The organism is Dyadobacter ginsengisoli DSM 21015 (genome assembly GCF_059568735.1).
The window spans coordinates 1-57,671 of the sequence record NZ_JCANTY010000014.1 but is presented as its reverse complement, the minus strand read 5'-3'; the positions used below and the strand labels follow the sequence as shown (position 1 = coordinate 57,671).

The 57,671-nt window shown below is 47.7% G+C and carries 46 protein-coding genes and 1 pseudogene (1 of these 47 running past the window's edge); 19 read left to right on the top strand and 28 right to left on the bottom strand.

The features are described 5' to 3' along the window. From BP71_RS35845 to BP71_RS35825, 5 genes and pseudogenes are all read left to right on the top strand, one after another. Positions 1 to 230, top strand: the 3' portion of a protein-coding gene (locus BP71_RS35845; RefSeq protein WP_496386492.1) for a DUF8740 domain-containing protein. The gene continues 181 nt to the left of window position 1, outside the view; 230 of the gene's 411 nt are visible here — the last part of the coding sequence; its start codon lies off the left edge, out of view; the stop codon is at positions 228 to 230. Between the two features lie 79 nt (positions 231 to 309). Next, positions 310 to 1,137 carry a hypothetical protein gene (locus BP71_RS35840; protein WP_496386491.1) on the top strand — a complete coding sequence of 276 codons (828 nt, stop codon included), beginning with the start codon at positions 310 to 312 and terminating at the stop codon, positions 1,135 to 1,137. Beyond that, complete coding sequence (locus tag BP71_RS35835) at positions 1,122 to 2,063, top strand: integrin alpha (protein ID WP_496386490.1); 942 nt, start codon at positions 1,122 to 1,124, stop codon at positions 2,061 to 2,063. The genes BP71_RS35840 and BP71_RS35835 overlap by 16 nt, the downstream gene beginning before the upstream one ends. A 110-nt stretch (positions 2,064 to 2,173) precedes the next feature. After that, positions 2,174 to 2,545, top strand: coding sequence for a DUF2975 domain-containing protein (locus tag BP71_RS35830; RefSeq protein WP_496386489.1), 372 nt, complete (start codon positions 2,174 to 2,176; stop codon positions 2,543 to 2,545). A 3-nt stretch (positions 2,546 to 2,548) separates the two neighbouring features. Then, positions 2,549 to 2,738 (top strand): annotated as a pseudogene (locus tag BP71_RS35825) (helix-turn-helix domain-containing protein). Between the two features lie 110 nt (positions 2,739 to 2,848). On the opposite strand, the gene BP71_RS35820 reads toward BP71_RS35825, so the two are convergent. The 20 genes from BP71_RS35820 to BP71_RS35725 all read right to left on the bottom strand — a co-directional run bounded on the left by BP71_RS35820 (position 2,849) and on the right by BP71_RS35725 (position 34,449). Continuing rightward, positions 2,849 to 3,139, bottom strand: a complete 291-nt coding sequence (locus BP71_RS35820) for a Dabb family protein (protein ID WP_496386488.1) — start codon at positions 3,137 to 3,139, stop codon at positions 2,849 to 2,851. Between the two features lie 133 nt (positions 3,140 to 3,272). Then, the gene (locus BP71_RS35815; RefSeq protein WP_496386487.1) at positions 3,273 to 4,193 is read right to left on the bottom strand and encodes a hydroxypyruvate isomerase family protein; all 921 of its coding nucleotides are present in this window, start codon (positions 4,191 to 4,193) and stop codon (positions 3,273 to 3,275) included. A gap of 14 nt (positions 4,194 to 4,207) precedes the next feature. Then, positions 4,208 to 7,321: a PVC-type heme-binding CxxCH protein gene (locus tag BP71_RS35810; RefSeq protein ID WP_496386486.1), complete on the bottom strand. Its 3,114-nt coding sequence runs from the start codon at positions 7,319 to 7,321 to the stop codon at positions 4,208 to 4,210. A 65-nt stretch (positions 7,322 to 7,386) separates the two neighbouring features. After that, a complete protein-coding gene (locus BP71_RS35805; RefSeq protein WP_496386485.1) occupies positions 7,387 to 8,907 on the bottom strand; it encodes a hypothetical protein in 1,521 nt (506 codons plus the stop codon). A gap of 64 nt (positions 8,908 to 8,971) precedes the next feature. Then, complete coding sequence (locus tag BP71_RS35800; protein ID WP_496386484.1) at positions 8,972 to 10,435, bottom strand: neutral/alkaline non-lysosomal ceramidase N-terminal domain-containing protein; 1,464 nt, start codon at positions 10,433 to 10,435, stop codon at positions 8,972 to 8,974. A gap of 48 nt (positions 10,436 to 10,483) precedes the next feature. Then, on the bottom strand, positions 10,484 to 11,956 hold the full coding sequence (locus BP71_RS35795) for a hypothetical protein (protein WP_496386483.1): 1,473 nt from the start codon (positions 11,954 to 11,956) through the stop codon (positions 10,484 to 10,486). Positions 11,957 to 11,960: 4 nt separating this feature from the next. After that, positions 11,961 to 13,496 carry a hypothetical protein gene (locus tag BP71_RS35790; RefSeq protein WP_496386482.1) on the bottom strand — a complete coding sequence of 512 codons (1,536 nt, stop codon included), beginning with the start codon at positions 13,494 to 13,496 and terminating at the stop codon, positions 11,961 to 11,963. Positions 13,497 to 13,534: 38 nt separating this feature from the next. Then, positions 13,535 to 15,160 (bottom strand): RagB/SusD family nutrient uptake outer membrane protein, encoded by a 1,626-nt coding sequence (locus BP71_RS35785; RefSeq protein WP_496386481.1) that lies wholly within the window; start codon positions 15,158 to 15,160, stop codon positions 13,535 to 13,537. A 26-nt stretch (positions 15,161 to 15,186) separates the two neighbouring features. Continuing rightward, complete coding sequence (locus tag BP71_RS35780) at positions 15,187 to 18,708, bottom strand: SusC/RagA family TonB-linked outer membrane protein (protein WP_496386480.1); 3,522 nt, start codon at positions 18,706 to 18,708, stop codon at positions 15,187 to 15,189. Positions 18,709 to 18,759: 51 nt separating this feature from the next. Then, the gene (locus tag BP71_RS35775) at positions 18,760 to 19,776 is read right to left on the bottom strand and encodes a FecR family protein (RefSeq protein ID WP_496386479.1); all 1,017 of its coding nucleotides are present in this window, start codon (positions 19,774 to 19,776) and stop codon (positions 18,760 to 18,762) included. A 67-nt stretch (positions 19,777 to 19,843) separates the two neighbouring features. Continuing rightward, the gene (locus tag BP71_RS35770) at positions 19,844 to 20,476 is read right to left on the bottom strand and encodes an RNA polymerase sigma-70 factor (RefSeq protein WP_496386478.1); all 633 of its coding nucleotides are present in this window, start codon (positions 20,474 to 20,476) and stop codon (positions 19,844 to 19,846) included. A 380-nt stretch (positions 20,477 to 20,856) separates the two neighbouring features. Further along, a complete protein-coding gene (locus BP71_RS35765; RefSeq protein ID WP_496386477.1) occupies positions 20,857 to 22,284 on the bottom strand; it encodes an SGNH/GDSL hydrolase family protein in 1,428 nt (475 codons plus the stop codon). 245 nt (positions 22,285 to 22,529) lie between these two features. Continuing rightward, a complete protein-coding gene (gene dgoD / locus BP71_RS35760; protein ID WP_496386476.1) occupies positions 22,530 to 23,699 on the bottom strand; it encodes a galactonate dehydratase in 1,170 nt (389 codons plus the stop codon). A gap of 39 nt (positions 23,700 to 23,738) precedes the next feature. After that, a complete protein-coding gene (locus BP71_RS35755; RefSeq protein ID WP_496386475.1) occupies positions 23,739 to 24,647 on the bottom strand; it encodes a glycoside hydrolase family 16 protein in 909 nt (302 codons plus the stop codon). Between the two features lie 37 nt (positions 24,648 to 24,684). Then, positions 24,685 to 25,437, bottom strand: a complete 753-nt coding sequence (locus tag BP71_RS35750; RefSeq protein ID WP_496386474.1) for an SDR family NAD(P)-dependent oxidoreductase — start codon at positions 25,435 to 25,437, stop codon at positions 24,685 to 24,687. Beyond that, the gene (locus BP71_RS35745) at positions 25,425 to 26,714 is read right to left on the bottom strand and encodes a DUF4380 domain-containing protein (protein WP_496386473.1); all 1,290 of its coding nucleotides are present in this window, start codon (positions 26,712 to 26,714) and stop codon (positions 25,425 to 25,427) included. The genes BP71_RS35750 and BP71_RS35745 overlap by 13 nt, the downstream gene beginning before the upstream one ends. 1 nt (position 26,715) lies before the next feature. Continuing rightward, complete coding sequence (locus tag BP71_RS35740; protein ID WP_496386472.1) at positions 26,716 to 28,005, bottom strand: MFS transporter; 1,290 nt, start codon at positions 28,003 to 28,005, stop codon at positions 26,716 to 26,718. A 15-nt stretch (positions 28,006 to 28,020) separates the two neighbouring features. Continuing rightward, entirely contained in the window at positions 28,021 to 29,544 is a 1,524-nt protein-coding gene (locus BP71_RS35735; protein WP_496386471.1) for a hypothetical protein, read from the bottom strand. A gap of 51 nt (positions 29,545 to 29,595) precedes the next feature. Further along, positions 29,596 to 31,341, bottom strand: coding sequence for a RagB/SusD family nutrient uptake outer membrane protein (locus tag BP71_RS35730; protein WP_496386470.1), 1,746 nt, complete (start codon positions 31,339 to 31,341; stop codon positions 29,596 to 29,598). Positions 31,342 to 31,353: 12 nt separating this feature from the next. Further along, positions 31,354 to 34,449: a SusC/RagA family TonB-linked outer membrane protein gene (locus BP71_RS35725; protein WP_496386469.1), complete on the bottom strand. Its 3,096-nt coding sequence runs from the start codon at positions 34,447 to 34,449 to the stop codon at positions 31,354 to 31,356. A gap of 213 nt (positions 34,450 to 34,662) precedes the next feature. On the opposite strand from BP71_RS35725, the gene BP71_RS35720 reads away from it, so the two are divergent. Together BP71_RS35720 and BP71_RS35715 are read left to right on the top strand one after the other, a co-directional pair. Next, positions 34,663 to 35,697, top strand: a complete 1,035-nt coding sequence (locus BP71_RS35720) for a GntR family transcriptional regulator (protein ID WP_496386468.1) — start codon at positions 34,663 to 34,665, stop codon at positions 35,695 to 35,697. A 186-nt stretch (positions 35,698 to 35,883) separates the two neighbouring features. Next, positions 35,884 to 36,246 (top strand): hypothetical protein, encoded by a 363-nt coding sequence (locus BP71_RS35715; protein WP_496386467.1) that lies wholly within the window; start codon positions 35,884 to 35,886, stop codon positions 36,244 to 36,246. Between the two features lie 382 nt (positions 36,247 to 36,628). On the opposite strand, the gene BP71_RS35710 is transcribed toward BP71_RS35715, so the two are convergent. From BP71_RS35710 to BP71_RS35690, 5 genes are all read right to left on the bottom strand, one after another. Further along, complete coding sequence (locus BP71_RS35710) at positions 36,629 to 36,832, bottom strand: hypothetical protein (RefSeq protein ID WP_496386466.1); 204 nt, start codon at positions 36,830 to 36,832, stop codon at positions 36,629 to 36,631. A gap of 172 nt (positions 36,833 to 37,004) precedes the next feature. Further along, a complete protein-coding gene (locus BP71_RS35705; protein WP_496386465.1) occupies positions 37,005 to 37,547 on the bottom strand; it encodes a dihydrofolate reductase family protein in 543 nt (180 codons plus the stop codon). A gap of 64 nt (positions 37,548 to 37,611) precedes the next feature. Further along, positions 37,612 to 38,394, bottom strand: coding sequence for a helix-turn-helix domain-containing protein (locus tag BP71_RS35700; protein WP_496386464.1), 783 nt, complete (start codon positions 38,392 to 38,394; stop codon positions 37,612 to 37,614). 134 nt (positions 38,395 to 38,528) lie between these two features. Further along, positions 38,529 to 39,293, bottom strand: a complete 765-nt coding sequence (locus BP71_RS35695) for an AraC family transcriptional regulator (protein WP_496386463.1) — start codon at positions 39,291 to 39,293, stop codon at positions 38,529 to 38,531. Positions 39,294 to 39,317: 24 nt separating this feature from the next. Then, positions 39,318 to 40,325: a haloalkane dehalogenase gene (locus BP71_RS35690; protein ID WP_496386462.1), complete on the bottom strand. Its 1,008-nt coding sequence runs from the start codon at positions 40,323 to 40,325 to the stop codon at positions 39,318 to 39,320. A 337-nt stretch (positions 40,326 to 40,662) separates the two neighbouring features. Here BP71_RS35690 and BP71_RS35685 point away from each other — a divergent pair, with 337 nt between their 5' ends. Continuing rightward, positions 40,663 to 41,613, top strand: a complete 951-nt coding sequence (locus tag BP71_RS35685) for a hypothetical protein (RefSeq protein ID WP_496386461.1) — start codon at positions 40,663 to 40,665, stop codon at positions 41,611 to 41,613. A 219-nt stretch (positions 41,614 to 41,832) separates the two neighbouring features. On the opposite strand, the gene BP71_RS35680 is transcribed toward BP71_RS35685, so the two are convergent. Then, positions 41,833 to 44,499 carry a cation-translocating P-type ATPase gene (locus BP71_RS35680; protein WP_496386460.1) on the bottom strand — a complete coding sequence of 889 codons (2,667 nt, stop codon included), beginning with the start codon at positions 44,497 to 44,499 and terminating at the stop codon, positions 41,833 to 41,835. 170 nt (positions 44,500 to 44,669) lie between these two features. Between BP71_RS35680 and BP71_RS35675 the strand changes: the two genes are divergently transcribed. From BP71_RS35675 to BP71_RS35655, 5 genes are read left to right on the top strand one after another with little or no spacing between them, the layout of a single operon-like run. Next, entirely contained in the window at positions 44,670 to 45,854 is a 1,185-nt protein-coding gene (locus BP71_RS35675; protein ID WP_496386459.1) for an acetate/propionate family kinase, read from the top strand. A 17-nt stretch (positions 45,855 to 45,871) separates the two neighbouring features. Then, the gene (locus tag BP71_RS35670) at positions 45,872 to 48,262 is read left to right on the top strand and encodes a phosphoketolase family protein (RefSeq protein WP_496386458.1); all 2,391 of its coding nucleotides are present in this window, start codon (positions 45,872 to 45,874) and stop codon (positions 48,260 to 48,262) included. A gap of 58 nt (positions 48,263 to 48,320) precedes the next feature. Further along, positions 48,321 to 48,659 carry a type II toxin-antitoxin system RelE/ParE family toxin gene (locus BP71_RS35665; RefSeq protein WP_496386457.1) on the top strand — a complete coding sequence of 113 codons (339 nt, stop codon included), beginning with the start codon at positions 48,321 to 48,323 and terminating at the stop codon, positions 48,657 to 48,659. Between the two features lie 13 nt (positions 48,660 to 48,672). Continuing rightward, the gene (locus BP71_RS35660; RefSeq protein WP_496386456.1) at positions 48,673 to 48,987 is read left to right on the top strand and encodes a helix-turn-helix domain-containing protein; all 315 of its coding nucleotides are present in this window, start codon (positions 48,673 to 48,675) and stop codon (positions 48,985 to 48,987) included. A 48-nt stretch (positions 48,988 to 49,035) separates the two neighbouring features. Beyond that, positions 49,036 to 49,887, top strand: a complete 852-nt coding sequence (locus tag BP71_RS35655) for a HEPN domain-containing protein (RefSeq protein WP_496386455.1) — start codon at positions 49,036 to 49,038, stop codon at positions 49,885 to 49,887. Between the two features lie 65 nt (positions 49,888 to 49,952). Here BP71_RS35655 and BP71_RS35650 read toward each other — a convergent pair whose 3' ends face one another. Continuing rightward, positions 49,953 to 50,627 (bottom strand): BON domain-containing protein, encoded by a 675-nt coding sequence (locus BP71_RS35650; protein WP_496386454.1) that lies wholly within the window; start codon positions 50,625 to 50,627, stop codon positions 49,953 to 49,955. A gap of 293 nt (positions 50,628 to 50,920) precedes the next feature. Here BP71_RS35650 and BP71_RS35645 point away from each other — a divergent pair, with 293 nt between their 5' ends. The 6 genes from BP71_RS35645 to BP71_RS35620 all read left to right on the top strand — a co-directional run bounded on the left by BP71_RS35645 (position 50,921) and on the right by BP71_RS35620 (position 57,023). Next, positions 50,921 to 52,114, top strand: a complete 1,194-nt coding sequence (locus tag BP71_RS35645) for a PAS domain-containing sensor histidine kinase (RefSeq protein WP_496386453.1) — start codon at positions 50,921 to 50,923, stop codon at positions 52,112 to 52,114. Next, entirely contained in the window at positions 52,107 to 53,198 is a 1,092-nt protein-coding gene (locus BP71_RS35640; RefSeq protein ID WP_496386452.1) for a response regulator, read from the top strand. The genes BP71_RS35645 and BP71_RS35640 overlap by 8 nt, the downstream gene beginning before the upstream one ends. Before the next feature lie 86 nt (positions 53,199 to 53,284). Beyond that, positions 53,285 to 54,247 carry a 2-hydroxyacid dehydrogenase gene (locus BP71_RS35635; protein ID WP_496386451.1) on the top strand — a complete coding sequence of 321 codons (963 nt, stop codon included), beginning with the start codon at positions 53,285 to 53,287 and terminating at the stop codon, positions 54,245 to 54,247. 120 nt (positions 54,248 to 54,367) lie between these two features. After that, complete coding sequence (locus BP71_RS35630) at positions 54,368 to 54,823, top strand: hypothetical protein (protein WP_496386450.1); 456 nt, start codon at positions 54,368 to 54,370, stop codon at positions 54,821 to 54,823. Between the two features lie 896 nt (positions 54,824 to 55,719). Next, positions 55,720 to 56,262 carry a sensor histidine kinase gene (locus tag BP71_RS35625; RefSeq protein ID WP_496386449.1) on the top strand — a complete coding sequence of 181 codons (543 nt, stop codon included), beginning with the start codon at positions 55,720 to 55,722 and terminating at the stop codon, positions 56,260 to 56,262. Beyond that, the gene (locus tag BP71_RS35620; protein WP_496386448.1) at positions 56,259 to 57,023 is read left to right on the top strand and encodes a LytR/AlgR family response regulator transcription factor; all 765 of its coding nucleotides are present in this window, start codon (positions 56,259 to 56,261) and stop codon (positions 57,021 to 57,023) included. The genes BP71_RS35625 and BP71_RS35620 overlap by 4 nt, the downstream gene beginning before the upstream one ends. 373 nt (positions 57,024 to 57,396) lie before the next feature. Here the strand turns inward: BP71_RS35620 and BP71_RS35615 are convergent. Further along, on the bottom strand, positions 57,397 to 57,671 hold a 275-nt coding region (locus BP71_RS35615), incomplete at its 5' end, for an integrase core domain-containing protein (protein WP_496386447.1).

The following is a 57,671-nucleotide window of genomic DNA, read 5'->3' as shown; positions in this document are numbered from 1 at the left end:
CCGAGACCCATGCTGCCACCACCAATGTATTTGGCCCGGCAGCTGTTTTGACAGGCAACGGCAGGGTTGTGTCGGGCAATTTTGCCACCATCGGTTGCAGCGGAGCCAGTAAGTTTTTGAAAATAGAAGCCGACATGACCGGGCGCAGTACTTATACCAACCTCTCTACTGTCGAAACAAGGTCCAAGAAACAATCTCAATGCTGCGCCGGCAGCCGGTTGCAAATTTAAACCATTTCCAGGTCGCAAGAATTGTACGCGAGGGACTTGGCGCCCGGTTGCATGTGACCTTAAACTCGAACTTAAAATTATGAATCTGAAACCTTTACTCTCAACCGTACTGGCTTCTCTGCTGACATTATCGCAGATCACAGACCCGGGAACAGTCACCCAGTTCCCCGTCACATTCCAGCCGTCGCTAATACCACCTGGCGGGTCTTTGAAACACCAACCACAAAAAACAACCGACATCGACAAATTAAAACAGAGCGACTGGTATGCTACTGCCATGAAAAACATGCAGGAAGGCGAGTACCATTTTAATAAAGTAACAAACAGTAATAGTTACAGCACTCCCAACCGGAAAAACAACCTTCGTTTTTATTACGACGAAAACGGTTTTACCGTCCAGCCACGCACGACCCGGATACCCGTTGGCGATTACGATATCACTACCCCGCCCGATCAAATCAAATACAAAACCCTTCCCGACTGGAAAATAGCCTTCAACCTCGATAAAAAGCAGGTAGGCAAAGGCGAATACAAAACAGACCATGTTACCGTGCAGTATATCAACAACACGGAAGGTATGAGGCAAAATTTTATTGTTCAAAAGCCTTTATCGGATCATGAAAACCTGAAACTAAATTTCAGCGTCGAAACATCATTAAAGCAGCGGTTGAGCAGTGACCGGCTGCAATTTGTGCATGACCAAGGCGGTGTGGTTTTAAATTACGAACAATTAAAGGTTTGGGATGGCAAAGTGCTCGCCGCAGCTTTTGAAAAAACAACGACGATCACGCCATTCATGTCCAAACCGCTGGTGCGGCATACCCCATTACGATCGACCCCATCAGCACTACGGCTGCCGCCAAGCTGGAAAGCAACCAGGCAAATGCACAAATGGGTTATTCCCTAGCCGGTGCAGGGGATGTAAACAGGGATGGGTATAGCGATGTAATTGTTGGTGCTGACCTATATGACAAGGGCCAAACCAGTGAAGGTGCCGCCTCTGTCTACCATGGCAATGCGTCAACGACCAGCAACCGCAATAATCTTAATCTGTACAATGTTGATCTTACCACTCCTATCAGCAGCAGCAATTTCCCGCTTATCAATTTTGGCACAGGGCTCTTTGCCAAATCTTTCCTGGGAAGGGATAAGGGAAAACTGGTCTGGGAAACAAAGGTTAGCTATGGACCTTACAGCGGCACCCCCATTACCAACAGCGTCCTGTATGCATCCCAGCAAACTGGCTATACCGATCTGACCATGATGGGTACTGAGCTTAAAAATCTGGTTGATAAACAAGCAGGCAGATACACTAAAATAAGGGCAAGGGTTCATTACGATCCTGTTACTGCCGTCACCGGGCAAATGTATGGCCCATGGCGATATATACCTTCCGTGAACGCAGGTTCAACCGGGGGCGCTTTGCCCGTAGACCTGATCTCATTCAAAGTCGCCTGGCAAGCCCAGGGCCAATCCGCGCAGGTCAAGTTTGTTACCGAGAATGAAAGCGAGATCTGCTGTTATGAAATTGAAAAAAGCGATAACGGGTTTCATTTCAATGTAATTGGTCACTTGGATGCCAGAAATTCTCCCGAGCTTCATACGTACAGTTTTATTGATCTTCATGCCAATGGCAAAAAACAATATTACCGCTTAAAGACCATTCACCATGACGGTGAGATTGACCGCAGCCGGATCATTTTGTTGCAGGATAAAACCGTTACGGAAATCCTGGTATTCCCCAATCCGGCCGCCGATGTATTGCAACTGCAACTCAACAAGGCATACAGCAATAAACAACGTCGTTTTCAAAGGTCTGCGTGGCGTGACTAATTTTCGTCGGCTTATGCATTGAAGCCGGGGGCCTGATAGTAAATTTTATATTCAGCCTCTACAAACCCAATTTCGTTCAAAACCTCTATCAAAAGCTGGATTTAAGAGAGATGTATCATCTTAGCAAATGGGCATTCTTCAGCATATATAGTTTAATATTGGCCATAGCGATTTTGAAAGCGGTCCTATTCTATTTTGTTATCGTACTGGTAACCAAAATTGATTTATCGAAGCCCTTCAACAGCTTCGTCTCAAGGCAGATTTTACGAATCAGTTACTGTACTTTCTCAATTGGGCTCCTAAGCTATATAGCCCGGCAAGCAGCCAACAATTTACCACACTGTGGTTTTGTAACCGACAACTTAACCAAGTTTTGGGCAGACAGTCAGGCTTTCGTATTAATGGCGGCTGTGATCTATATTATTGCGGCTATTTTCCAAAAAGGAATCGATATTCAAAACGAAAACGACTTAACTGCATAAGCTATGCCAATCATTGTAAACTTATACGTGATGATGGCGAAAGCGAAAGATTTCCCTGAATGAGCTTTCCGAACAAGTTGAGTTGACACTGTCCAACCTCTCCATCCTAAAAACGGGAAAGGCAAAAGCAATCCGTTTTTGCACACTAGAGTCAATTTGTAAAGCTTTAAATTGCCAGCCAGGCGACATTTAGAATACTTACCTGAAGAAAATGGGTAGATCCCAGATCTCCCGGAGGTTGTGTCAGTATTCAGAAGGAAGGTTGGTGAAATCCTGATAGGTCATGCGTTTGGGGCTGATGAATTAATAGGCTACATAATCTATTTCAAGAAAATCTGTGACATATTCCAGCCAGAACTGCTCGATAAAAGCTACGTGATCGGCATGGGCGGAATAGGCGTCATACTCCTCCTGATTACTGAAATCCATGGAAAGGCCGTAGTCGAACTGGTTTTTCGGGCTGACCTGTCTCAATACCTTGAAATTCTGTACGCCCGGGATTTCGGATAACTTCCCGGCGGCTTCTATAAAGCGGCTTTCTTCCGAAGAGCCCTTCGGGTATTTCAATTTTAAAATAACGGAATGGTGGATCATTTTTTTACAAATCAAATGGATAATGCGCTCTTCATTTTCCTGCTTTTTGCAAACCATATAGTTCGCAGGCACTAAACAAAGGCCGCACTGAAAGAATATTACTATACTCGAAAGTTACTTTTCATGAATGTCGTCATTTTGGATCTACCGAGCGATAAGCCGCCAACGCAGCCAGATCTCCGTTTTTTCCGGGTTTGCTGATCCCGTGTTCCATGCCCATAAAGCCTCGGTAGCCCTTGTCATAGACATGCTGCAGTACGTTCACGAAATTGATCTCACCGGAAGTAGGCTCGTTCCTGCCGGGTGTATCGCCGATCTGCATATAGCCGATCTCATCCCAGGCGTAGTCCAGCGTCGGAATGATATTGCCCTCCTGGATCTGTACGTGGTAAAAGTCAAAAAGTAATTTCAGGCTGGGACTTCCTACTGCTTTCGCCATCGCATAAGCCTGCGGGATCGTATGCAGGAACATACCGGGGTGGTTGATCTTGTGGTTCATCGTTTCCATGAGCATCACAATGCCGTGCGGTTCATAAATGGCGGCACAACGTTTCAGCAACTCTATGGCATTGGCCATCTGAAAATCCCAGGGCAACTTCGGATCGGCCATACCTAATACGTTGTGTATATATTTGGTATTCATTCGTTTGGCTATCTCAATAGAATCGCGAACCTCTTTCAGAACGTTGTCCCGGATCGCCTGATCGCGGCTGGCAAAAGTAGGCTCTTTGAAATTCATTGTACCCACAAACTGGCCGAATTCCATTCCCAGCTGCTGTACCGTTTTGCTGATCCGTTCCTGCTCATCCACGGGTCTCCGTGCCAGCCAGGTATTTTCCCAGGCGCGAAACCCCTGGTCATACCCCCATTTGATCTGATCAATCAGGTCCTTGCCGACCACCTCTTTAAAAATCCCGAACTCTGGCGAAAACTTCATATTAAAAGCTTTTTCCTTTTTCCGGGGCGAGAGCTGCGCGGCCAGAGGGTTGGCCGCACCTGATACGAGTGCGGCCCCTGCGAGCAGGCTGTTCTTGATAAAAATATTTCTGTTCATGATATGGACCGGGTTTATTCAATTTTGCTGTTTTTAAGAAAAGCAATGAGATCTGCCATTTTCTGGTGATCGATCTGGCTTGCCAAAACCGGCATTACCGACAAATTAAGGACTTTTAACGACTTGATATCCTGCCTGTTAATTGTTCTATCAATACCCGGCGCCGTACGGAGATTGATCGCGGCAGAAGTTTCGCTCATGATCATACCCTGTACCGGATCGCCATCTTTCAGTTCCACTTCCCAGAGATCAAAACCCGGTGCAATGGACAGGCTCGGATCCAGAATATTGGCCATCAGGTCTTTGGAAAGCCAGTTGTGCACCGTTCCCAGATCGGGTCCATAAGATACGCCGATACTTCCTCTTACCTGGTGACAAAGGGCGCAGTTCTGCATATACACCAATTTTCCTTTGCTTACGTCCCCGGTCAGTTCGAGTGCCTTCTGGTAGTCCTTGTTTACTTTATCCTTGTCGTTTTTCGCAAGAAGCATCCGCGCTTTGTCCCTCAGTTTCTCATCCGAGTGACTCATCAGCTGCACACTTCTCGGCCAACCTACACTTTCCGGTTTCACTTTTTTGGTCTCAATCGCAGTCAATAATTGGGCAACCCTTTCGGGGCTGGTCATAAAGGTGTTCATGGCAGCGTCACGAACATCGGGAGTTAGCGCACCCCATTGTTTCAACACATAATTAGTCACTGTGAGATCGGGTATCAGGGCCAGGATCTTCAGAGCTGCGAGCTGCACGGCGGGCTGTTCCTGCGGAACGATCAGTTCCTGAAGTACCGCCGCATACCGATCCGGGTCGCCGGTCGCCGGATCGCCGGTCGCCGGATCGCCGGTCGCCGGATCGCCGGTCGCCGGATCGCCTAAAGCCATAAAATTGAGCGCCTCCGATCTTTTTTCATCACTGAGTTTTTTATTTTTAGCAATGGCAATGGCCTTTTCTATTTCTGTTGCCAGATAGATACTATCCTCCACGCCGGTCACTTTCAAAACCTGCAGGGAAGCCTTTCTTACGGCAGCAGCAGGATTATTAAATGCGCTGTTGATCAGCTGCTTCTGTTCCTCTTTCAGGACCGAAAAATCTATTTTCTTGCGTTTCAAACCGTCCGTCAGACCGGCCAGTACAGCGGGCTGCCAACCGGATTTTTTGTCTGAAACCGGCGCAATCGCCCTTTTTATCAACGCTTTGATCGGCTCCGGATCGCTACCTGCGCCCACAATAGTTGTTAGCCGTTGTACCAGAGAAGCATAAGCCGGGTTATCCGACCGATAGGCATTCATCACAGTTTTTAATAAAGGGGCAGTTTGGGACGAATTGGCAGAAAGCGCAGCAATTTGCACCCAATCGTCGTTCAGGTCGCGGAAGAGCAGTTGCTGACGTGCGACCCCGGCTTCCGGCGTACTGCTGTAACCCAATGTGCACAGCAACTGAAACCTCACTTTCGGATCTTTATCATTCACCATGGCCAGCAGGTTTGCCGATAGTCCGCGATAATCGGCCCTATGAAGTTCAGCGAGCCGGATCGCATTTTCCCGAATGCCCGGAACTACGTCCTTCAGTGCCCGTGCGATCAGGTCGGCGGGAAGCGATTTCATTCCCTCCAATGTCCACAAAGCATGCAGGCGCCCCATAGGTGAGACCGGATTTTCACTCATTTTGATCAGCGCCGGTATTGCCTTTTTATCAGCACGGTCTACCAGCAAACGTTGCGCATTCAACCTCCACCAGCTGTTCGGATCTTCCAGGTATGCGACCAGCTGTTCACTGGTAGCGTCCCCAAGTTTAAGGCCTTTCGTCCATTCCGGTTTTTTGAAATTGGTGGGTGTGATCCGGTAAATCCGGCCCATATCGTAGCCATTGTACAAGCCGCCTGCCGCCACTGCTTCATCCGACATCCATTCGGGGTGTTCGATCGTCTGGCGGTAATAGTCGAGCACATAAAGTGCCCCGTCGGGTCCCACGTACATGTTCACCGGCCGTGACCATGAGTCTTTCGACGCCAGAAATTCCTTGTCAGGATGCTGACGGGTTGCCGTAAAAGTGGCGCCGCTGTCTTTCACAACATCCACATGTACGAGGTTACTCACCGATTCGGCAACGAAGGTAACAGTCCCGTCAAAAGGCGGCGGAAAAGCCCCGCCCAAATAAGCGGTAAGCCCGCTGGACGACGTAGTAACCCCGACCGGGGTAAAGAGCTGGCGATCCGGGTTTTTAGTGATCTGAAAAACTTCCGCGGATTTACCGTGATCCGAAATTACCTGGGTGGCATCCGAAATCAGCAGGTCGGGGTTTCGCGCCAGGTAGGACGCTCCGATCACTTCCTGATAAATGTGGTTTTGATTATGTGTAAAAAAATGATGTCCCCACTGGTCAAAAGTATGTCCGAACTGCGACTTGCCGGAGGCCAATTCCAGCTCGTGCGACTCCGGCCGGAACCGGACATTGTGACTGTCGGCATTTTTAGGAAGGCGCGGGCCGTCGGGCTGACCTGGAAAACGGATTTCACTGCCCTGGTCGCCAAATTCCGTACCATACTTACGCGTTCCGATCGCCCCCAAATGCGAAAGATGGATCCAGTTGTCAATTCCATAAACCGGATTATTGACATTCACATGCGGGTTCGATAATGAAAAACCGGTCAGCAAAGTATCTCTCACATCCGCTTTTCCATCGCCATCGGTATCTTCCAGGTAAAGCACATTAGGAGCATCTGTGATCATAATGCCCTTTTTCCACCGCAGGATACCGTTGGGCAAAATCAAGTCTTCTGCGAAAACCGTGCTTTTGTCCATCACCCCGTCCCCATCCGAATCGGAAAGCAGTTTAATGCGGCCGGTCCCGCTTTTGTCCAGCGGATAACCCGGCATTTCAACCACATATAACCTGCCATACTCATCTATTTCCATGTCCACCGGGCTGGCTACCATGGGCTCACTTGCCAGCAGTTCCATCTTAAACCCAGGCTCCAGTTCAAAAGTAGCGATCGCCTTATCCGGCGGAGTGGAACCTTCCCTGGACCCCGTTTCTTCTTTTTTCCGGCAGCCTGTCAAAATAATGCACCAAGTGAGGAACAGCGTTGTGTAAAAGATTGAGGAAAAGTGACCTTGATTTGTTTTTTTCATACAATGAATACTATTCAAAAAATTAATGTCGGAAAACGGAACACCCTTTGAACCGGGCATTGGATTTATTCAGCGGAGGGCCAGAACCCATTGATAATCTCAACGGTACGGTCCACCAGCACCTGGCCTCCCTCCGCTCCTACCACATTGCTCTGACAAACGGCGCTATACCCCCCGCCGGCCACGGCTTTGGCAGAAGGCAGATAAGTGCCCGGGCCCGTCAACTGTATCACGAAAGTCTGAACGGCTTTGCTGCGTGCCTGTATCCTGATCCCATAGTCTGTAAACAGTTCAAACTGATTGGTACAAACAGCCACATCCCCGATCCTCAGCACATGGATCTCACTCTCATACATCGGGTTTTTCTTGCCTTTTTGCGCCTCATAACGTTTAAGTACATCACCAAACCATGTCATTTTTGCATACAGGTCGCCACTCTTTTTAGGATCGGCTGCGATCTGTGCGGCACAATCCTCCTGTACTTTTTTGGATTCGTTAAATTCAGCTTCCGTAATGATACGCATCGGCAGGTCCAGTTTTTCCGTTCTGTGCGCAAAAGCAATATCCGAATGCCGGTCGTCCTTTACAATGTCGTAAGTTTCTTCTGCTGCCCGCACTACCCGCGCAACAATATCGTCCATCCTGGTTTTGTTCGAAAGCTTTTGCATACGGGCTTCTCCGGCTTTGCGGTACATGCTGTGAGGCGACTGATCACCAGCCGCACCGATCCAGCCCATCACATTGAGCTGCGTTCCGAAACGCTTTTGTAAAGCCTGACGTACCGGATGCCAGTAGTCTGCATTCACGCTGGTTCTATGTTCAAATTCCTGTGCAGGGCAGGCAACATCTATGCTCATAGCGATCAGTTTCCCCTTTAAATCCCAGAAAAACAGTGAATTCACATCATGGTCTTCATACCCTTCCAGGTTCTGGAAATCGGCCCGGTTTGTTTTCCCGTACATCACGGTAGTCCCGTCTTTATAAACCGCGCGGCGGTTGTAGCCTACTGCAGCACGGTTCTGGCCCCAGGTGACACTCCCCTTGCCCCGGCTAACCCATGCTTTTGCGATGGCATCAGCCACCCTTCTGGCAAACAGATCCCGGTAAGTTTTTACCTTCGGCACGTTGGCAGGGATAGGATATACGAACGAAGACTTTTCTTCATCGTCTTCGAGCACTGGCGCGGTATGCGTGTGTGTAGCGCTGATGATGATCTTATTGACATTGAAACTCGGCAACAGCTTTTTAACCTCCGCACGCAATTCTTCCCTTAAAATCGCAGGGATCAAAATCAGGTCGCAGGAAACGAAGACTGCAGTGTCGAGCGACTTATTTCCTTCTTTGGATTCAATGACAACGACACCGGCGTACAACGGAGTCTCCGCCGTTTCGGCGACCCGGAGATTAAACTGTCCCATTAATGCCACCGGGAGTTTGGGACTGATATCGGCAGTTGCCGAACCGACATAGATCTCCGAAGCATTGGCACCTCCTGCGCAACAGCACAGAAAGAGATAGCCCGCGACCAGAATTTTTCTGAAATGGCGGAGAAACCCTGCGTTGCAAGGCAAGTTGGTCTGATCCATATGATTGGGTTTAGGATTAGTGATTATTTATTTCTTGAGTGTATTGCCCGTATCCCGGGAAAGGCTATTTGATCTCATTAAAAAGTTTCAGGATCTCGGCAACAATTTTCCTGGACGCTTCCTTTTCTACCCGGTTGGTACCAGGCCAGGTTTCATAACCGCCGAGCAAATGCTGCTCCGGTGTCGGCAGGTATCCGTAGCACCCGTTGGCAAGTTCTATTGTAAATGTTGGCTTAAACGGGCTTTTTGCCTTGATCTCCAATCCTATCTCCGTGAAAACTTCAAAGGGTATGGCAGCAATCCCGACTTCTCCGATATGGAAGGTCTGCATGGTTGCGCTGATAAAATCCGGCCACAATTCATGCATCGCTATGGTGCGTCCGGCATAGGTTTTTTCCAGCGGATGATCGGGTTTGATGTTGTCGGGTCTGTCGTTGATCCTTCTGGCTCGGGCCAGCATCTGTGCGGATGGTTTTCTGACTGCCAGTTTCAGCTGCGACTCCGCGGCTTTCAGGAGTACCCAATCTTTATACTGTACCTTATTGTATACACGCAATACTTCGTTGGCTACGTCATTGGCTACAATTTTCATTTTTGCATAAGCCGGATGGTTTTCAGCAGGTCCCCGGAAATTAATGTTATTGACATCCCCCGAAGTACCGTTGGTCATCATGGCCACGAAAGGGACCTCCTGCCGGTCGGCTTTCAGTAATTCCTGAAGTCGGTCGGCAAATACGGCAAAATAGTCTGCGGAAATGTGGTCCTTGGGTACCCCGCCAACATAATGCAGGGAGTAATTAGCCAAAACTGCCAGCGGCCGGCCACCTGCCGACTGGACCGAGAGAAATGAAACTTCCGGATCTGTGGGACCGGCGGGTTCCTTTTTATTGGCGTTATTCACACCCGGGTTGAACTGCACCTGATCCATTTCTCCGAAAGGATTGGACACTTTTTCTTTCATAATCCACCTACGGTTGAACACATGCTGAGGTACACTGCCCACGCCCCAGCCAATACGGGCAGGTTCCAGGTTATGAATGGCAATGCGCACACCGTCGGCCATCCGCCTGGCGATAAACTGCTGATAGGCATCGAGTGGTTTCTCCAGGCCCGGTTTTCTTTCATTGAAATCCCCGCTTGCGCTTATTCCGGAATGGGTATGGGTGGATGACATCAGGATGTTTGCCAACGGGATTTTTGTTTCCTCGTGGACCATTCGCCGGGCGTGATCGAAAACCTGGTGGGTGATGCCCACATTATCCGAGATCACGAATGCGAGGCGGGTCTGGCCGTCGTCCAGGACAAGACTGCGGGCGTGCAAATCGTCGTGTACATACATGGCCGGAGGTGGATTCCCAAAATTCCCGACGATACCTTCGCCCAGCGGAGGCGTGATATTTGTCACGGATGCGCCCGCCTTAAAAACCTTTCCCTGGCTGATACCGGAAGTTGATAAAAGGCATAAAAACAATGTCAGCAATGCGCCGGCATACAGTTTAAAAAACGCAGTAGTTTGTTGTAAAGCCATCGCTGATGATGAATTTTGATGTAAATATTGGATCGGATTTCCAGGCTGTTACGGATAAAAACCGTTGATCACTTCCACGGTCCTGTCCACCAGCACCTGCCCACCCTGCGGGCCGATCAGCGAACTGTGGATCACAGCACTATATGCTCCTCCGCGCACCGCTTTTTCAGTCGGCAGGTACGCGCCCCAGGCGGGACTTCCGGCCAGCTGTATGACGAACGTCTGCAGCGCCTTGCTGCGCGACTGAATGCGGATGCCGTAGTCGGAAAAAAGCTCAAACTCATTGGTACAGATCGCTACATCCCCCAGCCTGATCACGTGTAATTCCATGTCATAAACTGGTTTCAGATTTGTCTGCTGTTTTTTATGTCTGTCCAGGGTTGCTTCCTGCCATTTCATCATACGATACAGATTGTCAGCCACTTTCGGATCGGCGGCAATCTGTTTTTGTGCATTTGTAACAAAAGCATTTGCCTCAGTATAATCCTTCTGGGTTACAAGCCTTTCCGGTAAAGGCAGCATTTCGGTCTTGTGTTCCAGAAGCAGGGTCGAATGCCTGTCATCTTTAACAGCGGTATAGGCTTCTTCCACTGCCACCACAATACGACGGGCGATCTCCTCGGTTCTGCTCAACTTCCTGAGCTCGCGCATGCGGTCGTCGGCTGCCTGACGATAGCGGATATGCGGGGTAAGGTCGCCGGCCGCGCCAAGCCATGCTATCACGCAGATATCCTTTCCAAACCGTTTCTTCATCCCTTCCCGAACGTCATGCCAATAATCTGCATTTACGGCATAACGTCCTTCAACTTCCTGAGAAGGACTGGCTACACCGATTACTGTGGCAATAACCTTTCCTTTTTTATCCCAAAAAAACAGGGTATTGATATCGTGGTCCTCCGATCCTTCCAGGTTCTGAAACTCGGGCAGATCGGTTTTGCTGCTCATGCCGGAAGTACCGTCGGAATAGGATATGCGTCGGTTATACCCGGCTACTGCATAGCTGAACCCCCACGCCACGCTTCCTTCGGCCCGGTTGTTCCAGGCTGCGGCAATTCCGGCTGAAACCTGTTTTACAAAAAAGGCACGATAGTCGCGTACCTGCGTCACACCTTCTTTGGGAATCGAATATTCACCTTCTTCGGCCAGCACCGGCGCAGTGTGGGTATGGGTTGCATTGAGAATAATTTTGCTGATATCCATGTCGGGTATCTTCTTTTTCACTTCCTGCCGCACTTCCCGGATCAGGTCTGTGGGGATATACAAAAGATCACAGGAAACCATTATGGCGAGGTCGGCAAGTTGTTTGTTCCGCCGCGTTTCTAGTACCAGTACGCTGGCAATGATCGGGGTTTCGGCCTTTTCTGCGATACGCAGGTTAAACTGCCCGGTTACGGCAACGGGCAATGCCGGGGTGATATCGACAGTCGCCTGCCCTACATACAGCAGATCGTTCGCCTGTGATTTTGATGAAAAATGAACGTAACAAAAAAGGATCAGGATCAATTTAAAAGAGCATTTCATTACGTCAGGGCCAAAGTTTATTAATCATTTGTACTGTCCGGTCAGTCAGGAGCTGTCCACCCTCGGGGCCGACGCGATTGCTCTGGATAATGGCTGAATAATGTCCTCCCCGCACCGCTTCTTTTGTAGGTACATAGGTACCGGGACCAACCAGCTGCAGAATAAAGGTTTGCAGCGCCTTGCTCCGGGATTTCATTTGTATACCAAATTCCGTAAATAACTCAAAAGGATTGGTACACAAAACAATATCCCCGATCCGCACCACATGTACTTCCGCCGTATACATCGGCCGGGGATTTTTTTTCTGGTCATCAAACCTTGTCATCACCTCTTCATTCCATGCAATACGCCTGCTAAGCTGAATTGCCCTTACAGCATCATTTTTATCTTCATCCCGCATTTTCTTTGCGGTCTCATATTCCTCAGCAGTTACAATTCTGGCTGGAAGCTGGAGATCTTCCACGGTGTGGTTGATGATCGGGGATTTGTGACGTTCATTCTTTACTGCCGCATAAGTCTCCTTTACCGAGTTAACTACCCGTCGTGCGACTTCAGCGACGTAATCATCACTTGAAAGGTCCGTCTTCCTGTATTCAGTAGCCAATTTCCTGTCGCCCTTTATTAATTCCATCATCCTTATTTCTGCTGCCTGGCTGTACATAGGGCGGGGCGTCTGGTCACCCGCAGCGCCAATCCATCCCAGCACGCAGAGATCCTTACCATATAGTTTCCGGAGTGAAACGCGGACCGGATGCCAGTAATCCGCATTGATCGTGGAGCGGGATTCTACCACCTGTGCCGGACTGGAAATATTAATGCAAGCGCCGATCAGCTTTCCCGATTCGTCCGAAAAAAAGAGTGTATTGATACTCTGGTCTTCAAATCCTTCAATGCCTTTGAATTCCCGGCTATCGGTGTTTCCATACATTTTGGCCGTTCCGTCGCGATACACCGCCCGGCGGTTGTAGGCCACCTTGGCATAACCCAGTCCCCAGCTTACCTTTCCAGGCTTCCTGCGGGCCCATGCTTTTTCAACTGCGCCGGCTATCTGTCCTGCGATAAAATGCTGATAGCTTTTTACCTGTGTAACTTCCTTGGGCAAGGTATACCATCCATCCCGGACAACCGCTGCGGTATGCGTGTGGGTGGCATTGATAATGATTTTGCGGGTATCAAAGCCCGATATTTTTGTAGCCACCAGCTGCCTGATCATATCCCTTAATTCCGTGGGGATCGTTACCAGATCACACGAAATCAGCACGGTACTATTGATCGACTTTCCCTTGTCCCGAGAATCCATCACAATAATATTTGCAGTCAGCGGTGTTTCAGCCACGGTCGCAATCCGGACGTTCATCTGACCATCCAGTGCAGCGGGTAGCTCAGGCGTGATATCCACCGAAGAGGTTCCAATGTACAGATCAGCGGCTGGCGTTCCAGCGGCTGGCGCACCGGCGGCCGATGCGGCAGCCGCTAATGCACTTCTACCCGTGAGAATTACCAGTGCGGCGATGATTGGGAAAAGGGCTTTCTTTATCATGTTTTGGTCAATGGGTGAAGCGATCGCCAGCCGAAGCCCTACCAGCCCGGGTTCTGGGTTAATTTCGGGTTCAGCGCTATTTCTTGTGTCGGCAATGGATACAGATACAATTTATCCACCCATTTTCTTGTAAAGCCCGGATACAGAACGCGGTTGCTTCCCGTTGCAGGGTCACGTGCGCCCTGATATGTTTTTACATTGTCCAGCAATTTACCTGCTTTCCAGCGCACAAGGTCGTCCCATCTTTTGCCTTCTGCAGCAAGTTCAAGTCGTCGTTCCCGGCGGATTTCATTGATCAGCGGGCTAACAGCCACCTCCCATTTTGGCCAGGCCGGATCTACAAATCCTACTTCTACTTTGAGGGCTGGCATTCCAACCCTCGCCCTGATCAGATTCACTGATTTATCCAATATGGCTTGCGTAGCTTCTCCCAGCTCGGCCTTCGCTTCTGCATAGCTGAGCAGGATTTCGGCATATCGGAAAACAAAGTCATCTACTATACATTGGAGTTGCAACCTGTCGCGCTCGTAAGGTGAAAAGCCTTTGAGAATATAGTAGCTTGTGGGCGAATAGTTGTTGTCGAACTCGGGCATCGGCCGGAATTCCTTTGAGCCATTTTCATAGATACGGTACACCCTGTTCTGCTGATAAACAGACTGCTCCATGCGGGGATCGCGGTTCGTAAATTCCACGCCGAACGTAGCATCTCCTTTGTACAACGGGCTCAGGGAGATGGGCAGCCCATCTGTGCAGAGGTACGATTCCACAAAATCTTTGGTAAACCCCGTGTGCGGTTCGCCAAGCTGACGAACGTTGTTATGCATACGTTTATCGGCAAGAAAACGCTGTATCATGATTCCTTCCTTATTTCCTTTCAGTTCATATTGAACAAAAAGGTCGAAGTAGTCACTTTTGGGATTTCCTGTAGAATACAACGCGAACATGCCTGAATTGATAATGGTTTCAGAAGCCGCAACTGCCTCTCTGAGCAAAGCCTCATGGCCTGCAAGCTTATGGTACTTCCTGAAAGTACCTTCGTAAAGGCATACTTCCACTTTGAATGCTAGGGCGGCGAATTTCGTAAGCCGGTCGGCGGCAGATGTTTCCGGAAGGTTGGCAATGGCAGCATCCAGGTCTTTCAGGATATTCGCAGTAACCGTTTCCCGGGAGTCGCGGGCATAAAACAGTTCTTCCGAGTCAATTTGCAGCACATGTTCCAGCCAGGGTACATCACCGTAGCGTTTTACTTTTGCAAAATAGTAGAAGGCCCTGAAAAACCTGATCTCTGCCTCGGCGGTCGCCAACGCAGCGTCCTTGGTCATGGTAGCGATATAATCGAGCGCATAGTTGCAACTGCGTATCCCTAGCCAGTCGCCCTTTGCCCAGCCTCCGCCGGTTGCCGGAACCGTATATTCGTTCCAGGCATAGGCTTCCCGTGCACCAGGCCCCTGATTGTCGGTGATGTTGTCTCTTTGCCAAATGTAGTTGGGGTCTTTCAATACCGTGTAAAACTGATTGGCATACATCTCCACATCAGCGGCTGATTTCCAGTAACTGGCGTCATTTATCCTGTCCTGCGGATACTTTTCCAGGAAATCGTTATTGCATCCCATAACCATGAACACAGAGGCAAGTATTACAAATGAGTACTTTATATTTTTCATCTTGATAGGCTTTTTTAATACAACAATTAGAACCCAATATTTGCCCCTACTGAAAATGCCCGGCTCAAAGGATAGGACATTGCGCTCGACTGCTCCGGATCTGAGATCCTGATCATTTTAGTGGTTTCCCAAATGTTATTTCCCGAGAAATAAACCTGTACCCTTTTCGCACCCACTTTCTGGGTAATGATGGTCGGTATAGTGTAGCTCAGTGTCAGCTGTTTCAACCTCAGATAGGCTGCATTCTGCATATATCGGGTCTGGGCGGTCGTTACATCCGTTCCTCCGGTAATGAGTGGCCGGGGAAAATAGGCATCACGGTTCTCCGGTGACCACCAGTCTGTTCCTATTTTGCCCTGCACGCCCCATTCGTCATTATATTGGTTTACAAAATAGTTTCCTGAAATAATCATGTCACGTTTTGCAACTCCCTGGAAGAACAGGTCCAGATCGAAACCTTTCCAGGAAACATTGGACCTGAATCCATAACTGTAACGCGGCGTATTGTTACCGATCACCAGCATATCGCCATGATCTTCAAGCGTTTGCTTGCCTCTTGTAATTTTACCATCACCATCCTGATCCACAAAAAACAAGTCACCGGCTTCACGTTTTCTCCCGCTGATCTGTGTCTGATCCAGCGTCAGCGCTTCCTCATCCGACTGGAATATACCTCCTGTTTCAAGTCCCCAAATCTCACCAACATTCCGGCCTACATAGTTATCAGAAATGATCCCCGACGGGTTACTGAACTTGGTGATCTTCGCTGAGTAATCCGACAGCAAAAGGGTTATGCCGTATTTCACCTGGTTTATATTATGGTTCCACGAAACGGTAAAATCAAATCCGGTCGTTTTCATATTTGCAGCATTGGCCTGCGGCTCGTTCACTGCCAGAACAGAAGGAAGTGTCTGCGATCTCGTCAGCATATTCTTGGTATCCCGGCGGTACACGTCAAACGACCCGCTCAGTTTATTCCCAAGAAGAGAGAAATCCAGTCCAAGATCCTGCTGAATTACTGTTTCCCAAGTCAGTGTGGGACTCACAAGGCCCGGGGCTGTCACAGTCATTGGATTTTCCCCATTCATCAGGTATCCCGCCAGTCTTGTGGAATAAGTTGCGATATACGGGTAATATCCCGATACGTTCTGGTTTCCAAGATTACCATATGAAGCCCTTATTTTCAGCATGTTGACGGTATTTCTGAGGGATTTGAAAAATCCTTCGTTATCCACGCGCCAGCCCACCGATACCGATGGAAAAAATGCAAAACGGTCCTTTTTGGGGAACTTGGAACTTCCGTCGTAACGTCCGTTGAATTCGATCAGGTAGCGGTCGTCGTAGCTATAGTTCAGACGGGAAAACGCGCCTCTGATGGAATATTCCGACAACGAGTCAGCGGCAAACCTTTCACCATAGGCCAGGTTCATAAAAGGCATACTACCCACGATCAGTTTTTCCCGTGATGCCGAGAAAAATCCGTAAGTCGCATTTTCCTGGTTGAAACCTGCCATTGCCTTCACATAATGCTTGCCACTGAACGTGTTTTCATAATCCGCGTAAGCATTAAAAACCGAATATCTGGTGTTGTAATTGCTGCGGGTCACAGAACTTGGGTTGGTGTAGGGATAATAACCGGCAATTCCTTTTCTGTCATACATGGGAAGCTGCTTGCGATAATCGAGCTCTTTGGTATCCTTGATATTGAAGGAATAATCCATATTGAAAGTCATATGCTTGACGGGCGTCAGCTTAACAGTACCCGTAAGCCAAGAATCCATGATATCGCGCTGGCGGTAGCCACCTTCCTTGTGCATCTGCAGCACGTTAGGCACCGACCCGATTGACGCATAGTTCCCATCGGGCAGATAAGCCGGCCAGTTTGCCCAGGAATGCACCTGGAACATATTCCGGCTTTCGTCGAAGTTATTGCTCCTGTCATTGGGAGGATACACTTTCTTGCTGTTGTTAACGGAAATCTTGCTGCCTATGCGGATCCACTTGGCGATATCATAGTTAAGGTTGGTCATCACGTTGTAGCGTGTATATCGCTCATCAAAATTCTTAGGGATACCGTCGGCCCGGAAGTAAGCCACAGAAGTGTAATAGTCGAACTTATCGGAACCACCTGATACTGTGGCGTTGTATTGCTGCATGGGGTAGCTGTCCCTCAGGAGCAATCTCGGCCAATCTGTATTGGATGAAAATGCGTAAACATTCGGGGATTCATTCGGGTGCTGGAATGTTTCCGGCTGGCTCGGATCGTTATAATGGGCAATGATCGCCTTTTCATAAAACTCATCGAACTGATAATAGGGCCTGCCGTTGACACGCATATTCGCGGTGTTCATATAAGTCATCCGTTCCATGGCATCCATCGTCTCAAACTTCACGACCGGCTTGTTCGTAGAGTAGTTCATAGACAATGTTACTTGTGGCCTCATTGATTTTTTACCGCTTTTCGTAGTAATCAGCACCACTCCATAAGCGGCACGCGCACCATAAATCGCAGCGGATGCGGCATCTTTGAGCACCGTTACATTTTCGATATCATTGGGATTAATAAGGTTAACATCCATAGGGATATTATTTACGAGTATCAAAGGCCCTCCGCCGCTGATAGAAGTATTGCCGCGGATGTTAAATGAAGCGCCGCTACCCAATGCACCGCTGCTCTGCGTAATATTCAGGTTTGAGACAGTTCCCTGCAATGCCTGCCCCACGTTTGCAACCGGCCGGCTCTCGATGACTTCAGAACCCACATTAGCTACCGCACCTGTCAGGTTGATTTTTTTCTGCGTACCATAACCTACTACCACGAATTCTTCCAGTGCTTTTGTATCACTGCTCAGGGATATGTCCACTACGGTTTTCGAGCCAATCAGGATTTCCTGGCTGACGTACCCGACAAAAGAATAAACCAGGCTCACTGCACCATCGGGTATATTGATCGAATAGTTTCCCTTCACATCTGTCACCGCCCCCACGGTAGTTCCTTTGATGAGTATGTTCACACCCGGCAGTGGCTCACCCTTTTCCGATTCTGTTATTCTTCCGGTTATAACCCTGTCCGGCACCACTGCACTCCCAACTACGGCGGTAACCTTCAACGCGGAAGCGATACGGTCCGACAGGTCAAAGCCCTTTAGTTCAATTTTTGGCAAACCGGATTCGTTCAGAACAGGCTGCTTCTTTTCTTTTTTCTCTGAATCTTTCTTTTTTGTAATAACAAAACCTCCGGTGCTTGTCTTCTTATATTTAAGACCAAGCGGTTTCAGTAAATTTCCCAGGCTTTGCTCCACACTCTGGTCCAGCACTACTGCGTCAGAAGACACTCTGTAACCTTCCACCAGATGATCAAAATAAAGTATATCTACTTTATAATGCGTTTTGAAATCCTGCAGAACATCCTTCAGGCTTTTAAAAGAAGGTTGGATACTTACCGGACGCGGCTCTTTCTGTACACTGGCGATAAGCTGAGAAAATCCCGGCTGCATGTTACAGCATAAAAACGCCATCAATACAAATGATTGTATCGTTTTTTTCATAAGTGACTAAGGTTTTAGATAAGAGGTTTAGGAATATTAGAATACGCTTACTTAATAAGACAAAATTATCGCCTGGCCATCTTCGGATTTCTCATAACTAAGACCTGAATCTTCGGTGAGGATTTCGAGAAGCTCCTCCGCATTGAGAGCAGTAAAAGAGCCCGAAATTGTCAACTGAGCAAGATTCGTATCCGGTATCTGTACCTGCAACCCGAAATTGTCCTCGAACAAATGGCATACTTCCCGTAAAGTTGTTTTTTCAAAAATAAAGCGGTGGGCTTTCCAGGAAGTGAATTTCTGGGGGTTTTTCGTTTTCTGGAGATTGGGGTGGCCATTTATATCCATCGTCACAAAATCCCCGGGTGTCATGGTCAGCATTTTTTTGGCACTGCCCTCCTGATAACGCAATTGCACTTTCCCCCTGTTCAGCATAACTTTTGTCCCTCTCGGTCTGGTATATACGTTAAACTCGGTCCCCAGTACTACGATGTCGACATCCTTGCCGGTTTTCACCACGAATTTCTGGTGATCGGTGGTGTGAACGATATCAAAATCCGCCTCTCCGTAGAGCAGCACCTTTCTGGTTTTGGTCCCAAAGCCGAAACGGGGGACACGAAGGGAAGAATTGGAATTCAGCACCACCTTGCTTCCGTCTGCCAGCTCTATCCGTTTCGTTTCGTTGTAATCCGTTTTATGCACCTGATACTGTACATTATCCCTGAAAAACCAAAGGAGCGAAAAAAAGCTAACCAATACAGAAGCTGCAACCAGCCAGTTAGCCTTTCTAAAAAATGACCTTTTGTTTTTCTGATCAGATTCATGGACATCATCAGAGGAGAATTCACCGGTATGCTCCTGATCGTAAAGCCGCTGCCAGTGCCTGGCAATGCCGTTGTCCACATCGGCATAATACTGCAAATTCTCCTGCTCCCATTCCTGTAGCCACACAAAGAACCGTTCACGGTTTGGCGCTTCTGCAACCCATTCTTCTATCAGCTTTTTCTGAAAAGTTGTGGCCCTTCCCGAAAAGTAACTAAAAATAAGTGCCTTGGTTATTTCTGTGTTCATCTTGAATCCGCTATTAATGAGTCGCCGAATCGTGACGGCCCCGATTTTGATAAGTCTGTGTATACTGTCACTCCATAAAAGCCAGCAGCAGGATAAACCATTTCTCCCTGATGATCGACCTCACCTGATGCAATGCCTGGAACATCTGAGCTTCTACGGTACGGAGCGATAAATTAAGCTCTGCGGCAATTTCCTGGTACTTTTTCCCTTCAAAGCGATGCATCACAAAAATCCTGCGGCGCTTCAGAGGCAGACTGTTTACCGCATTTTCGACATCATTATATAAGTCTTCATATTGGGTGATATGGTCGGGCTGCTGCTCCGGCTGGATGGGAATGTACTCGGCGAACTGCATTGAGGCGCTTCTTTTGAGCTCCACGCGGACGTAATCAAAAGCACGATGGCGGACAGACGTAAAAAGATAGGCCCTGAAAGATGTCTTCACATCCAGGAAAATCCGCTCGGAATGAAATTTAAAAAAGACGTCCGAAACGATGTCCTCAGCAATTTCCTTAGAAGAAACATATCGCACAGCGTGGCTGCAGAGCGAGCGGTAATAATATCGGAACAACAGCTCTGTTCCCTGATTGTTATTGGTTTCAAATGCTTTTTTGATCAATACTTCCGAATCGAGATCAGACCTTTTTTCGCGAAATTCTATCGCATCTTCGTGAGTCCGCAATGGAACGCCCTCTGGCATTTCGCTATAGTTAAAATTGCCTGCTTTCTCCATACTCAGTTCTCCTTGTTAGGTTATCGGCCGTTTAGGAATATCTTTCTATAGAGAGAGACGTTCACGTCTAAAAAAACACCTATGCCAACATTAATTTATTTTTCCATTTTAGTAAAATCAATCAAAAACATTTGGCAAAAAAGCACTTCTGGCTAAATTAAACATACCTTCAAAGGAATACACGAAACGCCTTGGTTTGTATTGGCGCGGGCGGCCCAGGCCGTTATAAGTTATACCCGGACCGAAGCTGGCCAGACAGCCAATTTTCGGAACCGATAGACGACGGAGATTCAGCTAAACACGAAAGAATATTCTCCTCACTGACATCTACTATAAAAACTGCCTCGCTAGTACAGTTTACTGGGCACTTTGACCAATCGGAAAGAATGAAACACTGGGTTGTTCGAACTGTAGATCGTTTCGATTAGTTCCGGCAGCTTCTTGGTTATTTCATCTTCTTTAGGTTTGTTCTCCAGATACGATTTGAACTGGCCCCGGTAATAGTTGTATTGAGGGCTCGTTTTGTACTTTCCCTCCAGATGTTTATCCAGGAATGCTTTCTGAATCTCTGCAGAAGCGTCTTTAAGGGAGTCGGGCAGGTGATGGATCTGAATGGTCAAAATATTCCTGTACATCGACTGGGTTTTACGGTATTCGGCGTACAAATTCATGATCTTTACGGCCTGCCGGTACTGAGGTGTATTAACTTTCGACGCCAGGTTTATTCCTTGTTTTAGGTCCTGCGAACGATACATGCCGATCTCATTGTCGTCGATAAAAAGCCGGTAATCTCCTTTTGAAAGCTCTTCAACCTGTAGAATCTCCTGGTTAAAATCGTCCGTAAAGGGTACCAGGGCCAAAGCCGGCGCTGCGTCCTCCCCTACCGGAAACGGCAGACTTTCCTCTTTCACGGCAAACCGGATACCATCTTTTCCAGAAACAAGGTCCTGAATCAGGCAATTGGCGCTGGACTTATTACTTTCCCTGACATTAGCCCGTACTTTGATTCGGGAAACATACCGGCTTCCGCCAGTCGATTTTAAAAACTGGTACGCCATAACAAGGTGGCCTGGCGCGGCCGGATGCACCCTGTCAGGTCCGATGATCGTTGCTTTCGGATCGTTTTGCTGGATTTGCTTATTTACCGCCATTAAAATTGTCCAGTAGTCCACAACAGGAAGTTTGTATTTGTCTGCCAGTTCCTGCACATAGTCCGCACATTTTTTCAGCGCGTCATTAACACCAAAAAAGTTTTCAGTTGGCAAGTCTCCTGTCTGGTCGTAAACAGACGGTTTCTGAAGAATGAGTTTACGGCCACCCTCAAGTAACTTCTGGACAATGATCTCCATGTTTTTTCGGTACAGGCCCAGAGCTTGTTGCTTTTTCTCTTCAATTCCTGGTTCGTTTACTCTAGAGCTGGCATACAAACCTCTCGATACGTCGTTCATACCTATCATCAACACGGACCATGTGGGGTTATGAACCAAAATATCGGTTTCCATTCTGTTGATAATACCTTGGGTTACATCCCCGGAAATACCGCAGTTAATGAAAACAACCTTCCTTTCGGGATAACGGGTTGCATAATATAGATTGACGAAATTATAGAACTGCGCATTGTTGGTAATGCTGTTGCCTACAAAACAGACCCTATCACCATCATTAAAAATGGGCTCTTCAAACTGCGCAGTTGCGAAATGAACAACAAGAAAGAAGCATAATGTAAAATGAAAGATTTTGGATACAGGCCGGTAGCTCTTTTTTTCAGGCTTCATGGAAAGGGTTTGACTGAGATAACCAACGATTTAAAAATATACAAAGGCCGCATAGAAGGGAATCTATCGGAGTTGATTTAAAGCAGTAGATATTATCAGAGCCATTTACGTGGTCTCACTAAAAAAAGAAAATCATATATTCACATTTTCTCACATAGGCCTGTTACTGAAAATGTCTTAAGTTAACTCCGATAGCTCGGCCAGGTATTTAAAGAATCTGCCACTTTCACATTTTAATGTCAGTCTCAAAATTTAAAATACCCCTTCGCGTCCGCTGGCCGAATATTAGTCAGCGTACCATTGTAGTGCCTTAATTCCCTGGGCTGATAAGGATATTTCCTGATCGCGTCTTCATTGATATCGATACCCAAACCGGGCTTGTCAGGGATAGTCATTTTCCTGTTTTCAAAATGCACTTCTTCCGTAGAAATTTCGGATCGCCAGGGGACATCACTGCTCATGGTTTCCAGGAGATAAAAATTGGGAAGGTTCCCGGCAAGCTGCAATGTGGCCGCATTGGCAACAGGCCCGCTCGGATTATGGGGACAGATGGGAATATGATATGCTTCGGCCATGGCCGCTATTTTCTTTATCTCGGAAATCCCACCGGCATGGCTCACATCGGGCTGAATGAAATCGGCCGCTTTCAGTTCGAACAGGCTCCGGAATTCCCATCGGTTATAAAGCCGCTCACCTGCCGAAACAGGAACCGGAATACGTCGCTTCACTTCGGCAAGCCCTTCCAGATTCTGGGGTGGAATGGGCTCTTCGTACCACAAAATATCGAAATCACCCAGTGCCTGTCCAATCCGTACAGCAGTTGGAATGTCGAACCGGCCGTGCGCTTCTATGATGATATCGGCTTTGTCTTTTACAGCATCCCAAACCGCCCCGACGCATGCCATTGCTTCATTCAGTTGCTTGCGCTCTATCTGAAGATATGCGGATCCGAACGGGTCCCATTTCAGTGCGCTGAATCCCTGGGCTACTGCTTCCCGTGCCTTTTCGGCAAATTCGGCCGGTGTTTTGGCGGGCGCAAACCAGCCGTTGGCGTAACAGGAGATCGAATCCCTTAATTTCCCACCGAGCAACTGATATACAGGCACCCCGAGATCTTTGCCTTTGATATCCCAAAGTGCCATTTCGATGGCCGAAATAGCGCTCATCAGCACAGCACCCCCACGCCAGTATCCGTCCCGGTAGGCACTATGCCAGAATTCCTCGATCCGGTGCGGGTCTTTGCCGATCAACAGGCTTTCCAATTCATGACAAGCCCGGACAACGGTATGCTCCTTATATTCAAGTGTGGCTTCTCCCACGCCGTGAAGTCCGTCCACGTCGGTAAAGACTTTTACAAATACCCAGTTGGTACGGTAGGCATGACAAACATAGGTTTTGACAGCTGTAATTTTCATTATGCTAGTTAGTTGTTCTGCCAGATAGATAAACTGATATTACTGAGGTACCTCATCATATACCCGCACATAATCCACGATGAAATAGTCCGGCAGTTTCGCATTTTTCAGGATCGGGGCCGGACTGCCTTCGCGGTAGCCATTGCATTCTGTCGAAACAAGTATAAACTGCTCCCGGTGTGAAACCGGACCGGCAACGCGCCACGATTCCTTCCCGTCGATATAAAACACATAACCGACCGGGCTCCAGTGCACAGCATAAGTATGAAAATCATTATCGGTAGGCTGGATTTTCAATTTCCCTGAACCCTTGTGTTTATGGTCCTTGCCGTATCCGTCCCAATGGATGTTCTGGCTAACAACACCGTCACGAGTGAAATTTTCCATAATATCCACCTCTACGCCCGAATCGAGCGGGTCCAATGTAGACCCGATCACCGGCGATTGCAGCCAGAATGCGGCCCACCATCCTTCCTGGACGGGCAACTTGCAGCGTATTTCATAGTAGCCGTATTTATGGGCAAACCTGGCAGGTTCCAGGTCGGCGATCGGCCAGGCAAGTTTGGTTTTTCCATATTGGTTGCCGGGGCGGTCCATATAGTTGCTCCCGGTCTGCAAATGGGAAGAATAGTACTGGCCGTCTTTTTCATATAATCCCAACAGCAGGTTGCCCTTGCCATCCAGCTTTGCTGCATCTTCTGTCCAGGTTTCGTGGCGCGTTTGCATAATGTGTAGCCGGAAGCCCCATTTCGTACGGTCCAGCGTGGCCCCTTCAAATTCATCGCTCCAAACCAATTTCCAGTTTTTGCCCGCAGGCAACTGACTTTCCTCCCGGGTAGTACCCGGAATTTTCACAATCTTCCGTGGCGCATTATTTTGCGGATAAGCTTTAATAGTGATAAAAAACGCAGCCAGTAACAGAATCCCGTTGCTTTTGATCGATTTCATATTTTCAATTCTTAGATTGTGATCATTTTAAAATTTGTTATCTCAAATACATTCCGCCATTCACGTCGAGGGTGGCGCCGGTAATGTAGCGCGCATTTGTGCTGCATAGGAAGGCTACGGCGTTACCAATATCTTCGGGCTTACCCAAACCCAGCGGTACCTTTCCCGATAATTTTGCCACTTCTTCGGCTCCATGCGTTTTAAAAAGAAGCTCGGTTTCAATAATACCGGGGGCCACTGCATTGACGGTTATTCCCAGCGGCGCTCCTGTCCTGGCCAGGGTTTTTACCATACCAAGCTGCCCGCTTTTACTGGCTGCATAATGGACGTGTCCAAAGATCGCTCCCTGATGTGCGACCATGGAACTGATGAATACAATGCGCCCATCCAGCTGCATACGCATCATTTCCATTGCCATTTTACAGCAATAGAACCCGCTCGACAGATTGGTTTCGATAATGCGGTGCCAGTCTTCTACTTCGGTTTCAAATATGTCCCCCGATTGCGACGTCCCAGCATTGTTAATCAGGATATCCAGTCGTCCGAATTCCTTTTTGATACGCCCGAACATTGCCTGCACATCTTCATACCTGCTGACATCAGCCTCCATCCCGACAGCTCGTCCGCCAAAATCAAGTATTTCTTTAATGACATCATCCGGCTGGGTTTCGAAAGGGGGATAATTGACAATGACCCGTGCCCCCTGCCGGGCCAGCTCCCGGGCAATCCCTTTTCCCAGGCCCCGCGTAGCTCCTGTGACCAGGGCAATTTTGTCTTTTAAATTCTGCATAATTGGGTTTTGTTAAGCTCACCTGCAAAAATCCCTTCCTGATCGAACAGCTCGAGACAGACTATCACTTCCTGATCAAAAACCGGATTTTCCATTTTTAATACGATGGAAAGACCCGTTAATGGCGTCACATTCCATTCCTTTACACGCTGGTGCGGCAAGATCTCGCCACCAGTCTTATTGCGGAAAGTGATGCGCGCAACTCCCTCTGAAAAAACCCCGAATTTGCCGGTAATCACTATTCCGTCCGTTGAAACGAAGGCTATTAACGGCGCGGCAACTACGCCCCATGCATTCACAGTCCGCACCTGCTGCCTGGCGGGAATGGTGCAGGTCATTACTTTGTATTCAAAATGAGCCTGTTCGCCGGGCTGCATCTGATAAAGCGGAGATAACAATTCGATTTCCAGATAAGGCGGGTTCTGGCCCGCGTCGTCGGGGTATTCAATGACCTTGTTGCGCGAATAGATCATCCCTCTGCCTTGCGTCCAGATCTGAACTGAGGTGTTTTCGGGGTAGCGGGCATTTTTTTGGTATTCAAACGTGGTCACGAAAACCTTTCCGGTATCGTTATCGCAGAAAGCAGCCCAGTTGGCATTGGAATCCAAACCAACTTTCCCGGCAAGGTATTGATAGTCAACCACCAGGTTACCGGTCTCATCCATTTTATTCTGAGGATTGTTGACTAGCCCATGCATTACCTTGTATCCGCCAGCGAAAAGGCTTCCGGGATTGACCGGACAGGTAACCGAGTAGCGCCCGCCCAAACCGGCATCAGCTGTATTTAATTGAAAAACGGGCCATATTGACCATTCCCTGACAGTTTGGCTATGGTTGGTAAAAGTCGCATGAATGCTGATCTCCGCACGGTCTGCTGACAATTGTATGTTTTTATGGATCTGCAGGCCGGTATGGTCGTCTTCCAGGCTGATCAGTTCCAGGCCGCTCCTGTTCCACTCCGTATTTTCGTTGACAGTATATGGGCCGCTGTCCAGCACAGGATCAGGAGGCCCGGGCCATAGATCCGGTGAGTCCCAGCCCTGAGGCGCGGGCCAGATTTTTTCCCCGCCAAAATTCATCCAGGTGCCACCGCTAAGCCTGTCCGCACCGGGAATTTGGCCTTCGAGCGCGGGGTTTACAAAAAAGAAGCCGTAACCGTCCAATTCTGTCTGGATAATCCTGCCGCCAAGCTCGGGCGTGATATATAGTTTGATCCATTGATTTTCCAGCACCCGGACTTCCCATCCTTTGTATTGCCGCACAGGTGTCTCTAACATATCAGGATTGGTGTGCTTTGTCATAATCTTTTGAAAAATAATAGCGGTAGGCTATCAGCAGGAGCAGGCCACACACAACCCACACTCCGGCCAGCAGGGAAAACCCGAATGCAAGCCCGGTAATCGGTTTGAGGTAACCCAGCGCCAGAGGGGATATGGACCCTACGGAAAATCCCGTCATCATCATGATCCCGGATACAGAAGAATGGTATCGCGCTGGAATGACGTCATACAGGACTGAGTAGGTGTTGGCGTCAAAAAAAGCACGCGCAAACCCGAATCCTGCAAAACCAACATAAATAAAAGGTAAGGCCTGTGCATTACCCATGAGAATAATAAATGGTGCAGCCCCCAGTAAACCTGCCGCCTGCATGATCAGTCTTTTCGCAGGATCTTTCCTGGCCAGTTTGTCTGAGAGCTTACCTGCCAGAATGATCCCGGCAAATGCAAAAGCATGGGTGTAGAACATGGAATGAAACCCTGCCTGCGAAAGGCTCATGCCAAACTTTTCGTACAAATAGGTAGGCGCCCACGTCAGATAGCCGACCAGAACGAATACAAGTCCGCTGAAGGCCAGTGTCAGCAACAGGGCTGTGGGGGTGGAGAAAAGTACCCTGACCCCTTCAAAGAATTTCACTTTCCCCCCGATAGCGGGCTGATCAGCGGTATTGTAGTCCCGCAGTCTGAATATGAGTATCAATCCATGGATAACGCCTATTGCCCCGAATACGTAAAATGCACTTTTCCAGCCATAGCGCTCTCCAATGTAACCGGCCACATAACCGCTCAGGATAATACCCAGATAGTAGGAAGTCTGGTGAATGGACATGGCAAAGGCGCGGGTGCCTTTGTGGTAGCTCGCCAGCAGGGCGTAATTGGCAGGCCCGAAAAAAGCCTCCCCCCCGCCGGTAGCCACACTCCGGAACAACACGAGCATTAATACCCCGCTGCTAAAACCGGTAAGCATAGTTGCCACGCTCCAGAAAAGAATACTGATCACGATGATCCACTTCCTGCTATAAATGTCACCGACATAGCCCGAAAGCGGTACCAGCAAAGCGAACACGAGATTAAATACCGTGGCTATCGAACCAACCTGCACGTCGGTAAGTGCCAGGTCCTGCCTGATCAGTGGCAGCACCACATTAAAAACCTGCCTGTCGGCCTGGTTAATAAAAAATGCGACCCAGAGCAACGCCAGCACCTCCCATTTGTAGCCTTTACCTGGCAAGGCCGTATGGTCCGCCGGCGTTATTTTTGGTATTGTAAATGACTTGGAGGAATCCGACATTAGTAAAATATGAGGTTATTTGGTTTTGACTATTTCCCACAAAACAATACCGTCGCGTTCCACAAGGCCGTGTTTTAATACGATATCCCTGGCACTGTCCAGGTCCAGCTGAGTGGTTTCCAGTATTTCAACCTTTGGCGCACGCTTTGGATCGGTCAGGTAATTGTTATGTTTCTTGTCCAGGACGTACTTATTGACTGACACTTTGCCGGCCCCGAATTTTTCCTTCAGATTTTTCAGCGTTACTATAACCGGCCGCTGGGTTCCATAGTTGATGGTTTCAACTAAAAGCCGGTCTGCATTGTCTGAGGCGATCACCAGGTCGCTGCGGTTTATCGCATTGTCTACCAGGATCTCTTTCCCTTTATGCATGGACAGAAATTTCATGGATACGCCAATGGGCAGCATATTGATCTGTTCGTATGATGCATTGGGTTCATTAGGCCCGTCGAACCACATAAACCGGGTCTGGAGTTTGGAATTATGGTACAGTACCCAGGGCATTATTTTGAGGTTGGGACTGTACAAGCTCGAAAAGTAGAGTGTCTTGACCAGCCCGGCTGCATTCCGATGATGGTAATCGAGCTTGTCTTCGCTGTAATGATAAGGATCGTGTTCGGACACAAATAATGGCAGCCCGTCGTTCAGGCCGTGTTTATGCAGGATATCCCGAATTTCGCGTTCCCTGAAAACAGTACGCACAGCAGGCACGGTGTATTCATGCCAGGAGACAAAATCCAGCTTCTTACCAGCAGTCCGATCCTTGCTGTATAGTTCTAAAAAGTGGTCGAGCCTTTTTACAAAAGCGCCGCTTACCACGATTGGCCCTCCTACCAGAATTTGCTGCTCACCGTCCAGCCCCAATTCCTTATTCACCTCATTGACAGCCTCATACCCAAGTTTATAAAACTGATAGTATTCTTCGTCAGTTGCCCGCATAAACCCTTTCGTTTCATATTCATTGGCTACCTCGATATACCTAATGTTCGGATACAGCATTTTGTAATGCTTCAGACCTTCCTTGAAAATCATTTTCCAATCTTGCATAGTAACCGGCAGTCCGCCGTCCAGGATATCACGTTCGTACCGGCGGATGGTCAGCATGATGTCGTCACTATGCCTGCTGAATGCCTTCAGATAATCGTAGTAACGGACGGGCGATTCGATTTCCCAATCCCAGGTTTCCCGGTGTTTTTCCTTAACCGACTTGTATTTGTCTACCCCGATCTTAAAATTGAAATTATACTCGCGGGTCCTGTAATCCCACATTTCGTCCAGGTTCAGCCAGCACCTGGTTACTTGTGGTCTTCCCAGCTCCTTTTCACTCACTTCCGCGAGTACCGGTGCGGGCGCTTTCTGGATCGAGGTATTCCGGAATGCCACAAGGTCAGGAAAATCGCGCGTCGTATTCGTTACATCCACGGTCCGGTTAATGGTCGTCGTGTCGTCCGACCGGGTACCCGCAATTACATTTTGCGCAATCAGCAACAGATTTATAATAAAAATGAACTTATAAAACATGGGCCTGTTCTCTGGCATCGGATCGTAATTTTATTGATTAGACTAATTTTGGTTAGTAGGACGCTATGGCTAGTATCCCTTATTCTGCGTCAGATTTTTATTGATCAGGATTTCGTTTGCCGGAATCGGCCAGAGGTACTGCTTGGCCGGATCGAATTTACGGTTGACCAGCAGATTGATCTGGCCCGCGTTATACATTTCGGAAAAGTCGGGCAGGAAGTCGTCGTCCACAGCAGGGGTTTTAGGGAAAAACCACAATCCCGGCTTAATCACTTTTTGTTTCAGATCAGCTACTTCCAGCATACCATATATTGGCTTGTTCAGAGCTTTTTCTGCCAGTTTCCACCGGATCAGATCTGCATATCTCAGCCCTTCAAAAGCAAATTCCATACGTCTTTCTATCCTCAAAATATTTCGCAGTTCTGCCTGACTCTTGCTTGTTACAGCCGGGTAGGACGTTGTTTCGGCTTCCTTAACCCCATAAGCGCGGGAGCGGACTTTGTTGATCGCATCGAGCACGCTCTGGTCTGTTTCGCCCAGCTCGATTTTTGCCTCCGCATACATGAGCAGGACATCTGCATAGCGGATGATCCGATTATCCGGGTCGGTCAGCAGATCCAGCCAGTCTTCATCCAGTTTCTTCTTCCACGTCAGTCCATTGTACGAGGCATACTGGCCTACCCCGCGACTGTCTGCATTGCTCTGGTACTTTCCTGTATTGAAATTCAAAACGTTGAGAGAATCCGGATGCGGCTGATACATAAATCCAAGCCAGCGGGTCTGAAATTCCACGATGGTGGCGGCGCATCTGGGATCCCGGTTCTTGAAAGGTTCGTGTGGATTAAAAAGGGGCGATTTGTCGATAGGCAGCCCGTCTTTGCATAAAAATGAACAAAAAAGGTCCCATGACGGCCCACCGTTTCCAAACCCGCCCGCAATACGCGTGATCGGTTCTTTGGCACGCCCGTTCGAAGGCAGGTATACCCCCAATGCAACAGAACGCGGAATTGAAAATACGTTTTCAGCAGGGTTCTTTGTTTTTGACAAAAACAAGGTTTGGAAATCCGGGAAAAGGCTGTACACACCCAGATCCATACATGCTTTGGATGCGTCACGCGCTGTCGTCCAGTCGCCCATGTACAACGCTATTCTGGCCTTCATGGCCAGAGCCGCACCCTTGGTCGGAAACAGCAGTTCATTGCTTCCATAGGTCTGGGGCAGATACTGAGCGGCAAAATCATAATCTTCGTAAACCGCTTTCAGGATGGCCGCCTTATCCGTGCGCGCCAATGAAAAAGCCTCCTCAATGCTCAGTACATTGGTATAAAACGGGACGTCGCCATATAAAAACACCAACCTGGCATATTGCGCCGCCCGGGCAAATTTGGCCTTGGCTTCATACACTTTCAAATTGCTTTCCGAAACCGCTGCGCCCGCTTTGCTCAAATTGGCCAGCACCTGATTTACAGCCGCAATGCATTTGTATGCATATTGCCAGGTAAGCGTCACATAGCTGGTCTGACTATTGATTGTGCCTGCTGTGATGTCGCTCAGCGTGGCCCGGGCCGTCCAGTCGTCCGAGAATTTATCGGTCCATTCCAATTCGTAACCTGTCAGGGTTGTGCTTGCACTGATGCGCGTCAGCTCTGCATCCCAGAAATCAATATCGTACAGGTAAGCAACCGACATATCCAGCTCGCTGGCATTGGAGTACCAGTTTTCACTTGAGCCTTCGGACAATGGGTTTAGATCCAGATCGTTACAGGAAAACAATATGAATCCTGCGAGGAAAAAAGTTAATGCTTTGATTTTCATATTATTTTGATGCTAGAATTTGAGGGCAATACCGCCGATGAACGACTTGGGGATCCAATAGGTTGACGCTTCCGGATCCCAGCCTTTGGGAAAATGATCCAGCGAAAGCAGGTCGGAACCGCTTAGATAGATCCTTGCATTCTGCAGTTTTAATTTCCCGGCGATCTTCTTGGGGATATTATAGCCCAGCGTAATATTTTTGAGCCTCAGGTAAGCGCCATTAAATAGCCAGTAATCCGAAAAAGCATAGTTATTGCTATTGCCGATACTGGAAACTCTCGGATATTTTGCCTTCAGATTTTGTTCCTCTGTATTGTATTTGGTCCAGTACTCCCCGACAATTGACTGGGGTACTTCAATATACTCTGCGCGGAAAGGCTGTATCATTGCCTGCGTGGCTTGCGCATGCTGCATCCCGATTCCCTGAACAACCAGAGAAAAATCAAAATCCCGGTAATTGAGGCGCACATTGCCTCCATATAAAAACCTGGGCAATGATCCTCCCAGCAGAACGCGGTCATATTCGGCCGATATTTTCCCGTCGGGCACGCCGTCCGGGCCACTGATGTCCGCATACCTGACATCGCCTGGCTTAACCTGTGCACTGAACTTGGGGAAATTATCTACCTGATCCTGGTTTTGGTATAACCCTTCGGACCTGTATCCGTACCATTCATTGAACTGGCTGCCTTCAAACTTGACTTGTGAACCCAGAAACTGCGTCCCGCCCAGATACCCCATCACTGACCTGGAATCCGAAAGGTTAAAGGATACCGAGTAGCCAAGATCGTTGATCTTGTCATTCCAGCCCAATTCAAATTCCCATCCTTTAGTATTCATCTTACCCGTGTTCTGGTCGGGGTTCTCCAAGCCGATATAATCCGGTATTTCAAGGGCCAGCAGCATATCCCGGGTTGTTTTGGTATAATAATCTGCGGTAAGGCTCAACCTGTTGTTGAAGAAATTGGCATCGAAGCCGACATCAGATGAGGAGGTCGTTTCCCAGGAAATATTGCTGATCGCATATCGCTGAATGGCGGCAGTCTGGGCCGCAACCGTCTGACCTCCCTGAAAAAAGAGCGCATTGTCGAACCCGATGGTGGATTGATAGGGATAATTGCCGATCCGCTCGTTTCCCAGCGTGCCCCAGGAGGCCCTCAGTTTCAGGAATGACAATACACGGTTGGGTTGTATGAATTTTTCATCCGAAATAACCCAGCCACCGGAAACCGACGGAAAAAAGCCCCATCTGTACTTTTGATTAAACCGCGACGAACCATCATACCTTCCGTTGACCTGCAGAAAATACCGGCTGTTATAATTGTACATAACCCGTCCAAAAAATGAGCTGTAGGCATTCTCGTAGGCCCCGCCCCCATTATATTGAAAATTCCGGTTGCCCAGGTCAAGATAGGGAAACGAAGTGAGGTCATACTGGCTGCGGGAAGCTCTGAGTGATTCGGAAAAGTAACGGTAATTCTCATTGCCGACCATTAAATCCAGATTATGCTTCCCAATGGTCTTGGTATAATTGGCTAAAAGCTGTGAAGTAATATTATAGCTCTCATTGCGGGATTCGTTCAGCGAAGTTTGTGTCAGCCCTTCTACATATCCGACTGTTACGTTAGGATCACCTGCACCAGTATACGCAAGCTTTTTATTGAACGTTTTGTTTTTATCATTATATAGCTCGGGCGAAAATATGCCGGAGATCTTCAGTCCGTCAAATGGTTTGAAATGAAGCGCAACTTTCCCTCTGGATACATTGGAGGTCGTTTTGTTAAAACCGCCATAGTTCATACGTGCGTAGGGGTTCACACCTGTTTTCCCCTCGCCCACCCTACCGTCCGACCATAGCGCTGCATAAATGGGTGCCACACCCTCTGCCGGGGATATATCATAAGAGGGATGTTTATTAATGGAATAAAGGCCATTGAGATCCACTTCCAGAGACAAAAACTTATTGATAGTAAAGTCTGTATTTGCCCTCACGGTAATGCGGTCATAATCCCGGCCCGTGTAGAACGCCCCCGTTTTGTCATAGACCAAAGAAACCTTGGTGCGAAAGGTGCTGGACCCGGCATTGACATTCAGTGAGTGGCTCTGACGCGGCGCACGGCTTTTGAGCATAGAACCTATCCAGTCCGTATCGGGATACAGATCCGGGTTCTCTCTGTTCAGCGACTGGTAGTTATCGATCAGATCTTTGGCAAATACAGGATACTCGCTGCCGGTATTGTTGTTGTCATTCCATTTTAGTTCGTTGTGGATACGCATATAAGTTGCGGCGTCGGCATATTTTGCAATCCGGGTCGGCTTGTCAATTCCGAACTCGGTATTGTAGTCGAGACTTAACTGCCCCGATTTTGATCTTTTTGTAGTAACCACGATCACACCCGAAGCAGCCCTGGAACCATAAATGGATGCAGACGCGGCATCTTTAAGCACCGAAATACTTTCAACATCATTCGGATTGACCCAATCCAGCGTGCCAGGAATCCCATCGATAATAACCAAAGGATTGCTGTCACCAATTGTGGTCACACCTCTTATTTTTATAGTAGAAGACGCGTCCGGCGCTCCGCTTCCACGGGTTACCATCACACCTGCCACCGCTCCCTGTAATGCCTGCGAAACCCGGACGGACTGCCTTTCGGCGATATCCTTTCCTATAATGGTCGATACCGCCCCGGTCAGGTCTTTTTTCTGAACAGTGCCATATCCAACCACAACTACCTCATCGAGCTTGTTGGACTCTTCCTGCATGGCAGCATCCACTACGGATTTGCCAGCCACAGCAATTTCCTGATTTTTCATCCCTACAAAAGAAAAAACCAGAACCGCTTCTTTGTCAAGGCTTAACAGCGAATATTTCCCATCCTTATCAGTACTCGTGCCGACGGTGGTCCCTTTCACAACCACAGTTACTCCTGGTATCGGCTCACCGGTCTGGTATGTCACCGTACCGGAAACGCCGGTAGTCTGGGCGTTAACCAGGGAAAAGCCTGCGCAGTAAACAAAGAACAAAAGTGCAACTGCTGCCGTCGGGACGTTTTTGACCATCCTGACGAATTGTCCTAAATCTTCGAATCGGACATTTTTTTTCATACACTTAGGGTTATAGGGTTATATTCATTATCTATGCCACACCACATTAAACAACACTTTAACTGATCTGTGGTGTAGTGTGGTGTAAATATATTTGTTAAAAACATTATACCCTAAAAGAATAGTTATTTATTTTCGTCGAATTATTCTAATATTTAACTAACAGACTCACAATCAGTTAATTAAATACAAATAGATTATTAATATATTTTTATGAAATTGAAGATTACAGTTAATCCGGCCTTGGAAGTGCCGGTGTACAAACAACTGATCCAGTCCATCGAGCAGCTTGTTAACCAGGGAGTTTACCTGGACGGGGATTTTCTGCCTTCCATGAACGAATTGAGCCACGACCTGTCCATCTCAAAAGAAACTGTCAAAAAAGCCTATTCCCTGCTCAGGGAAAAGGGACTTATCGAATCGGCCCATGGAAAGGGATTTTATATCACAAGTAAAGCAAACGCGGGCAAAACCAAGGTGTTAGTGCTGTTTGACAAGCTCAGCACCTATAAGTTCGTATTGTACCGGTCCTTTACCGAGCATGTGGATGAAAATGTTAATGTTACCATACACTTACATAACCAGGATCCTGATGTCTTTGAAATTCTGCTTCAGGAAAACCTTGGCAATTTTGATTACTATATCATTACGGCTCACTTTTCGCAGGACGCCAAGGTGCAGGAACGGGTCCTGCGTTTACTGAAAAAGATACCTAATCGCAAGCTGATCCTGCTAGACAGCCACATCGGGAAACTCAGTGGCAATTTCGGTGCTGTATATCAGGATTTTGAACATGACGTTTATCAGGGGCTACTGCAGGCAATGCAGTATTTGAGGAAGTACAGCAAACTACAGGTTCTTTCCTCCCCGGGTAGCTTGTACGGGCTTGCTATCACGGCCGGCATCCGGAAATTTTGCGATGACAATCAGCTGAGTTATGAATTCCACAATATCATCAACGAAACCAATATCAGGCACGGAGAAGTTTACCTGGTGTTAAACAGCCAGCTCGACGTTGAGCTCATCGAACTCATACGTATCGCCAAGGCTAAAAATTTAAGGATCGGGCATGATATTGGCATTATTTCCTATAATGAGGCACCCATCAATGAAATCATCCTCGATGGTTTGACAGTGCTTTCGACCGATTTTAAGGAAATGGGCCGGCTTGCCGCTGAAATGCTTGTATCCGGGAAATTGCGTAAGGTGAGAAATCCGTTTGGCCTGATTTTGAGGAAAACGCTGTAAACCCACTCACTACCAAAATGAAATTATCAGTTATTTTAATTTACTGCCATACACACAAATCCGTAACGATCCGTGCCGGTTCCCCCTTCCGCGTCCAGCGATAGCAGACCACAACGGACCATTGCGCTTTTTGACTTCTACCAGCTGCTTGGGATTCAAGTCAGCTGTTGCGCCTGCTTCATCCCATTGAAACTGATAAACCCGCTTGAGAAGAGCCGCCAGCGCAATCTGATCAGCAACAAGGGCTGGACAATCAACGACGATGAGGCTTCGGGGACGAATTGTACTTTACCCGTCAGGCTCATCAGTTTCACAGGCCAGCAGCAGGGCAATACCGTTTTACTGAACTGGAAAACAGCCGGCGAAGAAAACAATGCAGGTTTTGAAATCGAAAGGAGCGCGGATGTCAGAAAGTTTGAAATAATCGGTTTTGTCGACGGCAGCGGGGATGCCAACGAAGTGAGGAAATATGATTTTACCGATCCGAACCCATTTGCCACCAGTTACTACCGACTGAAACAGATCGACCGCGAGGCCGATCGATCTTAAATGTCTCCCGTCCGGACTCTTTTTAGTCAAGGTCGGAGCTGAATCTAAAAAGCTTGTGATCCAGAAATAGCACCCATTTAACGCATTCAGATCGACTGCCCGATAGCCACCAGGCATATAGATACCGTGACATGGGCTTTGCATTGATCATAGACTCTTCGTCAGCTGAGGAAGACAAAATTTCTGTTCTCGTTCAGAACTGACCTTCAAATGCTCGAAGCAAGTAACACACCATCATACATTCTCTTTATCAGACGGATACGTAGGTTGGATACAGCATGCCGGCATTATCCAAAGAAAATTAATGGGTATAAGGTCTGGCAGGATAAATACAGGTGACCCTGTAAAACATGCGCAATAAGGAGCAGGATAAGCAGCACTGCTACGGTAACACAGGAGCAGTTAAATAATATTCATCAATCTGATTCCAGGAATAGCTGTATGTGATTCCTTCCACTACCTGGACAAAATCGCCGGTTTCACCGTCCGTAAAGCCAACGCGCCAGTTGGTTGTATTTTTAATCCTGAATTTCAATGTCGAGCTTGGCGGCGGGAGATCTTTTTCTACTAATATTTTGATTTTCATATACTAAGGTACGCTTATTTAGCATAACCATTGATATTCCGTACAGACTCTTAATCTAGATGACCTTGCCTGGTTTCATCAGACCAAAAATTTGAGAAGAAAGAGGCAGGTTCATAAACGTACGACGACAACTTTGTTGGAGACATCCTTCCGGGATGCCCCCGGACTTCCATCATTTTTTATCTTGGTTAACACTATAGCGGAGCGACAATAGCCCTGTCGGGTAGGACTTGCTATCTATAAGTGTAAGATGGGTACGGTTGCTTGATTGAGGGAATAAAGGCCTGCCACCGCCAAGCAATATGGGATGTACCGACAGCCATAACTCGTCGACAAGGCCTTCATTCATCATAGCCTCCGCAAGTGAAGCTCCTCCGTATAACCAAATGTCTTTACCGGGTTGTCGCTTGATTGTGCGCGCTTCATCCATAGCGCCCTCTCCCACCAGGATCGCACCATTTTTTACTGATTTTAAAGTTCTAGAAAAAACGTATTCCGTCAGTGGAGGCATACCAGGAATTACTTCCCCGCTGTTGCTTTCGGCGAATTGCTGCGCAATCTCATAACTTTTGCGACCCATAAATATGGCATCTATACCGGTAAAGAACTCGTTCAAGCCATAATCCTGGTCTGTAAAGCACCAGTCAAATTCTCCATTTGGCCCCTCAATGTATCCATCTAAAGTGATCGCGAGCCCTAAAATCAATTTTCGCATAACTGTGTTGTTTTTTTGGCAAAACTACACACCTCCGACTTACAGGAATTGTACGAAACGGACATCAAAATAAAATATGGCTTGCAGCCACTACCTCACCGGGAGAATGACCTGTATAAACTTTATAGTCGCGTATAAAATGCGCCTGATCATAGTACCCGCTTAGGTGCGCGATTTCTGTAAGTGACATACGCGGATATTTTGCCAGATATTGAAGTGAAGAATTGAACCTGCAAACACCCAGGTATTCTTTGGGAGATAAGCCAATACTTTTGTGGAATCTTCTGGATAACTGACGCTGGCTAAGGCCTGTTTCTTCAGCGAGTTTAAAAACAGCTATTGAGCCTCGGCTAAGCTGCGCCTTGTTCAGACAATAAGCCACCTGCGGGTCCTGTTTATCCAATTCCAATTGACTGAGCAAAAAGTCCTGCACTACGGTACTGCGTCCTTCATCGGTGGGGACACACGCCAGTTTATCCTCTAGTTCGGAAGTCGCGCCACTCCATAAGTCGAAGAAATTTACAGTGCTGTCCCTAAATAAATGCATTGGCATAGGGATGAATGGATATGCCATCCCGGGATGAAAGCAGACGGCCAGACAGCCGGAGCCTTTACGCATCTGGACGTCCACTGGGCGACTCAGGCGAAAACAAACGATACTATGCTTATAAAGCTCTTGATCTATGACCGCAATCGGGGTACTGGTGTAGTTAAGAAACAATTCCACGCAGGTATCCGGCAGCACCCGGACTTGATTCCAGTCCGCGCCTCCCTCGCATTCCATAGAACATATTGACTTTACGTAGCTTTGTAACTGCGGTAGAATAACATGTGATCGAATGCGCATAGGGCAAAATATAAAACATATAAGTGGTGCTCTCAATAACACCACAATCAGCAAGTATTAAGGCGACTTTCTTCTCAGGTGGTATGAAGCTATTCATGTCACCCCTATTATTTCGGTTGATCGCCGGTGATTTTTTACCGCGAGTATCCGTGCAGAAGCTCCTTAGGGGTAAGTCCGGTGAACTTTTTGAAATCTCGGATAAAGTGTGATTGATCAAAAAAGCCTGCATCCAGCGCCGGTTTGAGCAGCGTACCTGTTGCCTCGACCTGAGTGATTAGTGCTTTCATTCGTACTATATCGGCAAACCGTTTTGGCGTAGTACCCACACTTTTTCTAAATCTCTTTTCAAATGCATCCAGACTGATAAACAGACTGTCAGACAAATCCTTCACGTTAAGTATACCGTTTGCAGCCTTTATTTTCTCGACCGAGCCGGCAATGAGAAGGTCAGCCTTTTGATAACTGATTCTTGCCATAAAGAACTGCTGCACGATACCCACTTTTTGCTCGATAGATACCGCACCATGCAACTGCTCTCCCAAAGCGGCCAGTTCAGACGATTTGAAGAAATTATCCAGACTAACGTTTAATCCAAATAATTCGTGAACGGGCAAATTGAAAAAGGCTGCTGCACCACCTTCCCTAAACTGAACAAGAACGTTAGCACTGTTTTTTCCATATTCAACCATGCTATATGACTTCCTTAAACCCGATAAAGACCACATAGGGAGGCGGGTACTCCCAGCCTCCCCTTTAAATTGCACGTCCCCATTTAAACGGATTGCTGCAACTACACAGGTGTCTGGCAACAACCGGTTCACCAGGATGTCGTTGCATTCAATAACCACAAATGCTTTAACGTATGGGCTTAAACAGGCAGCCGGTTCGAATGTTTGCATAGAATAATGGGTGAATCTACAATTTTACCTGAGTTTCCGCAACCACAGGGCAATGGCTGCACCAATTTCATTCGCAGAATCCTCTTGCAGATTATGATGTCCATTTACAACAATATGAGTCTGGTTTGGCCAGCGTTTGCAAGCCTCTTTCTCTGCCTCGGCCAAAGTCCCCGGCACCGCTTCGACAAACAGTTTGGGAATGTTTGTTTGCCTTAGCCAGTTACTGTTATCATTGACGACATTGACGATATGAGCCGGTTCGCCGCCCAGTGGCAACTGGCGTGCCCAGCTGAGCATGGCTCGCCTGCCTTCGCCAGGCTCCGCAAAGGGCCGCCGGTATTCTGCCATTTCCTCTAAACCCAAAGAGCGTAAAACCGTTTTGGGCAAATTAAACTCAATGAAAGAATTTTCGATAAGTACCATTTGCTCACCTTCATTACTGCGAAGCTTTTGAAAAGTTTCCCGCGCGACCCCGGGCACCTCCTCCCACGAGCGTGGTTTTGTGATAGCTTCCATATACACAATACCCTTCACCGCACCGGGATGCTTTCTTGCCCAATCGAAAGCCAGTACGGAGCCCCAGTCGTGTACCACAAAAACGATATCTTTTTGAAGGCCCAGGCTTGTGAAAAGTGCGTCCAGGTATTTTTCATTATTACTAAATGTATAGTCTGCTTTGTTCGTGAAATGATCCGAATCACCCATGCCCATTAGGTCGGGTGCGATACAGCGGCCCAGATCCCGAACATGGGGTATAATGTTCCGCCATATGTAGCTGGACGCAGGGTTTCCGTGAAGAAAAATAATTGGATTGCCTTCGCCCGCATCAACATAGGCCATTTTGAGCCCATTGATTATTTGAAACTTTTTGGGTAGCCTCAAAACTGTTTCGTCTTGGGATTGCTGTGTTGCATTCATGGTTACTTCGTTCTTTGATTTGATAAATACCTGTGGGCTCTGTTGCAAATTGGCCAATGCCGGCGCCAACATTAGCAGACCGGTGATGGGCCAACTTATAAGTGCTAGTTTCATTCTTGCGATCTTTTACACAAAAATCGGGCTGTTCAGAACAAGTAAATAGTATAAAATCATTGATTTGTATAAGCGGCCATAGGAATCGGACCGACAAAACCCGTCAGGATTGAGTGGATGGCCATTGAAAATAGGAACGTACAATTAACCTTTGAGTGCATCAAAAAGCGTGGGGAGCATTCTCGGCACAGGCATACACTTGGCAATGTTCATGCGCCAAAGTAACAGGACCTGGTATCCAAGCCTGAACCCTTACCTCTTTTTACTTGCTCAGATTCTTTGATTAAATGCAGCTCTATCCGCAGTCTTGGTGTCCAAAACTATAAATTCCTAAATTATGCAGATTTCAAAATTAACCTTTCTTGCACTTTTTTCTGTTTCTACGCTAGTCGGGTGTAAAAAAGATCTCAACCCCGTCGATCCGGTCGAGAATCAGACTCCAGCACTAGTTAAAACCATCATTAGGCCCGATATAGAGGCAATAAAAAGAAACAGCCGAACGCCTACGGGAGCGTTGGACAAAATTGTGACCGAGGTAGAAGGAGAGCAATTTGCCAATCATATGCCAGGCACCAGGCAATATCTGTATGACAACGCTGGAAGAAATATCGGTTTCGCCGATCAATTGTCGCCCAAAAACAGCACACCTGGCTTCTGTGATGTAGTCTACGAGTACAAGGATGATAAGCTTTTCCGTATGTATTTCACAGTCAGAGGGGAGGGTTACTGGGGAGAGCTGGAACCCAACCTAATCATGCGGGAATTCGCTTACGACAAGTCCGACAGGATTGTAAAGGCATATGTGTACTACGTTGATAGAAATGACGTCGCTACTCTTGGTGAGGGGGATGCCCATTCCTTGAAATACGACAATGAAGGCCGCCTGATAGAGTTGAGCACCACAGGTGTTGTTAGCCAAAAGACCGTATACAAATACACAGGCAACAATTTAGAATCCGCTTTTTTTACATTCAGCCAATCACCGGGCAACGTATCTGCTGAATACAGCTACGAGTATAAATATGACAATACCGAAAACGGCCTTAAGAACTTGCCGGAAATACCCAAATTATTCCACCCTGGCCCTTCCTTCTTTGATCAGCTTTTTGGAGACAATAACTTAGTTTCATTGAAGGTCACAAGTAAATACTACCCCACAACAACATCAGGGAGCCAGATGAATATTGAATACTCCACCAAATTCGATGGAGCCGGCCGGGTAATTGAAAAAACAGAAGATTTCAAAGATAACACGCCGTTGGTAAAGAAGCTCTATTACTACAAATAACCGATAATTAACTGCGCCTTCCACACCGTGGGTCATCGGGCCCGTGATAGCTCCGCGAACCACCGAAAGAAAGTAAGCCCGGCGTCCTGGAACCTTGACGACAAGCAGGTTACTGGCTCAGCGTTGGAAGTAAAATTGGCGGATGTCCGTCTCAAAACTCGCGTTCGTGGGACAGCGCACTCTTCTGGTGCCGGTTCATCCACACAGTTTATTCAGCGCTTAATGTAACTTTCCCGAGGAGAAAAACCCCACTGACTGGATAATCAGAAGAGGAAACAACCCGGCCGTCAATATTAATCCAAAAGACAGCATATTCAGATCCTGCAATGACAGCATTTGTTTTATAAAAGGAATATAATACGTTGCTAACAGGATCAGGATACACAAAGCCTGTGCCTGCCAAATGAATTTGTTTCGGGTGATTTCATTGCCAAAAAACTTTCCCTTTCCTGAATAAAGATTGAAAACATGCAGCAACTGCGCCAGCGACAAAGCGTAAAAAGTAACTGTATTACCTTCCTGGTGGCTCAATCCCAGCTGGCTTGTTCCCAACCAAAATACGCCTAAAACACAGACCGTCATAACCAGCGCATAATAAGCGATCCTGCGCCAGTCTTTCCATTCGAGAACCGGCTTTTTGGGATCTCTGGGCGGGAATTGCATGAGTTTATCATTCTCTTTGCCCACACCCAATGCAAGGGCCGGAAATACATCCGTGACGATGTTGATAAAAAGGATTTGTAAGGGCAATAACGGGTTACCCACATTTAAAAAACCCGCAAAAGTGACGACGAAAATCTCGCTCATATTACAGGAGAGCAGGAAGACAATAAACTTTCTGATATTCTCAAAAATGACGCGTCCCTGGCCGATGGCTTTCACAATAGATGTAAAAGAATCGTCTTTTAAGATCATATCCGCTGCTTCTGCGGCCACGGCCGTGCCTCGCAGGCCCATAGCAATGCCTATGTCGGATTTTTTCAGAGCCGGCGCATCATTCACGCCGTCGCCGGTCATGCCGACGATATCGCCCTGTTTTTGGTAGAAATCGATCATATCCAGTTTTTGAGCAGGGTTTACCCGTGCGAACACCTGGCATTTCAGCATCTTTTCCTGATCTGTTGTGGAAGAAAAATCAAATGATTGGAGGTCTTTTCCTGTCAAAACCAGTTGCTCATCCGACTGAACCAGATTGACTTGCCTGGCAATGTTCAAAGAAGTTGCAGGGTGGTCACCCGTTACCATAATAACCTTAATACCAGCATCGTGACAAGCCATCAGGGCTGGCGTTACTTCTTTTCGCGGCGGATCGAGGAAGCCAATAAGCCCGAGGTAAGTGAGCTTCTCTTCCCTGGTAAAATCCGTGGAAGGCATCTGCGCTGACTCGCGGTAGGCAAAGGCCAGCGTGCGCAAGCCGTCGGCAGCCATGCGCTCGGAAATTTCGAGCTCGCTTTTTCTCTCGATATCATTCTTCCAATGGCACAGTTCAGATACTTCTTCAATCGCACCTTTGATAGCCACATAATAACCCGCCGCTGACTCGTGTAGCGTGGCCATAATGCGCGTATCCGAGCTGAATGCTTCCTCGGCTTTCCTGATGTAGTTTGAACCTAAATCTTCCAAATCGACTCCTGCTGCCCGGGCAAATCGCAATAGCGCAATTTCAACCGGATCGCCTATTTGCTTTCTGTCCGAATGCCCGGAAGTCAGCTGGGCATTGTTGGCCAGGGCCCCTACCCTGACCAGCAATGCAAATTCTCTGGAACTGGAAAATCCGGTGTCCTCACCTGTTAGCTCCATCGCCTCCGTCCCTGTTTTTTCCGGGTGCAGGATCACCGATAAATCGCCGGCGGGAAAATGAAGCTGGCGCACTTCGATCTTGTTTTGAGTGAGCGTGCCCGTTTTATCCGTGAAAATAACATTGGTCCCTCCCAGCGTTTCAACGGCCGAAAGCCTTTTGACGATCACTTTTTTCTCGGCTAACCTGAGCATTCCGTAGGCCAGCGCGACCGTGGCTACCACCGACATTCCTTCCGGTATAGCAGCAATGGCAAGCGCAACGGCTGTTTCTATCAACTGTTTGGTTTCTTCGCCGCGAATCAGCCCCACTACTAAAAACAACATCGCTAACCCGATCGTGATCCAGATCAGCACTTTGGCAAGCGAATCGAGCTTGGCTTCGAGCGGCGTCGCGGTACGTTTCGCCTGCTGGACCATCGTTGCGATTTTGCCCAGTTCGGTGGCCTGTCCAATGCCGGTAACAATGGCTTTCGCATTCCCGTTGGTGATCGCGGTTCCCTTGAATAACCGGTTATGCTGGTCGCCCAAAGGTGCATCCGCGGCCGACGGGTCCATACGCTTGGCAGATGGGACCGATTCACCTGTCAATGCCGATTCATCGACTTCCAGCTGGTTGGTCTGGACGATGTTAGCATCCGCCGGGATCAAATCACCGGCTTCCAGGACCAGAATATCGCCCTCGGTGACACGCTCGGAAGGAATTTCGTCGATTTGCCCATCCCTCAACACTCTCGCCGGCGTGGTATCGAGCTTGCGGAGCGCCTCCATGGACTCGCGCGCGTTGTATTCCAATATGAAGCCCGTTGCTGCATTGATGATGATGACGGCAAGTACCGCGAAGCCTTCAACGGTGTCCCCTAACCAAAATGACACGATGGCCGCGGACGCCAAGATCCACACAATCAGGCTATTGAGCTGCCTCAGCAATATCGACCAAAGGCTTTCAGGCTTTTCCCGGTTCAGCTCATTGAGGCCCAAACGCTCGTTTCTTGCTGCCGCCTCCGCACTGGAAAGCCCTTTTGTAATATCCGTTTGGAGCTCTTCCGCCAATTGCTGCGCACTTATTTCTTGAAAGGATTTCGACATAGATTTTCATCCAAAAAAAACATGTATTAAACGACTCGTTGCAAAATGCGTGCTACCTGATGGGAAGATGGTATTGATACTCATTTCAAAAGATGATCCTGATCACCCTTCTGCAGGCTCGATAATAGTATCTTGCATTAAACACCATCCGATGAAAAGGCTTGATCAATATGAACACGGAGAAATCACTGCTTATCATCAATGGAGGCTCATCGAGCATCAGGTTTGCCTTTTATCGGGTGGCTGACGCGGCTTTTACATTATTGCTTAAAGGAAAGCTTTATAACATTGGCAACAATACTACTGAGCCAATTTTAACTACAAATACTTCTGATAAACCCAAAAACCTGGACATCCGGGAGAACAACTATGAACATGCCGTTCAATTTTTGGTAGAATGGCTGGAAAAGCAGCATGAGTTTGCCCAGGTTTCTGCCATCGGCCACCGGATCGTTCATGGGATGGAACAGACGGAACCGCAAAAAATAACGCCTGAATTATTAGCCTATCTCAAGACGATCAGCCCTTGTGATCCGGAGCATTTACCGGAAGAGATCAGGCTGATCGAGCTTTTCAGCAAACGCCATCCTGCATTAAAACAAGTCGCCTGTTTTGACACTGCATTCCATTCCAACATACCCGCCGTCGCAAAACGGTTGCCTATCCCCCGTCGGTTTAGCGGGAAGGGTCTACATAGGTACGGCTTTCACGGCATTTCCTATGCATATCTGATGCAAGAACTGGAACGCCTGGCAGGCAAAGAGGCTGCTAACGGGAAGGTGATACTGGCACATTTGGGAAACGGAGCAAGTCTGGCCGCCGTAAAGGAAGGCCGATGCCTCGATACCAGCATGGGTTTTACCCCGGCCTCGGGCGTGATGATGGGAACCCGCAGCGGAGATATTGATCCCGGTGTTGCCTGGTATATGATGCAGTTTGAACAGCTTAGCGCTAAAAAGTTTAATCACCTGGTCAACCATGAATCGGGACTGATCGGTGTATCTGAAACGAGTTCTGACATGCAGGAATTAATGCAGCTGCAAACAACCGATCACCGCGCCGAAGAAGCAATTGCGCTTTTTTGCTACCAAATCAAAAAACACATCGGTTCCTTCGCTGCTGTGCTGGGAGGTGTCGATACGCTCGTTTTTTCGGGAGGTATTGGTGAAAATATCCCGCAGGTCCGCAGCCGGATTTGCGGGGATCTTGGCTTTCTGGGCATCGGCCTGGATGAAGAACGAAATCAAAACAATGAGGCAATTATTTCGGACGTCGCTGGTAAAGTGACTGTCCGGGTGATTGCTACGAATGAAGAATTAATGATCGCAAGGCTCGTCAGCCAGGTTTTAAATTAAGTCATTAAACAATCAGGATGATGAAAATGGAAGATATTGATATGCGGGGGAAAACGCTGTCGCCGGAATTATTACGGAAAATGAATGCTTACTGGCATGCGGCCAACTATTTATCGGTCGGCCAGATATACCTGTACGGCAATCCGTTGCTCAAAGACCGATTAACGCTCGAACATATCAAGCCCCGGCTGCTCGGTCACTGGGGCACGACACCCGGACTGAATTTTATCTACGTCCACCTCAACCGCATCATCAAACAATACGACCTGAACATTATCTACGTAGCGGGTCCGGGCCACGGCGGTCCCGGACTGGTGGCGAATACTTATCTGGAAGGGACTTATAGCGAAGTTTACCCGGATATTTCGGAAGACGAGACCGGAATGCAGAAACTTTTCAAACAGTTCTCCTTTCCGGGCGGCATTCCCAGTCACGTGGCGCCGGAAACGCCTGGTTCCATCCACGAAGGCGGCGAGCTCGGTTACTCACTGGTGCACGCATTCGGGGCTGTTTTTGACAATCCGCACCTGATTGCGGCCTGTGTGGTAGGCGATGGCGAAGCCGAAACCGGGGCGCTGGCCGCGAGCTGGCATTCCAACAAATTCCTGAACCCCGCCCATGACGGCGCGGTACTTCCCATCCTGCATTTGAATGGTTATAAAATCGCTAACCCTACCGTGCTGGCACGGATTCCGAAAGCGGAATTGGAACAGCTTTTCCGCGGATATGGCTATAATCCGTATTTCGTGGAAGGCGACGACCCGGAAACCATGCACGAATTGCTGGCTTCGACTTTGGACATTGTCGTGGAAGAAATCAGGCAGATTCAAAGCGATGCGCGGGTTCACGGATTCAAAGAACGAACTGCCTGGCCGATGATCATTTTCTGCACGCCCAAGGGATGGACCGGCCCTAAAACCGTGGATGGCCTGCAAATTGAGGGTACCTGGCGCGCGCATCAGGTACCGTTGGCCGAGCTGGCAAGCAAACCCGAGCATGTGCAAATGCTGGAAACGTGGATGAAAAGCTATCGTCCCGAATTGCTTTTTGATGAAAATGGAAAGCTGATACGCGAATTCGCCGAACTCGCCCCGGCAGGGAACAGACGAATGGGCGCCAATCCAAGTGCCAATGGCGGCGCGCTTCTCGTCGATTTACAAATGCCTGATTTTCGCGCCCATGCCGTGTCGGTTACCACGCCTGGAAACAGTAAGGCCGAAGCGACGTCGGTCATGGGTGAATTTCTGAGGGACGTGATGAAAGCCAACTGGCACGAACGGAATTTCAGGATATTCGGGCCGGATGAGACCTCCTCCAACCGACTTTCCCACCTCTTCGACATCACCGACCGGACTTCCACGGCGGAAATCATTACGGGCGACAACCATATTTCCCCCGATGGCCGTGTGATGGAGGTTTTGAGCGAACATCTTTGTCAGGGTTGGCTGGAAGGTTACTTGCTCACCGGCAGGCACGGGTTATTTTCCTGCTATGAGGCATTCATTCACATCGTGGATTCGATGTTTAACCAGCATGCAAAATGGCTTCAAGTTTCCAGAAACTTACCGTGGCGCAAACAGATTGCCTCGCTGAATTACCTCCTCACCTCGCACGTATGGAGGCAGGACCATAATGGAAACAGCCATCAGGATCCGGGGTTTCTGGATGTTGTAGCGAACAAAACAGCGGATATCGTCCGCATTTACCTCCCGCCGGATGCCAACACGCTGCTTTCGGTAACCGATCACTGTCTCAGAAGCCGGGACTATATCAACGTAATCGTCGCCGGAAAACAGCCCGAAATGCAATGGCTGGAGATGGATGCGGCCGTCAAACACTGCACGGCCGGTCTGGGGATCTGGAAATGGGCCAGCAACGACGAAGGTTTCGAACCCGATGTGGTGATGGCCTGCGCCGGAGATGTGCCCACGCTCGAAACGATCGCCGCCGTTCAAATCCTGAGGAAACATTTACCGGAATTGAAAGTGCGGGTAATTAATGTGGTGGACCTGATGACGCTCCAACCCGAAAGCGAGCATCCGCACGGCCTGAACGACAAGGATTTCGATATCCTTTTCACCAAAGACAAACCCATTATTTTCGCATTTCACGGCTATCCGCTACTGATCCACCGCCTCACCTACCGCCGGACAAACCACAAAAACCTACACGTCCGCGGCTACAAAGGCGAAGGGACCACAACAACTCCGTTCGATATGGTAGTGCTCAACGACCTCGACCGGTTCCACCTCGTGAGCGACGTGATCGACCGCCTGCCCGACCTCGGCGCAAAAGGCGCCTATATCAAACAATATCTCCGAGATAAGCTAATCGATCACAAGGCTTACATTGAAATGCACGGGGAGGATATGCCTGAGATTTTGGAGTGGAAGTGGGATGTGGGGTAGTTCGCAGTTTCTCTTTAACGAAACTTTTTCTATATTTGTCTCTATAAACACACTATGAATGGCCAAACTTTTTGAGATTGCTTTCTTAGATGAAGCACTTGATTTTCTAAATGGACTGGAAAAAAAGCATTACGAAAAAAATCTTTACAACATTCGTAAATCACAAGTAAAGACAGATCCTGAGCTGTTTAAGAAATTGACTGATGATATTTGGGAATTCAGGACACGTTACCAAGGTATTCAATACAGACTTCTCGCATTTTGGGACAAAACTCTACCGAAAGAAACATTAGTTATATCGACGCACGGATTATTAAAAAAAGAAGTAGAGTTCCAGAAAATGAAATTAAAAAATCGGCAGACATTCGGCTTAAATATTTTTCAGAAAAACAGTTAGAAGGCAAGAAAAAATGAAAGCATATACATTAGACGAAGTTCAGGACAAACTTCTTGGAAAAATTGGAACCCCCGAACGAGATAGATTTGAATACGAACTTCAAATGGACTTGATTGGCAAAGCAATAAAAGAAACTAGAAAAGAAAGAAATCTAACTCAGAAAGAACTGGGAAACCTGATTGGTGTACAAAAAGCTCAAATTTCAAGACTTGAAAGCAATGCAAGTAATGTAACAATGGACACATTATTGAGAGTTTTTACCGCCTTAAAAGCCAAAGTAAAGCTGCAAGTTGAATTGCCTAATCTAAAAATAAGCATTGGAGAATAATCTGGCAAACTAAAATACTCTACACCACCACACTAACAATTCAAAACCTTGAAATACACCCTATCCCACCTCCCCGACGATAAACAGGAAGAACTAAAAACACTCACCAAGATCATTGTTGAAAAGGTACCCTCCGAAATGGTCATCCTTTTTGGCAGCCACGCGCGTGGTGATTGGGTGGAAGATTTTCAGGAGAATTACGAGTATGTAAGTGATTATGATATTCTCGTTATTACCAAAGACAGGAAATCTGCCAAGGATGGCGAAAAGTGGTGGGATCTGAGCAAGAAATTAAGTAGTAATGAAGAGAACACAAGAACTACCGTCATTCAACATAGTATTGGGTTTGTAAATGATAAGATCGAACGGAATGAATATTTTTTTGTCGATATTTTAAAAGAAGGAATTTTGCTTTTTGATTCGGGAAAATTCAAATTATCTGAGCCAAAAAATATGAATCCCGAGGAAAGACAGAAAAAAGCAAAAGAGCAGTTTGAGCCTTGGTTTAGTTCTGCGAATGAGTTCCTGGATATAGATGCAGACTTGGAAAAAGGCCATTTTAAAAAAGCAGCTTTCCTACTTCATCAATCAACAGAAAGATATTATGCCGCTATCCTCCTCGTCTTCACCGACTACAAGCCAAAAATCCACGACATAGAGAAATTAGGCAATCAGGCCGAAAAACTCCATTCCGCTTTTGGAACGGTTTTTCCGAAAAATACACCAGAAGAAAAACGGCTGTTTGAACTCTTGCAAAAGGCATACATCGATTCGAGATATAATATGAATTACAAAATCGAAAAAGAAGAATTACAATATCTATCCGATCGTGTGAAGCTGCTGAGAGATTTGACGGAACGCATTTGCAATGAGCGGATTGCTCAATTTACGGAAGGGTAACGCGGAAGTGTTCAATACACTTCAAGAAGAATTAAAAAAGAGGGTTTGCGCTTTTACTTATCGATTTAGTCGGCCAATGCGTGCTCGTATTCGACAACCAATTCGTTATCGACCAACTCAACGCCCGGCGCTTTCCAGGCTTGTCGTTCCGCTTCATCCCTTTCATACCACGATCCCACGGTGCCGGTTAGGAGAACGGTGTTATCTGACACTTCCACCTGTATATCCTGTTCCTTAATAGACCAATTGCGCGCCAATGCACTTTCAATGGCGATCTTTTCGATCTGGTCGATAGTTTCAGTTTTGATCGTAATGTTGTTTAAAACCCCTTTAACGCCCACCATTTTTTGGACGATCGCGGCGGTAGCTTCTTTTTGATGATTCCATTGAACTTCACCTTCCAGTGTGATCCATCCTTTTTCAATGGTTATCTGAATTTTATCCTCCGGAATTTCCATGTTCCATTTAAATGCGTTCAGGATTTCCCGGGCGAGATCATTATCATCGGGGCTAAAAATGCTACTAAGCATTTTGACGTCGATTTGCTCAATAACCACCTTTACTCCGGATACTTTCTTGGCAGCATCCTCTGCCTGGAATTTTTTTGCATAATTATCTACTGTACCCAACAGCGTGACCACACCATTCTTAGCCGAAACGCCTATTTCCGCGTTTGCCAATAACGGTTCCCATTTGATAGCATCCCGAACGTCTTTCTGTAACTGCTCATTCGTTTTCATGTCGTTGATTTAGATTAGGATAGTGCAATTATTAAGCAAAGGTCACCAAACACTAGCCGTAATACTTACATAGAATCGGGTAATAGTTACACTAATCACTGATTGTCATTTAGCATAATGGCTTCTCAATTTCGCATAAATTATGTTCGTTTATTTGCATTACCTGTTACTTTCCGCATCCGGCCATTTGATGCGTTTGCTGATGAACGTTGGGCACGGTTGTTGCCCATGCGTGGAACCGATAAAGTTGGCTATCTTGCAGTACATCAATCGCAGAGACTTGCGCAAATTTCATGGAAAATTCAGCCCTGCTTAAAGCGATCATCGATCATGCGATTGACGGCATCATTACCATCGATCATGTCGGGACAATCGAAACCATTAACCCCTCGGCATGCCAGCTGTTTGAATATGAACCGGAGGAATTGATTGGAAAAAATATATCCATTCTAATGCCTGCCCAGGAACGGGAGCAACATGACGGTTACCTGGACCATTACCATCAGACCTCCCAAAAAACTGTGATGGGCACGGGACGGGAAGTAATGGGCCTTAGGAAATTAGGAGAAGTTTTCCCTTTCAGGCTGGGTATTAGCGAGGTACAATTGTCGGGACGGAAGATTTATACAGGATTTATACACGATCTGAGCCGGGAAAAACAGGCCGAAGAAAAGCTGAGGGATTATGCCCTTCACCTCGAAGAACAGGTGGACGAGCGGACCAGGCTATTACAGGAAACAATCAATGCCCTGGAAGGAGCGAAGGAAAAAGTGAGCAAGTCGCTCGAAAAGGAAATGGAGCTTGGCCAGCTCAAAAGCAGGTTTGTTTCGATGGCTTCGCATGAATTCCGGACGCCGCTGAGCTCTATCCAGCTTTCGGCGATCCTGATCGAAAAATATGCTGGCGAATGCATTCATCCGGGCATCTCGAAGCATGTTGCCAAAATCAAAGTTTCCGTCAATAACCTTACCAGCATATTAAACGACTTCCTATCCATGGAAAGGCTGGAAACCGGTGAGTTTAAGGCTACTCCCGAGCTCTTCGACATCGTGCAATTCTCGGAAGAAATCACCGAAGAAATGCAGATGATCGCCAAGCAAAACCAGCAGATCATTTACCAGCACACGGGCACGTCAAGCGCTGTATCGATGGACCAGGCGCTCTTGAAAAACGCCATCGTCAACCTCATCAGTAATGCCATCAAGTATTCCGGCGAAAATACTTTTATCGAATTCAGTACCGAAATCACACCTACGCTTTTAAGCATTGTCGTCAGCGATAACGGCATTGGCATCCCCGAAAGCGACCAGAAACATTTGTCCGAAGCATTTTTCAGGGCACATAACACGGGCACCATTCCCGGAACGGGCCTTGGCCTGCATATTGTGAGCCGGTATGCGAAGCTCATGAACGGGCACCTGGAATTTACCAGCAAGGTCAACCGGGGTGCGTCTTTCACACTCTCCTTTCCGCAAAGCCATGAATGAATCCATATTGATCATCGAAGACAATGACGATATCCGGGAAAGCACGGCTGAGATCCTAGGGTTTTCGGGCTACCGGGTCATGAAGGCCGGCAATGGGAAAAGCGGTGTCGAAATGGCGACCAGCCAACGGCCGGACCTGATCTTGTGCGACATTATGATGCCCGAACTCGACGGTTTCGGCGTGTTATACCTGCTGAGCAAAAACCCGGAAACGGCGTCGATCCCATTCATCTTTCTAACTGCCAGGGCAGAAAGGGTTGATTTTCGAAAAGGAATGGAAATGGGCGCGGACGATTACCTGACGAAGCCTTTCGACGATATCGAACTGCTCAATGCGATTGAAGCAAGACTGAAAAAGGAAGAAAAACAAAAAGCGTATCACAGTAAGACATTGCAGGGCCTCGAAAAACTGACGGCCGTCTCGCAGACCGGCGCAGCGGAACTGAGGGCATTGATTGCCTGCCGGAAAATCAGGCAGCTTAAAAAAAATCAATTCCTGTATTATGACGGCGACCAGCCGATGGGCCTTTACCTCGTGCTGGAAGGTTGTATCAAAACCGCCAAGCAGGCCGATGACGGCAGGGAATTGACTACCGGCATGTATTACACCGACGACTATCTGGGTGTGAGTGCGCTGTTGCTGAACGAAGCTTTCAGCGAAACTGCCCAGGCGGTGGAGGACACTGCCGTGTGCCTGCTCTTAAAAGAATCCGTTCTGTTACTGCTGGACCAATACCCGCAGATTGGGAACCAGTTTATCAAAATTTTGTCCAACGATATTCGCGAAAAGGAGGAACAGCTGCTTAACCTGGCCTATTATTCGGTTAGAAAACGACTGTCGCGTGCCCTGCTGCGGCTAGGCAACCAGTCTGCGGAAACACCATCCGGACGCTCGTCGGGCACTCAGGATGGCACTACTTTGCCATTCAATATTTCAAGGGAACAGCTGGCCGCGCTCGTAGGCATTGCCGCCGAAACGGTGAGCCGGACGCTGACCGACTTTCAAAATGAGGGATTGATTGATAAAAAGGGAAGTTCGATAAAAATACGCGACATGGTCGGGCTGGTGAAGATGAAAAACTGATCAGCATCACATTTAAGTGTGCCTGAGATTATCCCCTATCCAGAAGAACGCGGCTACATTCGTATTGAATTGAACCGCGATCACCTATGAAAGTTGTAGCTTATAGTATCAAAGCGTTCGAAAAAGAACCGCTGGCGAAGGCCAATCAGAAAAAACATGATATTACATTAATATCCAATGCATTAAACATCCAAACCTGTGGTTACGCCCAGGGAAAGGATGCGGTGCTGGTGTTCACCGACGACGATGTTTCAGCCGGGGTGATCGATACCCTGGCCGACATGGGGACGAAATATATCGCTACCCGGTCGTCCGGCATGGACCATATCGACAAAAATGCGGCGGCGGCAAGGGGAATCAAGCTCGCCAATGTGGTCGCCTATTCGCCGCAAGCGATCGCCGAGCATGCCGTTGCCCTGGCCATGGCCCTGAACCGGCATCTGATGCAGGCCAATGAAAACGGCCATCATTACAATTTCAAGCTCGACGGCCTCACCGGGTTTAACTTCAAGGATAAAACGGTCGGTCTGATCGGGCTGGGGAGCACTGGACTCGCGGTGGCATCGATCTTCAACGGCCTGGGCTGTCATGTGATCGGGCATGATATGATCGAAATGGAAGGTATGGTAAACGTCGAGCAGGTTCCGCTTGATGAACTTTATGCCCGCTCGGATATTATTTCCTTGCATTTGCCGGCAAGCGCTCAAACAAAACACATGATCGACGCGAAAGCGATGGCGAAGATGAAATCCGGCGTGATGCTGATCAACACGGCAAGAGGCGCTTTGATCAAAACGGAGGATCTGCCCCAGGCGCTCGACGAGGGAAAAATCGGTTATCTGGGAATGGATGTGTATGAATTTGAAAAAGGCCTGTTCTTTGAAGATCATGCATCTGATCTAAAAAAAGACCCTCTACTTGGAAAGCTGCTCGGATATCCCAATGTGATCATCACGCCACACCAGGCATTTCTGACCCGGGAAGCGTTGCAGCAAATCGCCGGGCAGACGGTGAAAAATCTCGATTTATGGCAGGCGGAGCATCATTAACCGCATTGTGCTCAGGATTAGGCAAATGCGTGATGACCGTCACTAATTGGCCGACCAGATCTGGCGAAATTTGCTTAACAATGTTTCTGCTCTTAGAACATCAATATAAAAAACATGATCATGAAAAACATATGGGTAATGGCTACGCTTGGCGTGCTGATGTCAATGCAATTGTCTGCGCAAGTGGTGTCAAAAGACTCTATCGGCAGTTTGAAAAACCAGAAGGAAGCCATTCAAATCAGCAAGGATTTGAACGAAAGGAAGATCAAGCTGGCAAAGCTTGAAAACGAATTGAAAGACAAATCCGAGCTGGTGGATAAAACAGCCCAGAAAGCCCAGGAATCCGCCGACGATAACGGTACAGCCGCAGAAAGGCTGACGAATGATGCGCAGGATAAGAAAAAAGCCAACAAGGCCAATAATGCCGCCGGAGACGCCCAACGCGACTCAAAAAAAGCAAGAAAGGCTTCTAACAGCCTTGAAAACCTGATCGAAGACATTGAATCTCTGAAATCCGCGATCGCTGACGATGAAAAAAAGCTGGCGGCTATCCCGGGTTATCCTTTTCAAAACTAAACAGATAAAGCAATCGGAATGTGGCTGCGATTCATGACGAGGTAAACTCAAAAGAAGCATAGGCCGCTTCACAGCTACGGGTGCGGGAACGGGAAACAGCAAAATATTTCAGGGTAACTTATTAGGGCCGTATGCCCACATAAGTTACCCTGAAACAGTTACAAACGGTCTTCACCAGATAGCCAGTTCAAAATAAGATTAAAGCGAGTGCAAAAATGAAAATACCGCATCGGTGGCCGCTTTAATCTCATGGCTGTCCGTGTTAGGTTCCTTTTTGTCTGCCTTATGGTGCAGACATTCCCAGACAGGAAAGTTTCTTTTAATTTTGTGAACTTACCGACAGGCGCATCAATAGAAAAGCCATTTGGATTACGTCATGCCTATTCATAGTTGACTAAAAACCTCTATGGCCAATCAGCTACCGGTAAAAAGCCTTGTCAAACTCAACTGGATCGTCTCGCTGATGTGTTCGGTTGTGATTTTCATTTTCCTGTTTTCCTCTACCGGGAATATAGGCCTGGCGGTTAACTGCTTTTTTCAAGCCATGCTTTTTTTTGCTGACGACCTTTGCCAATTTGTTGCTATTAAAGGCAGTCGCTGGCAGAAAAGATTTGGGCGGTAAACTTCTTCCAAGCAGGTACTATGTACTGAGCTTCATGGCGGCTCTTGTTATTGGCATCTTTTCCCGAGTGTTTTATTCGGCCGTCACGGGCCATTCGTTGGAAACAGTTCAAAGCCCTTCCTATTGGGAACATACACCAACGGTCTTATCGGTCATTACTTTGAATGCATTGATATTGATCATTCAAAGATTGATAGTGGTTCAACATAAGAGGGTACAAAGCGAATTTGAAAATCTACAGTTGACGGCCAGGGCCAGTGAAACAGAAAACCTGTTGCTACGACAGCAAATCCATCCCCATTTTCTTTTCAACTCACTGACTACCATAAAGTCCCTTTACAAGATCGATCCAAAACAAGGCGAAACCTATCTTGTGCACCTGGCAAATTTCCTAAGGGTAGCCATTTCAAACCAGACTACGACGACTGCGCTTATCAAGCACGAGCTGGAATTTTGTCTTGATTACCTGAAAATGCAGGAAACCCGGTTCGGTCCCGCACTCCTGTATTCTATGTCTATGGAAGAAGAGACGATCAAGAGCAAGTATCTGCCCTATTTTTGCTTGCAACCCTTGGTCGAGAATGTGCTTAAACACAATGATCTGACAGAAAACCGACCGATCAAGATCCGCATCGAGCAGAACGGACAGTACCTTCGGATATCCAATAATATGCAGCCGCGCAGATACAAGGAACCATCGACCGGCTTTGGGCTCTCAAACCTTTCGGAGCGCTACCGGCTATTAGGGAGCGAGGGCATATCGATCACCTCAGACAACGAGAATTTCACTGTTACCATAAAGATCCTTGACAAATGAAGATAGTTATCATCGAAGACGAAAGGTTTACTGCACGGGACCTTGCGCAGACCCTGGTTCAACTGGACCCCTCCATTGAAATTATGTCGATCCTCCATTCAGTCGAAGAGGGACGAGCCTGGTTTACTGATAACGGGACTCCTGATTTGATATTCCGTGATATTCAACTGGGCGATGGACTGAGCTTCGAAATCCTGGGAAGCGAATTTGTACCGGTCATCTTTTGCACTGCATTTGACGAATACGCCCTCAATGCTTTTAACTCCAACGGGATTGACTACATTCTCAAACCCTTTACTTCCGAGTCTGTCGGAGCCGCTTTGCAAAAGTTCAAAAACCTGACAAAGGCCAAAAAAGAGGCACTGCCTGACCAATATGAGGCAGTCCGGCGGCTTTTGTCAGAAATTAAATCCCCAAAACCATCCTCGCTGCTGATTCAGCACCGCGATGTGATCATGCCGATCAAAATCGAAGACATTGCCGTTTTTCAGTTGGACTATGGCCTGGTGCAGCTGCTCACTTTTAAAAAGACAAAACACTTCCCTAATAAAAGCCTGGATGAACTGGAAGCAATAGTCGGAGAAGATTTTTTCCGGATCAACAGGCAGTTTCTGGTCAACCGGAAAGCCATTGTGAATGCTTCCAGCATCTTTTCCCGCAAACTTTCATTAAGCCTGTCGGTGGCTGTTGACGAGACTATTACCGTAAGCAAAGAAAAATCACCCGTCTTTCTTCAGTGGCTCTCAGGCGGAAGCTACTGATTCCTGTTCAAACCGTGCTGGATCAAGACCTGTTAAAATTTGAGAGCTGCCTGCTTACCAGCTTTTTTGTCCGCTTCGCGACAAAACCATTCCCGCCTAATATCAAAAGCTACTGATCTTTGACTCAACAAAAGCTGTGGTACACAAGATCAACGCGTCGGCCATCAGAAGTCATTGGGATGTCTTCACAAATGACCGGGTTGACGGACCAGCCAAGCCCAAGCAAATAGTAATCGAAGTTAGCCATGATCGCGCTGTGCAGGCCCTGCAAGACGGGGCTCCTTTTTGACCTGTTTGCATGTTTCATATCCTTGACGTGGTTCCGTTTTGGTTTGCACTTTTGCGGGTTAGTAAATATTTAAAGTGTCAATTCTCATCCAGTTTGCCGATAGTATTCAGCCTCGAAGGCAGCTGGATTCAGATAGTTTAAAGAAGAATGCAGCCTTCTTGTATTATAATATCCGTCGATGTATTCAAATAGGACGGCCTTCAATTTTTCTAGGCTCTCATATCCACCTTTCGGCATATTCAGCTCCGCCTTCAGTCTGCTCCAGAACGACTCGACCCACGCATTGTCGTAGGGATCATCGGCCCGAGACATACTCTGATTCAACTTAAAGGTCTTAATCGTTTTTTTCATCTTGTGCG

Bases quoted from the DNA above. Each gene is read 5' to 3' on its own strand.
- BP71_RS35840 (WP_496386491.1), top strand. From the start codon at position 310: ATGAATCTGAAACCTTTACTCTCAACCGTACTGGCTTCTCTGCTGACA.
- BP71_RS35835 (WP_496386490.1), top strand. From the start codon at position 1,122: ATGGGTTATTCCCTAGCCGGTGCAGGGGATGTAAACAGGGATGGGTAT.
- BP71_RS35830 (WP_496386489.1), top strand. From the start codon at position 2,174: ATGTATCATCTTAGCAAATGGGCATTCTTCAGCATATATAGTTTAATA.
- BP71_RS35820 (WP_496386488.1), bottom strand. From the start codon at position 3,139: ATGATCCACCATTCCGTTATTTTAAAATTGAAATACCCGAAGGGCTCT.
- BP71_RS35815 (WP_496386487.1), bottom strand. From the start codon at position 4,193: ATGAACAGAAATATTTTTATCAAGAACAGCCTGCTCGCAGGGGCCGCA.
- BP71_RS35810 (WP_496386486.1), bottom strand. From the start codon at position 7,321: ATGAAAAAAACAAATCAAGGTCACTTTTCCTCAATCTTTTACACAACG.
- BP71_RS35805 (WP_496386485.1), bottom strand. From the start codon at position 8,907: ATGGATCAGACCAACTTGCCTTGCAACGCAGGGTTTCTCCGCCATTTC.
- BP71_RS35800 (WP_496386484.1), bottom strand. From the start codon at position 10,435: ATGGCTTTACAACAAACTACTGCGTTTTTTAAACTGTATGCCGGCGCA.
- BP71_RS35795 (WP_496386483.1), bottom strand. From the start codon at position 11,956: ATGAAATGCTCTTTTAAATTGATCCTGATCCTTTTTTGTTACGTTCAT.
- BP71_RS35790 (WP_496386482.1), bottom strand. From the start codon at position 13,496: ATGATAAAGAAAGCCCTTTTCCCAATCATCGCCGCACTGGTAATTCTC.
- BP71_RS35785 (WP_496386481.1), bottom strand. From the start codon at position 15,160: ATGAAAAATATAAAGTACTCATTTGTAATACTTGCCTCTGTGTTCATG.
- BP71_RS35780 (WP_496386480.1), bottom strand. From the start codon at position 18,708: ATGAAAAAAACGATACAATCATTTGTATTGATGGCGTTTTTATGCTGT.
- BP71_RS35775 (WP_496386479.1), bottom strand. From the start codon at position 19,776: ATGAACACAGAAATAACCAAGGCACTTATTTTTAGTTACTTTTCGGGA.
- BP71_RS35770 (WP_496386478.1), bottom strand. From the start codon at position 20,476: ATGCCAGAGGGCGTTCCATTGCGGACTCACGAAGATGCGATAGAATTT.
- BP71_RS35765 (WP_496386477.1), bottom strand. From the start codon at position 22,284: ATGAAGCCTGAAAAAAAGAGCTACCGGCCTGTATCCAAAATCTTTCAT.
- dgoD (WP_496386476.1), bottom strand. From the start codon at position 23,699: ATGAAAATTACAGCTGTCAAAACCTATGTTTGTCATGCCTACCGTACC.
- BP71_RS35755 (WP_496386475.1), bottom strand. From the start codon at position 24,647: ATGAAATCGATCAAAAGCAACGGGATTCTGTTACTGGCTGCGTTTTTT.
- BP71_RS35750 (WP_496386474.1), bottom strand. From the start codon at position 25,437: ATGCAGAATTTAAAAGACAAAATTGCCCTGGTCACAGGAGCTACGCGG.
- BP71_RS35745 (WP_496386473.1), bottom strand. From the start codon at position 26,714: ATGTTAGAGACACCTGTGCGGCAATACAAAGGATGGGAAGTCCGGGTG.
- BP71_RS35740 (WP_496386472.1), bottom strand. From the start codon at position 28,005: ATGTCGGATTCCTCCAAGTCATTTACAATACCAAAAATAACGCCGGCG.
- BP71_RS35735 (WP_496386471.1), bottom strand. From the start codon at position 29,544: ATGCCAGAGAACAGGCCCATGTTTTATAAGTTCATTTTTATTATAAAT.
- BP71_RS35730 (WP_496386470.1), bottom strand. From the start codon at position 31,341: ATGAAAATCAAAGCATTAACTTTTTTCCTCGCAGGATTCATATTGTTT.
- BP71_RS35725 (WP_496386469.1), bottom strand. From the start codon at position 34,449: ATGAAAAAAAATGTCCGATTCGAAGATTTAGGACAATTCGTCAGGATG.
- BP71_RS35720 (WP_496386468.1), top strand. From the start codon at position 34,663: ATGAAATTGAAGATTACAGTTAATCCGGCCTTGGAAGTGCCGGTGTAC.
- BP71_RS35710 (WP_496386466.1), bottom strand. From the start codon at position 36,832: ATGAAAATCAAAATATTAGTAGAAAAAGATCTCCCGCCGCCAAGCTCG.
- BP71_RS35705 (WP_496386465.1), bottom strand. From the start codon at position 37,547: ATGCGAAAATTGATTTTAGGGCTCGCGATCACTTTAGATGGATACATT.
- BP71_RS35700 (WP_496386464.1), bottom strand. From the start codon at position 38,394: ATGCGCATTCGATCACATGTTATTCTACCGCAGTTACAAAGCTACGTA.
- BP71_RS35695 (WP_496386463.1), bottom strand. From the start codon at position 39,293: ATGCAAACATTCGAACCGGCTGCCTGTTTAAGCCCATACGTTAAAGCA.
- BP71_RS35690 (WP_496386462.1), bottom strand. From the start codon at position 40,325: ATGAAACTAGCACTTATAAGTTGGCCCATCACCGGTCTGCTAATGTTG.
- BP71_RS35685 (WP_496386461.1), top strand. From the start codon at position 40,663: ATGCAGATTTCAAAATTAACCTTTCTTGCACTTTTTTCTGTTTCTACG.
- BP71_RS35680 (WP_496386460.1), bottom strand. From the start codon at position 44,499: ATGTCGAAATCCTTTCAAGAAATAAGTGCGCAGCAATTGGCGGAAGAG.
- BP71_RS35675 (WP_496386459.1), top strand. From the start codon at position 44,670: ATGAACACGGAGAAATCACTGCTTATCATCAATGGAGGCTCATCGAGC.
- BP71_RS35670 (WP_496386458.1), top strand. From the start codon at position 45,872: ATGATGAAAATGGAAGATATTGATATGCGGGGGAAAACGCTGTCGCCG.
- BP71_RS35665 (WP_496386457.1), top strand. From the start codon at position 48,321: ATGGCCAAACTTTTTGAGATTGCTTTCTTAGATGAAGCACTTGATTTT.
- BP71_RS35660 (WP_496386456.1), top strand. From the start codon at position 48,673: ATGAAAGCATATACATTAGACGAAGTTCAGGACAAACTTCTTGGAAAA.
- BP71_RS35650 (WP_496386454.1), bottom strand. From the start codon at position 50,627: ATGAAAACGAATGAGCAGTTACAGAAAGACGTTCGGGATGCTATCAAA.
- BP71_RS35645 (WP_496386453.1), top strand. From the start codon at position 50,921: ATGGAAAATTCAGCCCTGCTTAAAGCGATCATCGATCATGCGATTGAC.
- BP71_RS35640 (WP_496386452.1), top strand. From the start codon at position 52,107: ATGAATGAATCCATATTGATCATCGAAGACAATGACGATATCCGGGAA.
- BP71_RS35635 (WP_496386451.1), top strand. From the start codon at position 53,285: ATGAAAGTTGTAGCTTATAGTATCAAAGCGTTCGAAAAAGAACCGCTG.
- BP71_RS35630 (WP_496386450.1), top strand. From the start codon at position 54,368: ATGAAAAACATATGGGTAATGGCTACGCTTGGCGTGCTGATGTCAATG.
- BP71_RS35620 (WP_496386448.1), top strand. From the start codon at position 56,259: ATGAAGATAGTTATCATCGAAGACGAAAGGTTTACTGCACGGGACCTT.